This window comes from Actinacidiphila alni (assembly GCF_900112845.1).
In the GTDB taxonomy this organism is placed as follows: domain Bacteria; phylum Actinomycetota; class Actinomycetes; order Streptomycetales; family Streptomycetaceae; genus Actinacidiphila; species Actinacidiphila alni.
In genome coordinates, this window is the sequence record NZ_FONG01000032.1 from 1 (window position 1) to 55662 (window position 55662).

52 protein-coding genes are annotated in these 55662 nt (G+C 72.4%); 22 read left to right on the top strand and 30 right to left on the bottom strand.

Going from position 1 to position 55662, the window contains the following annotated elements; translation table 11 throughout:
• The first annotated feature begins 248 nt into the window (after positions 1-248).
• The gene (locus BM076_RS33495; protein ID WP_093717543.1) at positions 249-617 is read left to right on the top strand and encodes a helix-turn-helix transcriptional regulator; all 369 of its coding nucleotides are present in this window, start codon (positions 249-251) and stop codon (positions 615-617) included.
• 68 nt (positions 618-685) lie between these two features.
• Positions 686-1273: a DinB family protein gene (locus tag BM076_RS33500; RefSeq protein ID WP_093717544.1), complete on the top strand. Its 588-nt coding sequence runs from the start codon at positions 686-688 to the stop codon at positions 1271-1273.
• A gap of 152 nt (positions 1274-1425) precedes the next feature.
• Here the strand turns inward: BM076_RS33500 and ppdK are convergent, their stop codons facing one another.
• Positions 1426-4134: a pyruvate, phosphate dikinase gene (gene ppdK / locus BM076_RS33505; RefSeq protein WP_093717545.1), complete on the bottom strand. Its 2709-nt coding sequence runs from the start codon at positions 4132-4134 to the stop codon at positions 1426-1428.
• A gap of 386 nt (positions 4135-4520) precedes the next feature.
• Positions 4521-5762 (bottom strand): tRNA dihydrouridine synthase DusB, encoded by a 1242-nt coding sequence (dusB, locus tag BM076_RS33510; RefSeq protein ID WP_093717546.1) that lies wholly within the window; start codon positions 5760-5762, stop codon positions 4521-4523.
• Positions 5763-5854: 92 nt separating this feature from the next.
• On the opposite strand from dusB, the gene BM076_RS33515 reads away from it, so the two are divergent.
• Both BM076_RS33515 and BM076_RS33520 read left to right on the top strand, forming a co-directional pair.
• A complete protein-coding gene (locus tag BM076_RS33515; protein WP_093717547.1) occupies positions 5855-7282 on the top strand; it encodes an MFS transporter in 1428 nt (475 codons plus the stop codon).
• Positions 7279-7884 (top strand): MarR family winged helix-turn-helix transcriptional regulator, encoded by a 606-nt coding sequence (locus BM076_RS33520; protein ID WP_245796629.1) that lies wholly within the window; start codon positions 7279-7281, stop codon positions 7882-7884. The genes BM076_RS33515 and BM076_RS33520 overlap by 4 nt, the downstream gene beginning before the upstream one ends.
• On the opposite strand, the gene BM076_RS33525 is transcribed toward BM076_RS33520, so the two are convergent.
• Positions 7863-8816: a helix-turn-helix transcriptional regulator gene (locus tag BM076_RS33525; protein ID WP_093717548.1), complete on the bottom strand. Its 954-nt coding sequence runs from the start codon at positions 8814-8816 to the stop codon at positions 7863-7865. The two genes, BM076_RS33520 and BM076_RS33525, sit on opposite strands and share 22 nt — an antisense overlap.
• A 125-nt stretch (positions 8817-8941) precedes the next feature.
• Here BM076_RS33525 and BM076_RS33530 point away from each other — a divergent pair, with 125 nt between their 5' ends.
• From BM076_RS33530 to BM076_RS33545, 4 genes are all read left to right on the top strand, one after another.
• Positions 8942-10450 carry an MFS transporter gene (locus tag BM076_RS33530; protein ID WP_407640744.1) on the top strand — a complete coding sequence of 503 codons (1509 nt, stop codon included), beginning with the start codon at positions 8942-8944 and terminating at the stop codon, positions 10448-10450.
• 111 nt (positions 10451-10561) lie between these two features.
• The gene (locus tag BM076_RS33535; protein WP_093717550.1) at positions 10562-11563 is read left to right on the top strand and encodes an aldo/keto reductase; all 1002 of its coding nucleotides are present in this window, start codon (positions 10562-10564) and stop codon (positions 11561-11563) included.
• A 131-nt stretch (positions 11564-11694) separates the two neighbouring features.
• Positions 11695-12279 carry a TetR family transcriptional regulator gene (locus BM076_RS33540; protein ID WP_093717551.1) on the top strand — a complete coding sequence of 195 codons (585 nt, stop codon included), beginning with the start codon at positions 11695-11697 and terminating at the stop codon, positions 12277-12279.
• 57 nt (positions 12280-12336) lie between these two features.
• Positions 12337-12768 carry an A4/G1 family peptidase gene (locus BM076_RS33545; protein ID WP_245796630.1) on the top strand — a complete coding sequence of 144 codons (432 nt, stop codon included), beginning with the start codon at positions 12337-12339 and terminating at the stop codon, positions 12766-12768.
• A gap of 66 nt (positions 12769-12834) precedes the next feature.
• Here the strand turns inward: BM076_RS33545 and BM076_RS33550 are convergent, their stop codons facing one another.
• Positions 12835-14217 carry a glycine--tRNA ligase gene (locus tag BM076_RS33550; RefSeq protein WP_093717552.1) on the bottom strand — a complete coding sequence of 461 codons (1383 nt, stop codon included), beginning with the start codon at positions 14215-14217 and terminating at the stop codon, positions 12835-12837.
• 137 nt (positions 14218-14354) lie between these two features.
• Here BM076_RS33550 and BM076_RS33555 point away from each other — a divergent pair, with 137 nt between their 5' ends.
• The 4 genes from BM076_RS33555 (at position 14355) to BM076_RS33570 (ending at position 17524) form a co-directional block, all read left to right on the top strand.
• Positions 14355-15356, top strand: coding sequence for a metal ABC transporter substrate-binding protein (locus tag BM076_RS33555; protein WP_093717553.1), 1002 nt, complete (start codon positions 14355-14357; stop codon positions 15354-15356).
• A gap of 8 nt (positions 15357-15364) precedes the next feature.
• Positions 15365-16144 (top strand): metal ABC transporter ATP-binding protein, encoded by a 780-nt coding sequence (locus BM076_RS33560; RefSeq protein WP_093717554.1) that lies wholly within the window; start codon positions 15365-15367, stop codon positions 16142-16144.
• A complete protein-coding gene (locus BM076_RS33565; protein WP_093717555.1) occupies positions 16144-17043 on the top strand; it encodes a metal ABC transporter permease in 900 nt (299 codons plus the stop codon). The genes BM076_RS33560 and BM076_RS33565 overlap by 1 nt, the downstream gene beginning before the upstream one ends.
• A gap of 64 nt (positions 17044-17107) precedes the next feature.
• Complete coding sequence (locus BM076_RS33570) at positions 17108-17524, top strand: Fur family transcriptional regulator (RefSeq protein WP_093717556.1); 417 nt, start codon at positions 17108-17110, stop codon at positions 17522-17524.
• Between the two features lie 23 nt (positions 17525-17547).
• Here BM076_RS33570 and BM076_RS33575 read toward each other — a convergent pair whose 3' ends face one another.
• From BM076_RS33575 to leuA, 6 genes are all read right to left on the bottom strand, one after another.
• Complete coding sequence (locus BM076_RS33575; RefSeq protein ID WP_093717557.1) at positions 17548-18378, bottom strand: isoprenyl transferase; 831 nt, start codon at positions 18376-18378, stop codon at positions 17548-17550.
• A gap of 14 nt (positions 18379-18392) precedes the next feature.
• Positions 18393-19142 carry a DNA repair protein RecO gene (recO, locus tag BM076_RS33580; RefSeq protein ID WP_093717599.1) on the bottom strand — a complete coding sequence of 250 codons (750 nt, stop codon included), beginning with the start codon at positions 19140-19142 and terminating at the stop codon, positions 18393-18395.
• 127 nt (positions 19143-19269) lie between these two features.
• The gene (locus BM076_RS33585) at positions 19270-19965 is read right to left on the bottom strand and encodes a response regulator transcription factor (protein ID WP_093717558.1); all 696 of its coding nucleotides are present in this window, start codon (positions 19963-19965) and stop codon (positions 19270-19272) included.
• Positions 19962-21179: a sensor histidine kinase gene (locus tag BM076_RS33590; protein ID WP_245796631.1), complete on the bottom strand. Its 1218-nt coding sequence runs from the start codon at positions 21177-21179 to the stop codon at positions 19962-19964. Before BM076_RS33590 ends, BM076_RS33585 begins: the two co-directional genes overlap by 4 nt.
• A gap of 322 nt (positions 21180-21501) precedes the next feature.
• Positions 21502-22209 carry a TerB family tellurite resistance protein gene (locus BM076_RS33595; protein WP_093717559.1) on the bottom strand — a complete coding sequence of 236 codons (708 nt, stop codon included), beginning with the start codon at positions 22207-22209 and terminating at the stop codon, positions 21502-21504.
• Between the two features lie 164 nt (positions 22210-22373).
• Positions 22374-24137, bottom strand: coding sequence for a 2-isopropylmalate synthase (leuA, locus tag BM076_RS33600; RefSeq protein WP_093717560.1), 1764 nt, complete (start codon positions 24135-24137; stop codon positions 22374-22376).
• Positions 24138-24438: 301 nt separating this feature from the next.
• Between leuA and BM076_RS33605 the strand changes: the two genes are divergently transcribed.
• Entirely contained in the window at positions 24439-25560 is a 1122-nt protein-coding gene (locus BM076_RS33605; RefSeq protein ID WP_093717561.1) for a M4 family metallopeptidase, read from the top strand.
• Positions 25561-25568: 8 nt separating this feature from the next.
• Positions 25569-25832 (top strand): protealysin inhibitor emfourin, encoded by a 264-nt coding sequence (locus BM076_RS33610; protein ID WP_093717601.1) that lies wholly within the window; start codon positions 25569-25571, stop codon positions 25830-25832.
• Positions 25833-25928: 96 nt separating this feature from the next.
• On the opposite strand, the gene BM076_RS33615 is transcribed toward BM076_RS33610, so the two are convergent.
• The gene (locus tag BM076_RS33615) at positions 25929-26759 is read right to left on the bottom strand and encodes a transglycosylase SLT domain-containing protein (protein WP_245796632.1); all 831 of its coding nucleotides are present in this window, start codon (positions 26757-26759) and stop codon (positions 25929-25931) included.
• A 316-nt stretch (positions 26760-27075) separates the two neighbouring features.
• Complete coding sequence (locus tag BM076_RS33620) at positions 27076-28533, bottom strand: MFS transporter (RefSeq protein WP_093717562.1); 1458 nt, start codon at positions 28531-28533, stop codon at positions 27076-27078.
• 144 nt (positions 28534-28677) lie between these two features.
• Here BM076_RS33620 and BM076_RS33625 point away from each other — a divergent pair, with 144 nt between their 5' ends.
• A complete protein-coding gene (locus BM076_RS33625; RefSeq protein ID WP_093717563.1) occupies positions 28678-29718 on the top strand; it encodes an Lrp/AsnC family transcriptional regulator in 1041 nt (346 codons plus the stop codon).
• Positions 29719-29729: 11 nt separating this feature from the next.
• Here BM076_RS33625 and era read toward each other — a convergent pair whose 3' ends face one another.
• Positions 29730-30671, bottom strand: coding sequence for a GTPase Era (gene era / locus BM076_RS33630; RefSeq protein WP_093717564.1), 942 nt, complete (start codon positions 30669-30671; stop codon positions 29730-29732).
• 207 nt (positions 30672-30878) lie between these two features.
• Between era and BM076_RS33635 the strand changes: the two genes are divergently transcribed.
• Positions 30879-32204 (top strand): ammonium transporter, encoded by a 1326-nt coding sequence (locus BM076_RS33635; RefSeq protein WP_407640745.1) that lies wholly within the window; start codon positions 30879-30881, stop codon positions 32202-32204.
• A complete protein-coding gene (locus BM076_RS33640) occupies positions 32201-32539 on the top strand; it encodes a P-II family nitrogen regulator (protein ID WP_093717565.1) in 339 nt (112 codons plus the stop codon). Before BM076_RS33635 ends, BM076_RS33640 begins: the two co-directional genes overlap by 4 nt.
• A 25-nt stretch (positions 32540-32564) precedes the next feature.
• On the opposite strand, the gene BM076_RS33645 is transcribed toward BM076_RS33640, so the two are convergent.
• Entirely contained in the window at positions 32565-32912 is a 348-nt protein-coding gene (locus BM076_RS33645; RefSeq protein WP_093717566.1) for a cytidine deaminase, read from the bottom strand.
• A 153-nt stretch (positions 32913-33065) separates the two neighbouring features.
• Between BM076_RS33645 and BM076_RS33650 the strand changes: the two genes are divergently transcribed.
• Positions 33066-33260 (top strand): hypothetical protein, encoded by a 195-nt coding sequence (locus tag BM076_RS33650; RefSeq protein ID WP_245796633.1) that lies wholly within the window; start codon positions 33066-33068, stop codon positions 33258-33260.
• A 37-nt stretch (positions 33261-33297) separates the two neighbouring features.
• On the opposite strand, the gene BM076_RS33655 is transcribed toward BM076_RS33650, so the two are convergent.
• The gene (locus tag BM076_RS33655) at positions 33298-34122 is read right to left on the bottom strand and encodes a helix-turn-helix transcriptional regulator (protein ID WP_093717604.1); all 825 of its coding nucleotides are present in this window, start codon (positions 34120-34122) and stop codon (positions 33298-33300) included.
• 206 nt (positions 34123-34328) lie between these two features.
• Between BM076_RS33655 and BM076_RS33660 the strand changes: the two genes are divergently transcribed.
• Positions 34329-35777, top strand: coding sequence for an MFS transporter (locus BM076_RS33660; protein ID WP_093717568.1), 1449 nt, complete (start codon positions 34329-34331; stop codon positions 35775-35777).
• A gap of 57 nt (positions 35778-35834) precedes the next feature.
• Here BM076_RS33660 and BM076_RS33665 read toward each other — a convergent pair whose 3' ends face one another.
• Complete coding sequence (locus tag BM076_RS33665) at positions 35835-36188, bottom strand: YybH family protein (protein WP_093717569.1); 354 nt, start codon at positions 36186-36188, stop codon at positions 35835-35837.
• Between the two features lie 117 nt (positions 36189-36305).
• On the opposite strand from BM076_RS33665, the gene BM076_RS33670 reads away from it, so the two are divergent.
• Positions 36306-37205 (top strand): LysR family transcriptional regulator, encoded by a 900-nt coding sequence (locus BM076_RS33670; protein ID WP_093717570.1) that lies wholly within the window; start codon positions 36306-36308, stop codon positions 37203-37205.
• A gap of 267 nt (positions 37206-37472) precedes the next feature.
• Here BM076_RS33670 and BM076_RS33675 read toward each other — a convergent pair whose 3' ends face one another.
• From BM076_RS33675 to BM076_RS33690, 4 genes are all read right to left on the bottom strand, one after another.
• The gene (locus tag BM076_RS33675; RefSeq protein WP_093717571.1) at positions 37473-38780 is read right to left on the bottom strand and encodes a hemolysin family protein; all 1308 of its coding nucleotides are present in this window, start codon (positions 38778-38780) and stop codon (positions 37473-37475) included.
• Positions 38781-38799: 19 nt separating this feature from the next.
• Complete coding sequence (gene ybeY / locus BM076_RS33680) at positions 38800-39294, bottom strand: rRNA maturation RNase YbeY (RefSeq protein WP_093717572.1); 495 nt, start codon at positions 39292-39294, stop codon at positions 38800-38802.
• Between the two features lie 13 nt (positions 39295-39307).
• The gene (locus BM076_RS33685) at positions 39308-40351 is read right to left on the bottom strand and encodes a PhoH family protein (RefSeq protein ID WP_093717573.1); all 1044 of its coding nucleotides are present in this window, start codon (positions 40349-40351) and stop codon (positions 39308-39310) included.
• A 135-nt stretch (positions 40352-40486) separates the two neighbouring features.
• Positions 40487-41605 carry a carbohydrate kinase family protein gene (locus BM076_RS33690; RefSeq protein ID WP_093717574.1) on the bottom strand — a complete coding sequence of 373 codons (1119 nt, stop codon included), beginning with the start codon at positions 41603-41605 and terminating at the stop codon, positions 40487-40489.
• A 129-nt stretch (positions 41606-41734) separates the two neighbouring features.
• Between BM076_RS33690 and BM076_RS33695 the strand changes: the two genes are divergently transcribed.
• A complete protein-coding gene (locus tag BM076_RS33695; protein ID WP_093717575.1) occupies positions 41735-43039 on the top strand; it encodes a family 4 glycosyl hydrolase in 1305 nt (434 codons plus the stop codon).
• Positions 43040-43219: 180 nt separating this feature from the next.
• Positions 43220-44026, top strand: coding sequence for an HAD family acid phosphatase (locus BM076_RS33700; RefSeq protein WP_093717576.1), 807 nt, complete (start codon positions 43220-43222; stop codon positions 44024-44026).
• Positions 44027-44075: 49 nt separating this feature from the next.
• Here the strand turns inward: BM076_RS33700 and BM076_RS33705 are convergent, their stop codons facing one another.
• The 10 genes from BM076_RS33705 to hrcA form a co-directional block, all read right to left on the bottom strand.
• Positions 44076-45080 (bottom strand): adenosine deaminase, encoded by a 1005-nt coding sequence (locus BM076_RS33705; protein ID WP_093717577.1) that lies wholly within the window; start codon positions 45078-45080, stop codon positions 44076-44078.
• A gap of 57 nt (positions 45081-45137) precedes the next feature.
• The gene (locus tag BM076_RS33710; RefSeq protein ID WP_093717578.1) at positions 45138-46043 is read right to left on the bottom strand and encodes a ribonuclease Z; all 906 of its coding nucleotides are present in this window, start codon (positions 46041-46043) and stop codon (positions 45138-45140) included.
• A gap of 10 nt (positions 46044-46053) precedes the next feature.
• Complete coding sequence (locus BM076_RS33715; RefSeq protein WP_093717579.1) at positions 46054-46410, bottom strand: histidine triad nucleotide-binding protein; 357 nt, start codon at positions 46408-46410, stop codon at positions 46054-46056.
• Between the two features lie 129 nt (positions 46411-46539).
• Positions 46540-47040, bottom strand: a complete 501-nt coding sequence (locus tag BM076_RS33720; RefSeq protein ID WP_093717580.1) for an NUDIX domain-containing protein — start codon at positions 47038-47040, stop codon at positions 46540-46542.
• The gene (locus tag BM076_RS33725; RefSeq protein ID WP_245796637.1) at positions 47037-50339 is read right to left on the bottom strand and encodes a S41 family peptidase; all 3303 of its coding nucleotides are present in this window, start codon (positions 50337-50339) and stop codon (positions 47037-47039) included. The genes BM076_RS33720 and BM076_RS33725 overlap by 4 nt, the downstream gene beginning before the upstream one ends.
• 139 nt (positions 50340-50478) lie before the next feature.
• Complete coding sequence (locus BM076_RS33730; protein ID WP_143120713.1) at positions 50479-50850, bottom strand: hypothetical protein; 372 nt, start codon at positions 50848-50850, stop codon at positions 50479-50481.
• A gap of 156 nt (positions 50851-51006) precedes the next feature.
• Complete coding sequence (locus BM076_RS33735; protein ID WP_093717583.1) at positions 51007-51750, bottom strand: 16S rRNA (uracil(1498)-N(3))-methyltransferase; 744 nt, start codon at positions 51748-51750, stop codon at positions 51007-51009.
• Positions 51747-52811 carry a nitronate monooxygenase gene (locus BM076_RS33740; RefSeq protein WP_407640746.1) on the bottom strand — a complete coding sequence of 355 codons (1065 nt, stop codon included), beginning with the start codon at positions 52809-52811 and terminating at the stop codon, positions 51747-51749. Before BM076_RS33740 ends, BM076_RS33735 begins: the two co-directional genes overlap by 4 nt.
• A 441-nt stretch (positions 52812-53252) precedes the next feature.
• On the bottom strand, positions 53253-54383 hold the full coding sequence (gene dnaJ, locus BM076_RS33745; RefSeq protein WP_093717585.1) for a molecular chaperone DnaJ: 1131 nt from the start codon (positions 54381-54383) through the stop codon (positions 53253-53255).
• Positions 54384-55400, bottom strand: coding sequence for a heat-inducible transcriptional repressor HrcA (gene hrcA, locus BM076_RS33750; RefSeq protein ID WP_093717586.1), 1017 nt, complete (start codon positions 55398-55400; stop codon positions 54384-54386).
• Between the last annotated feature and the right edge of the window lie 262 nt (positions 55401-55662).

Consider the following 55662-nt stretch of genomic DNA (forward strand, 5'->3'; position numbering starts at 1 on the left):
CACCGTCGGCGTGCGTCAGGTGCACGATCAGGCCGCTGGACGGATGGGTGATCACCTGAGGATTCGGTGCCGCCTCGGCTCCGGCCCCGGGAAAAGGTCGTCGCTCTGCTGCGGACATCTCAAGGCCCTCTCTCATCGGCGTGCGGCGTCCCTCTCATGCTGGCCACCGACCGGGAGGCACGTCAAGTAAAACGTGAATGAGAATTCATCCTTTGCGGATCCGGAATCGGACTTCGTACGATAAGGGCATGGACGACGCCGCGCCGCACACCACCGGATGGACGTTTCTGACCAACCACGCCCGCGTTCTGGCCGTGATCGCCCGCGATCCGGGGAGCCGTGTACGGGACATCGCCGCGCACTGCCTGCTCACCGAACGCGCCGTGCAGAAGATCATCGCCGACCTGGAGACCGGCGGGTACCTCGCCCACACCCGCGTCGGGCGCTCCAACCGGTACGAGATCCCCTCCGGCACCGCACTGCGCCACCCGGCGGACGCCGGACCGACCGTCGCCGATCTGCTCGCCCTGCTCACCATCGACCAGGAGGCCGGCGAGCCGGCCGGACCGGAGTCGGCCGGGTCGGACGACGCATCCGCAGGCCCCGACGGGAGCTGACCCGGGCCCGGGGCCGGGCCCGTCGCGGGCGGGTCGGGGCGGAGTCGCGCGTGGCAGACTCGGGCCGCATGATCGACGAATTCGCGAAGGACAACCTGCGCGGGCGGCTGCGGCGGGACCGCCAGGCGCTGCTCTGGAAGCTCGACGGCCTGGCCGAATATGACACCCGCAGGCCCCTGACAGCGACCGGGACCAATCTGCTCGGCCTGGTCAAGCACGTCGCGAACGTCGAGGCCAGATACTTCGGCGAGGTCTTCGGCCGCCCCTCCCCCGAGCCGCTGCCCCGGTGGCAGGACCACATCGCCGACAGCGACCTGTGGGCCACCGAGGACGAGACCCGCGACGGGATCGTCGCCTTCTACCTGCGCACCTGGGACCACTCCGACGCGACGATCGACGCACTCCCCCTGGACGCCCCCGGCCACGTGCCGTGGTGGCCGGAACCCGGCGCCACCACCAACCTGTTCGCCGTCCTGACCCACGTCCTCAGCGAAACCGTCCGCCACGCCGGACACGCCGACATCCTCCGCGAGAGCATCGACGGCCGCACCGGAGCCCGCGCGGAACACGAGCAGCCCATCGACGAGGCCGCCCGCGCGGCCCACCGGGCAGCGGTCGAGAAGGCCGCCCGCTCAGCCGCCTCCGTCACGCCCTGACACCGGTCCGGGCACGAGGAAGCCGGGGGCGGCGCCTCCGCACGAAGCGTCGCCCCCGGCGGGGTGGGGCCGGGGCGGGGTGCCGGTCGGTGAGGGTGCCCCCAGGGCAAGGGGCTTCCGTCGGCACTCCGGGCCCGGCCCGGTCGGTGGGGTCAGCGGGCCGCCGCGCGGCCCGCTTCGAGGCGGGCCACGGGGATCCGGAAGGGGGAGCAGGAGACGTAGTCGAGGCCGACCTCGTGGAAGAAGTGGACGGACTCGGGGTCGCCGCCGTGCTCGCCGCAGACGCCGAGCTTGAGGCCGGGGCGGGTGGCGCGGCCGGCCTGGCAGGCGGAGCGGACGAGGGCGCCGACGCCGTCGCGGTCGATGGTCTCGAACGGGGAGACCCCGAAGATGCCCTTCTCCAAGTAGGCGGTGAAGAAGGAGGCTTCGACGTCGTCGCGGGAGAACCCCCAGACGGTCTGGGTGAGATCGTTGGTGCCGAAGGAGAAGAATTCGGCGGCCTCGGCGATCTGACCGGCCGTCAGCGCGGCCCGCGGCAGCTCGATCATGGTGCCGATGGCGAGCTTGAGTTCGGTGCCGGTGGCGGCCTCGACCTCGGCGATGACCCGGTCGGCCTCCTCGCGGACGATCTCCAGCTCCTGCACGGTGCCGACCAGCGGGATCATCACCTCGGCGCGCGGGTCGCCCTTGACGGACCTGCGGTGCGCCGCGGCCTCCGCGATGGCGCGGACCTGCATCGCGAACAGGCCGGGTACGACCAGCCCGAGGCGTACGCCGCGCAGCCCCAGCATCGGATTCTGCTCGTGCAGCTTGTGCACGGCCTGGAGCAGCCGCAGATCGTTCTCGTTGGCGTCCTTGCGGGACTCCGCGAGCGCGACCCGTACCGACAACTCCGTGATGTCCGGCAGGAATTCGTGCAGCGGCGGGTCCAGCAGCCGTACGGTGACCGGCAGTCCGTCCATCGCCTCGAACAGCTCGATGAAGTCGGCCTTCTGCAACGGGAGAAGAGCGCCGAGCGCCTCCTCGCGCTCGGTGTCGGTGTCGGCGAGGATCAGCCGCTCGACCAGTTCGCGCCGCTCGCCGAGGAACATGTGCTCGGTGCGGCACAGCCCGATGCCCTGGGCGCCGAAGCGGCGGGCCCGGCTGGCGTCCTCGGCGTTGTCGGCGTTGGCGCGCACCCGCAGCCGGCGGACCCGGTCGGCGTACGCCATGATCCGGTGCACGGCCTGGACGAGTTCGTCGGCCTCGTCGGCGCCGGCGTGCATGCGGCCCTCGAAGTACTCCACGACCGGCGACGGCACGACCGGCACCTCGCCGACGTACACCTTGCCCGACGAGCCGTCGATCGAGATGAGGTCGCCCTCCTCTATCACCACGCCACCGGGGGCGGTCAGCCGTCGCCGCTTGGTGTCGACCTCCAGCTCCTCGGCGCCGCACACGCACGTCTTGCCCATGCCGCGGGCGACGACGGCGGCGTGCGAGGTCTTGCCGCCGCGGCTGGTGAGGATGCCCTCGGCGGCGATCATGCCGTTGAGGTCGTCGGGGTTGGTCTCGCGGCGGATCAGGATGACCTTCTCGCCGGACCGCGACCACTTCACCGCGGTGTACGAGTCGAAGACCGCCTTGCCGACCGCGGCGCCCGGCGAGGCCGCGATGCCCCAGCCGATCCGCCGCACACCGCTCGCCGCGGAGGTGGCCGAGTCGTCGAAGCGCGGGAACATCAGCTGCGCGAGCTGCGCGCCGTTGACCCGCTGGAGCGCCTCGGCCTCGGTGATCAGGCCCTGGTCGACCAGCTGGGTGGCGATCCGGAAGGCCGCCGCCGCGGTCCGCTTGCCGACCCGGGTCTGGAGCATCCACAGCTTGCCGCGCTCGATGGTGAACTCGATGTCGCACAGGTCGCGGTAGTGCGTCTCCAGCGTCTCCATGATCGCCAGCAGCGCGTCGTACGACGTCTTGTCGATCCCTTCGAGATCGGCGAGCGGCACGGTGTTGCGGATGCCGGCCACGACGTCCTCGCCCTGCGCGTTCTGCAGGTAGTCGCCGTACGTGCCCTGGTGGCCGCTGGCGGGATCGCGGGTGAAGGCGACGCCGGTGCCGGAGTCGGGGCCGAGGTTGCCGAAGACCATCGAGCAGATGTTGACGGCGGTGCCGAGGTCGCCGGGGATACGTTCCTGGCGGCGGTAGAGCTTGGCGCGCTCGGTGTTCCAGGAGTCGAAGACCGCGCGGACGGCGAGGTCCATCTGCTCGCGCGGCTCTTGCGGGAAGTCCCGGCCGGTCTCCTTGGCGACGATCGCCTTGAAGTCGTCGACGAGCTGTTTGAGGTCGGCCGCGTCCAGACCGAGGTCGCTGTCGGCGCCCTTGGCCCGCTTGGCCTCCTCCAGCGCGTCCTCGAAGAGGTCGCCGTCCACGCCGAGCACGGTCTTGCCGAACATCTGCACAAGGCGCCGGTAGGAGTCCCAGGCGAAGCGCTCGTTGCCCGCCTGCGCGGCGAGGCCGGCCACCGACGCGTCGGACAGGCCGATGTTGAGGACGGTGTCCATCATGCCCGGCATGGAGAATTTGGCGCCCGAGCGGACCGAGACCAGCAGCGGGTCGTCCGCCTGGCCCAGCTTCTTGCCCATCCGCTGCTCCAGCGCGTCGAGGTGCGCACTCACCTCGTCGCGCAGCGCCGCGGGCTCCGCGCCGGTGTCCAGATAGACCTTGCACGCCTCGGTGGTGATCGTGAACCCCGGGGGGACGGGCAGGCCGAGATTGGTCATCTCGGCGAGGTTCGCACCTTTCCCGCCGAGCAGGTCCTTGAGGTCTTTGTTGCCCTCAGTGAAGTCGTAGACGAACTTCTGGTTCTTCTGTCGTGCCGACACGGGACTCGACTCCTCGTCCGACCGGGATGCCCTGACGGCGGGGAGCGTACCCAGCCCGAAGGGGTCGCAGTGCGTCCATGACCTCGACACACGGCGGTAACCGCCCGTCTGCCGGGGTCCCCCGCCGCGGGGGTGCGCCGCCCGGGGTTCATCGTCCGTTCACGAGTCGAACGCAGCGCTTCGCTGCGCTGGCTTCCGGGCCGGCGTTGTCGACGCAGAGTGACGGGTGGCCGTCCGGCCTGGAGACAAGGGGGTGGCACTGAGTGCCATGCATTCGAGAGGTGACACGCTCGGATGTGCGCTCATTTGAGCGCAAGAGGTATCAAGCGTGGGGTGAATCACGTCGCGCGTCTCACATCCTGGACGCACTCTGTAGAGGCGTGCCCTCAGCCGCCCGAGGTGTCGGACTCCGCGTCCTCCGTCAGGGCGGCGCACTCGTAGGGGTCGTTCAGCCAGCCGTCCGGGAGGACGACGCGCTTGCCGGGGGCGGTGCGGCCGCGGGGGCCGTCGGCGTGGGCGGGCCAGGGCTGGGTGAGGTCGAGCGCCGCGAACTGCTCGTCCAGCTCGGCGAGCGACGAGGCCGTGGCAAGGGCGCGGCGCGCGTCGGAGCCGACCGAGAAGCCCTTGGTGTACCAAGGCACGTGCTTGCGGAAGTCGATGACGCCGCGCGCCTCGTCCCCGATCCACTCCCCCAACAGTTCGGCGTGCCGCCGCATGACGCGGGTGACCTGCCCGAAGTCGGGGGCGGCCGGGGCCCCGGGCCCGCCCTCCTCGAAGGCCGCGACGAGGTCGCCGAAGAGCCAGGGCCTGCCGAGGCACCCGCGGCCGACCACCACACCGTCGCAGCCGGTCGCGCGCATCATCCGTACCGCGTCGTCCGCGCACCAGATGTCGCCGTTGCCGAGCACCGGGATCTCCGTGACGTGGTCGCGCAGCCGCGCGATGGCGTCCCAGTCGGCGGTGCCGCCGTAGTGCTGGGCGGCCGTACGGCCGTGCAGCGCGACCGCCGTCACGCCCTCCTCGACCGCGATCCGGCCCGCGTCCAGATACGTGAGGTGGTCGTCGTCGATGCCCTTGCGCATCTTGATGGTGACCGGCAGGTCACCGGCGTTGCCGACCGCCTCGCGCAGGATCGACCGCAGCAGATTGCGCTTGAACGGCAGCGCCGAGCCGCCGCCCTTGCGGGTCACCTTCGGTACAGGGCAGCCGAAGTTGAGGTCGATGTGATCGGCGAGATCCTCGTCCACGATCATCCGCACCGCCTTGCCGACGGTCACCGGATCGACGCCGTAGAGCTGGATCGAGCGCGGCGTCTCGGTGGCGTCGAAGTGGATGAGGTGCATGGTCTTCTCATTGCGCTCGACCAGCGCCCGGGTGGTGATCATCTCGCTGACGAACAGCCCCTTGCCGCCGCTGAACTCCCTGCACAGCGTGCGGAAGGGCGCGTTGGTGATGCCGGCCATCGGCGCCAGCACCACCGGCGGCCACACGGTGTGCGGCCCGATCCGGAGGGCGCCCGCGGCGGGTGCGGTCGCGGCGGGTGCGCCCGCGGCGGGCGAGTCCGTACCGGTCGCGGGCACGGCCGGCGTGCGGGTGTCGGTCACCGGGGCGGTGGTGTCAGCGGTCATACGCCCATTGTCGCGTACGCGGCGCACGGCCCGTCCCCGTTAGTTGTACGATTGAAATGATTTCGCTCGTACAATCATTGGAGCCTGCATCCATGCCTGAGCTGACGCACCGGCGCCGCATGCTCGTCCTGGGGATCTGCTGCATGAGTCTGCTGATCGTCAGTCTGGACAACACGATCCTGAACGTGGCGCTGCCGTCGATGCAGAAGGACTTCCACGCCTCGGTGTCGGGCCTCCAGTGGACGATCGACGCCTACCTCGTGGTGATCGCCTCACTGCTGCTGCTGTCCGGCTCCACCGCCGACCGGCTCGGCCGCAAGAAGATCTTCCGGATCGGCCTGGTGCTCTTCACCATCGGCTCGGTGCTGTGCAGCCTCGCGCCCGGCCTCGGCTGGCTGATCGCCTTCCGGATGGTGCAGGCGGTCGGCGGTTCGATGCTCAACCCGGTGGCGATGTCGATCATCACCAACACCTTCTCCGACCCGCGCGAGCGGGCCCGCGCCATCGGCGTCTGGGGCGGCGTGGTCGGCATCAGCATGGCGGCCGGACCGATCGTCGGCGGCGCGCTCGTGCAGTCCGTCGGCTGGCGGTCGATCTTCTGGATCAACCTGCCGGTCGGCCTGGTCGCGCTGGCCCTGACCTCGCGCTACATCCCCGAGTCCCGTGCGCCCCGGCCGCGCCGCGTCGATCCGGTCGGCCAGGTGCTGGTGATCGCGCTGCTCGGCTCCCTCACCTACGGCATCATCGAGGGCTCCGACGCGGGCTGGACCTCCCCGCTGATCGTCGGCTGCTTCGCCGTCACCGTACTGGCGCTGCTGGGCCTGACCCGGTACGAGAAGCGGCGCACCGACCCGCTGATCGACATGCGGTTCTTCCGCAGCGCCCCCTTCAGCGGCGCGACCGTCATCGCGGTCAGCGGCTTCGCGGCGCTCGGCGGCTTCCTGTTCCTCAACACCCTGTACCTGCAGAACGACCGCGGCCTGTCCGCCCTGGACGCCGGGCTCTACATGCTGCCGATGGCGCTGATGTGCCTGGTCTTCGCGCCGCTGTCCGGCCGCCTGGTCGCCTCGCGCGGGCCGCGTCTGTCGCTGGTGCTCGCGGGTACGGCGATGACGGCCAGCGGTGTGCTGTTCGCGGCGCTGGACGCGCAGTCCTCCAACGCGCTGCTGTTCACCTCGTACGTGCTGTTCGGCATCGGTTTCGGCCTGGTCAACGCGCCGATCACCAACACCGCCGTGTCCGGGATGCCGCGCTCGCAGGCCGGGGTCGCGGCGGCGGTGGCGTCCACCAGCCGGCAGATCGGCCAGTCGCTGGGCGTCGCCGTGATCGGCGCGGCGCTGGCGGCCGGGCTGCACACCGCGGCCTGGTGGATCATCGTGGGCTGCGGCGCCAGCGTGCTGATCCTCGGTACGCTCACCAGCGGCCGGTGGGCCCGCGGCACGGCGGAACGGGCGGCGGACCTGCTCATGGCCGAAGACTCCGCAGACGGCACCCCTCGAATCCCGGTGAGCACCTCATGACGACGACGTCGGAGCCCCTCGACACCGCTGACGGCATGAACGGCACGAGCGGTACGGGCGGTACGGAAACGGCCGCGGACCCGGCCGCCGGCGGTACGGACCCGGCCGCCGCCACGGACGCCGCCGCCGAGCGCGTCTGGCGCAATCTGCGCGCCCTCGTCCTGGAGCGCAACGAGCGCCGCAAGGAGGTCGCGGAGGCGCTCGGCATGAGCTTCTTCCGGATCAAGGTGCTGCGCCGGGTCGCCGCCTCCCCCGGCAGCCTCAGCGAACTGGCCGCCGAACTGGCCTCGGACCGCCCGTACACCACCCTCGTGGTGGACGACCTCGCCAAGCGTGGCCTGGTCGAGCGGCACCAGCACCCCACCGACCGGCGCAGCAAGATCGTGACGGCGACCGCCGAGGGCCGGGCGACGGCGGACCGCGCCAACGCCGTCCTCGGCACCCCGCCGGACTCGCTGCGCGCCCTGCCGCCGCGGGACCTGGCCACGCTGGAACGGATCGTGGCGGCGCTGATCGCCGCCGACCGGTCGGCGGCACAGAACACCGCCGAAGACGGGAACGAGAACGGGGACGGCAACGCTCAGGCGGGCACGGACTCCTGAGCCAGCGTCAATTCGTGCAGCCGTACCAGGCGTTCACGCGTCAGGTCGTCGGCGGGGGTGTACGTGGTCAGCCGCGGGCCCTGCTGCGGGCCGAGCCACAGATGTGTGAAGTCGAAGGACAGCAGGCCGACTTGGGGGTTGAGATAGCGCTTGAGATGACCGTCGGGCTGGAGCACCTCGTGCCGCTCCCACATCTCGCAGAAGTCCGGTGACGCCTGCTGGAGCCGCTTGAGCAGCGCCTTCCAGGCGGGCTCGGCCAGATGCTGTGCCATCGAGGCACGGAATTTGGCGGCCATCAGCCGGATGCTCTCCTCGCGGTCGACCATCCGCTCGCGCCACAGCGGGTCGGTGAAGGACAGCCACATGATGTTGCGGTCCTCCACCGGCAGCGCGTCCAGGTCGCTGACCAGCCGGCCGTAGGTGCGGTTGTACGCGATGATGTCGTAGCGGCTGTTGACGACGGCGGCGGGCAACGGCGCGAGCTGGTCGATCATGGAGCGCACCGCGCTCGACATGCCGGGGCAGTCCAGGTGCGGGTGCGGGTCGGCGGTCCCGGCGAGGGTGAACAGATGCGTCCGCTCGGTGTGGTCGAGCATCAGGGCCCGCGCGATGGCGTCGGCGACCTGCCCGGAGACCTGGATCTCCCGCGCCTGCTCCAGCCACGTGTACCAGGTGACCCCGACCGCGGCGAGCTGCGCGACCTCCTCGCGGCGCAGCCCCGGGGTGCGGCGGCGCCGGCCCGGCGGCAGGCCGACCTGCTCGGGCGAGATCCGCTCGCGGCGGCTGCGCAGGAAGGACGCCAGCTCCCGGCGGCGGACCGCCGCCGCCGCGGCGGCGGGCACATCCGGATCCGCGGGCAGGTCCAGGACCCGGGCGGTGTCCGCGGCGGCGGAGCGGCCGGCCGGGGTCACGGCATTGACGTCAGCGCTCATATTCCCAGGGTGCCGTATACGTCAGCCGGTGGCCAGGTGCTCCGTATACCTGGATAAACGCTCTCTGGTACCCCCTTGGGAAGGGGTCCAGTGTGGAGCACGTGACCGACCGAATGGAACCCACCATGACCTCCCGGGCTCAGGTGCTCCCCCGCGTGACCCGCATCGGGGCAGCCGCACGGCCCGCTTCCGTCCCCACTCCGCCGCCCGCCCCGCGTACGTCGGGCGGCGCGCAGTCCCCCGCCCCGGCCGCCCCCGGTCTGAGCGCGCTCGGCCTGCTGACCGTGCTGCTCGGCGCCGCGCTGCCGATGGTGGACTTCTTCATCGTCAACGTGGCCCTGCCCACCATCGACCGCGACCTGAACGCCGGACCGGCCGTCCTGGAGATGGTCGTCGCCGGATACGGCGTCGCGTACGCCGTCCTGCTCGTGCTCGGCGGCCGGCTCGGCGACATGTTCGGCCGCCGCAATCTCTTCCTGTGGGGCCTGGCGCTGTTCGCCGTCACCTCGCTGGCCTGCGGTGTCGCCCCGACCGCCTGGACCCTGGTGGCGGCCCGTGTCGCCCAGGGCGCCGCCTCCGCGCTGCTGCTGCCGCAGGCGCTGGCCACCATCCAGTCCGCCACCTCCGGCAGCAGCCGCGGCAAGGCGCTGAGCTATTACGGCGCGACCGCGGGCGTGGCCAGCGTCGTCGGCCAGGTGCTCGGCGGTGTGCTGGTCTCCGCGGACATCGCGGGCAGCGGCTGGCGGGCGATCTTCCTGGTCAATGTGCCGGTGGCCGCCGTGGCGCTGGCGCTGGCGCTGAAGTCGGTGCCGGAGACCCGCTCCCCGCACCCGGCCAGGATCGACAAGCCGGGCACCGTCCTGCTCGCGGTGACGCTGATCACTCTGCTGCTGCCGCTCACCGAGGGCCGGGCGGCCGGCTGGCCGCTGTGGTCGTGGGTGCTGCTGGGCGTCTTCCCGTTCGCGGCGGCGGCCTTCGTGGCGGTCGAGCGGCGCGGTGAGCGCACCGGCCGGACCCCGCTGCTGCCGCCGTCCCTGGTCCGCATCCACAGTGTGCGCAGCGGTCTGCTGCTGATCGTGCCCTTCTGCCTCGGCTTCGGCGGCTTCATGTTCGTCGTGGCGGTGGCCATGCAGGACGGGCTGCACTTCGGGGCGATGCGGGCGGGCGCGGCGCTGGTGCCGTTCTGCGCGGCCTTCTTCGTGGCGTCGCTGCTGGGCCCGCGCGCGGTGGCGCGGTTCGGCAACCGTACGGTGACCGGCGGCGCGCTGATCCAGGGCGTGGGTCTGCTCGCGCTGGCCGCGACCTTCCACTACGGCTGGCCGCACCTGGGCGTGTGGGCGCTGACGCCCGCGATGGCGGTCACCGGTTTCGGCCAGGGACTCGTGCTGCCCGTGGTCTTCCGGGTCGTGCTCAGCGAGGTGCCCGCGGCGCAGGCCGGGGTCGGCGGCGGCGCGATGGCCACCACCCAGCAGTCCAGCCTGGCGCTCGGCGTGGCGACCCTCGGCACCCTCTTCCTGACGCTGACGTCGTCCGTCGGCATCCGGGACGCGCTGGTGTGGACGCTGCTCGCACAGCTGGCGGCGGTGGCCGCCACGGTGGCGCTGAGCCTGCGGCTGCCGCGCCAGGTGGCATAGCCTCCGCCCGGTCACGGGACACACATGGACTGACAGATATTGAAATCTGTCAGTCCATGTGTCACGGTGGGGAGTGTTCCCGACCATCCCACCCGAAGGGGCTTCCTCCTGATGCGCACCCGCACCCTCGGCAGCACAGGACCCGCCGTCTCCGCCATCGGCCTCGGCTGCATGGGCATGTCCGGCGCCTACGGCGCCGCCGACGAGACCGAGTCCGTCGCCACCATCCACGCCGCCCTCGACGCGGGCGTGAATCTGCTCGACACCGGCGACTTCTACGGCATGGGCCTGAACGAACTGCTGATCCGCGACGCCCTGCGGGCCCGCCCCGGCAGCCGCGACCAGGCCGTCATCAGCGTCAAATTCGGTGCCCTGCGCGACATCGACAACGGCTTCCACGGCGTCGACGGCCGCCCCGCCGCCGTCCGCAACTTCCTCGCGTACTCGCTGAACCGGCTCGGCACCGACCACATCGACATCTACCGGATCGCCCGCGTCGACCCGGCCGTACCGATCGAGGAGACCGTCGGCGCGATCGCCGAGCAGGTCCAGGCGGGACGGGTCCGGCACATCGGCCTGTCCGAGGTCGGCGCGGAGACCCTGCGCCGGGCCGCGTCCGTCGCGCCGATCGCCGACGTGCAGATCGAGTACAGCCTCTTCGACCGCGGCATCGAGCGGGAGATCCTGCCGACCGCGCGCGAACTGGGCACCGGCATCACCGCGTACGGCGTGCTCTCGCGCGGCCTGCTGAGCGGTCACTGGTCGCCGCAGCGCGGGGTCGCGGAGGGCGACTTCCGCGCCCACTCGCCGCGCTTCTCCGCGGAGAACCTGGACCGCAACCTCGGCCTGGTCGAGGCGCTGCGCAAGGTCGCCGAGGGCAAGGGCATCACGGTGGCGCAGGCCGCCATCGCCTGGGTGCTCTCGCGCGGCGACGACATCGTGCCGGTGATCGGCGCCCGCCGCCGGGACCGGCTCGCCGAGACGCTGTCCGCGCTGGAGGTCGACCTGAGCGAGGCCGACCTCGCCGACATCGAGCGGGCCGTGCCGCCGTCCGAGGTCGCAGGCACCCGCTACCCGACCGCGCAGATGGCGCACCTGGACAGCGAACGCTGACCCCACCGGGCCGCCCCCGAAGCGCGGGGGTCGGCCGGGACCGGCGTCTGCCGCCCGGCCGCCGGGCGGCACACTGGAGGCCGACGGCGGCCGCCGGTGCCGCCGCCCGCCAGACGAAAGGCCGCCCCGCCATGCCGCCGGAGACCCTGACCCCCGAACGGATCCTCGAAGCCACCGAGGAAGTGCTGCGCCGCTACGGCCCCGCCAAGGCGACCGTGGTCGACGTGGCGCGGGCGCTCGGGGTCAGCCACGGCACCGTCTACCGGCACTTCCGCACCAAGGCGGCGCTGCGCGACGCGGTCACCCAGCGGTGGCTGGCCGAGGCGCACGCCTCGCTCGCGGACATCGCGGCGTCCGACGGGCCCGCGGCCGAGCGGCTGCCGCGCTGGCTCGGCGAACTCTTCGCCGCGAAGCGGCGCAAGGCCGATCTCGATCCCGAACTGTTCGCGACCTTCCAGACGCTGGCCCGCGACAACAGCGGGGCCGTCAGCCGCCATGTGCGCGAGACGGTCGCACAGCTCGCCGGGATCGTCGCGGACGGCGTACGGAGCGGGGAGTTCGCGCCCTGCGACCCGGCGGTGACCGCGCGGGCCGTGTGGGACGCGACCTGCCGCTTCCACGACCCGGCGTACGGGGCGGAGTGGGTGTCGCCGGGCATCGACGGGGAATTCGACGCGGTGTGCGAGCTGGTGCTGCGCGGGCTGCGGAAGAGCTGACGGCCCCGCCGGCGTTGTCCTGTGCGGTGGCTCGCGGCCGACGGAAGGGACCCGCACATGTACGACGTACGCGACCGGCCGGCGCCGGTGCTCGCGGATCCGCCCGTACGCTCCGGGCCGCCGCGGTGGGCCGGCCACGCGCTGCTCGCCTGCGGCCTGGCGCTCGTGCCCTGGCTGGTCGTGCTCGCCGTCACGCTTCCCTCGGCCTCCACCGCCTCCGGCGGCCACTGGGCCACCGCCTGGGTCGGCCTCGACGCCTTTGAGGCGGCCGGTCTGATCGCCACCGGCGTGCTCGCGACGCGCCGCGCCCGTCTCCTGCCGCCTGCCGCGGCGGCCACCGCGATGCTGCTGGTCACCGACGCCTGGTTCGACACCACCACCGCCGCCCCCGGCCAGGACTTCGCCGTCGCCCTGGCGATGGCACTGGCCGCGGAACTGCCGCTCGCGGCGGCCTGCGCGGTGCTCGCCGTCCGCGCGCTGCCCCGGTGACACGGAAAAGGCGGGGGCGGGGCCGGAATCGTTCCGGCCCCGCCCCCGCCCGTGTCGGGTCCGGCGTCAGCAGCCCAGCAGACGGGAGCCGAGGTAGGTCTCGACCTGGTCCAGGGAGACGCGCTCCTGCTTCATCGTGTCGCGCTCGCGGACGGTGACCGCGTTGTCGTCCAGGGTGTCGAAGTCGACCGTGACGCAGAAGGGCGTACCGATCTCGTCCTGGCGGCGGTAGCGGCGGCCGATCGCGCCGGCGTCGTCGAACTCGATGTTCCAGTTCTTGCGCAGGGCGGTCGCCAGGCCCCTGGCCTTCGGGGACAGCTCAGGATTGCGGGACAGCGGCAGCACCGCGACCTTCACCGGGGCCAGCCGCGGGTCGAGCCGCATGACGGTGCGCTTCTCCATGACGCCCTTGGCGTTGGGCGCCTCGTCCTCGTTGTACGCGTCGAGCATGAAGGCCAGCATCGCGCGGTTCACACCGGCCGCGGGCTCGATGACGTACGGGAACCACTTCTCGCCCGCCTCCTGGTCGAAGAAGGTGAGGTCCTGGCCGGACGCCTTGGAGTGCGAGGAGAGGTCGAAGTCGGTGCGGTTGGCCACACCCTCCAGCTCACTGAACTCCTGGCCACCGAAGTTGAAGCGGTACTCGATGTCCGCGGTGCGCTTGGAGTAGTGCGAGAGCTTCTCCTTGGGGTGGTCGTACCACCGGATGTTCTCCTCGCGGATGCCGAGGCCCGTGTACCAGTTCCAGCGCTCCTGCATCCAGTACTCGTGCCACTTCTCGTCCTCGCCGGGCTTGACGAAGAACTCCATCTCCATCTGCTCGAACTCGCGGGTGCGGAAGATGAAGTTGCCGGGCGTGATCTCGTTGCGGAACGACTTGCCCATCTGGGCGATGCCGAACGGCGGCTTCTTGCGCGAGGTGGTCTGCACCTGCCCGAAGTTGACGAAGATGCCCTGTGCGGTCTCGGGCCGCAGGTACGCCACCGAGCCCGCGTCCTGGGTCGGGCCGAGGTGCGTCTGGAGCATGCCGGAGAACTGCTTGGGCTCGGTGAAGGCGCCCTTGGTGCCGCAGTGCGGGCAGTTGATGTCGGCGAGGCCGTTGGCCGGGGGCTTGCCGTGCTTGGCCTCGTACGCCTCCTCCAGGTGGTCGGCGCGGTAGCGCTTGTGACAGGAGGTGCACTCGGTGAGCGGGTCGGAGAAGGTCGCGACATGGCCGGAGGCGACCCAGACCTCGGGCGCCAGGATCACCGAGGAGTCGATACCCACCACGTCCTCGCGGGAGGTCACCATGGCACGCCACCACTGGCGCTTGATGTTCTCCTTCAGCTCCACGCCCAGCGGCCCGTAGTCCCAGGCGGCGCGCGAACCGCCGTAGATCTCACTGCTCGGGAAAACGAAGCCACGGCGCTTGCTCAGGCTGACGATGGTGTCGATCTTGTCGGCGGCCACGGTGCTCTCTTCAGTACGACGAAGCGGTCAGTTGCCCCAGATTACCGGCGGGTGCGGCCCCCGTATCAAATCCGTTCCAGGATCCCCGCCCTACCGGCAATTGACAATCGTTTCCACTTTTGATGAAAATGAGAGTCATGAACATCCGTCGCCGCCCGATACCCGCCGCCACTCGTCTCGTCGGCGCCGCCGCCACCGCCGTACTCGGCCTGCTGGCACTGTCGGCCTGCTCCGGCGCCGACGCCTCCGACAACGCCGGCGGCCCGGCCAAGAACGGCGGAAAGCTCAAGGTCACGGCCTCCTTCTACCCGTTGCAGTACCTCGCGGAGCAGATCGGCGCCGGTCATGTCGCGGTGACCGACCTCACCAAGCCGGGCGTCGAGCCGCACGATCTGGAGCTGACCCCGAAGCAGACCGGCAAGCTCGGCCAGTCCGATGTGATCGTCTACCTCAAGGGGCTCCAGCCCGCCGTGGACGACGCCGTGAAGCTGTCCGGCGTGAAGCACACGGTCGACGCCGCCGCGCTGACCCCGCTGGAGGACCACGGCACCGAGGTGGACGGCACGCACCACACCACCGGGGACAACGGCACCGGCGGCGAGGGCGACGAGGATGCCGGGGCCGACCCGCACATCTGGCTGGACCCGGTGAAGTACGCCGAGGTCGCCAAGGGCGTCGGCAAGGCGCTGGAGCAGGCGGACCCGGCGCATTCCGCCGCGTACGGCAAGAACACCGACGCGCTGGTGGCCAGGCTCACCGCGCTCGACACGTCCTTCCGCGACGGCCTGAAGAACCGCGCCTCGGACACCTTCGTCACCACGCACGCCGCCTTCGGCTACCTCGCCGAGCGCTACGGGTTGGTCGAGGAGGCGATCAACGGCATCGACCCGGAGAGCGAGCCGAGCGCCGCCCGCGTCAAGGCGCTGCACGACCTGGTCAGGAGCAAGCACGTGTCCACCGTCTTCTTCGAGACGCTGGTCAGCGACGCCACCGCGAAGACGCTGGCGGGCGACCTCGGGCTGCGGACGGACGTCCTCGACCCGATCGAAGGCATCACCGACAAGTCCAGGGGCACCGACTACTTCCAGGTGCAGCAGAGCAATCTGGCGGCCCTGCGCACCGCGCTCGGCGCGAAGTGACGGAGGTCATGACCATGCGCTCCTCGGAAGAACCCGTCGTCGCGCTGCGCGGCGGCACCGCCACCCTCGGCGCCCGCCCGGTGCTGCGCGGCATCGACCTGACCGTCGCGCGCGGCGAGGTCGTCGCGCTGCTCGGCGCGAACGGCTCGGGCAAGTCCACGGCGGTCCGCGCGGTCATCGGCCAGGTGCCGCTGACCGGCGGCACGCTGGAGCTGTTCGGCACACCGCTGCGCCGCTTCCGGCAGTGGGCGCGGATCGGCTACGTACCGCAGCGCACCACCGCGGCCGGCGGGGTGCCGGCGACCGTGCGCGAGGTGGTCTCCGCCGGGCGGCTGGCCCGCACCCGGCTGCGGCCGATGGGGCGCGCCGACCGGGCCGCGGTGGACCGCGCCATCGCCACCGTGGGCCTCGCCGACCGGGCCCGTGACTCCGTCGACGCGCTGTCCGGCGGCCAGCACCAGCGGGTGCTGATCGCCCGCGCACTCGCCGCGGAACCCGAACTCCTCATCATGGACGAGCCGATGGCGGGCGTGGACCTGGCCAGCCAGCGGATCCTCGCTGCCACCCTGCGCGAGCAGGTCGCGGCCGGCGCCACCGTCCTGCTCGTGCTGCACGAACTGGGGCCGCTGGAGCCGCTGATCGACCGCGCGGTGGTGCTGCGCGACGGCTGCGTCACCCACGACGGGCCGCCGCCGCGGGCGCTCGGCCAGCACGCCCTGCCGGGCCACGACCACGTACACCCGCACGCGGACACCGCCGCGCCGGTCAGGACGGGACTTCTGAGCTGATGGAATTCCTCGACTACGCCTTCATGCAGCGGGCCCTGATCGCCGCCGCGCTGGTCGGCGTCACCGCGCCCGCCATCGGCATCTACCTCGTGCAGCGCCGCCAGGCCCTGATGGGCGACGGCATCGGCCATGTCGCGCTGACCGGTGTCGGCCTCGGCTTCCTGCTCCAGTCCAACCCGGTGTGGGTGGCCACCGCCGTCTCGGTCGCGGGCGCCGTCGCCATGGAACTGATCCGCTGGTACGGGAAGACGCGCGGCGACATCGCGCTGGCGATGCTCTTCTACGGCGGCATGGCGGGCGGTGTGATGCTCACCAGTCTCGCGCCCAACGGCTCCAACGCGAATCTGGAGACGTATCTGTTCGGCTCGATCACCACGGTGTCGCCGTCCGACATCACCACCATGTGCCTGCTGGCGGGCTTCGTGGTGCTGGTCACGGTGGGGCTGCGGCGGCAGCTGTTCGCGGTGTCGCAGGACGAGGAATTCGCCCGGGTCACCGGACTGCCGGTGCGGCTGCTGAATCTGCTGGTCGCGGTCACGGCCGCGCTCACCGTCACCGTGGCCATGCGGGTGGTGGGGCTGCTGCTGGTCAGCGCGCTGATGGTGATCCCGGTGGCCGCGGCCCAGCAGGTCACCCGCAGCTTCCTGGTCACCTTCGTCAGCGCGATCGCCATCGGCGTCACCGTCACCCTGTCCGGGACCGTGACCTCGTACTACGTGGACGTGCCCTCAGGTGCGACGATCGTGCTCATCACCATCGGCCTGTTCGTCGTGCTGACCGCGCTGGCCACCCCGCTAGCGAGGAAGCGCGCGCGGAAGGCGGCGGCCGAGCGGGAACGGTGCACCCTGGAGGTGGAGGTGCCCACCGCCCGCGGCGCCTCGGAGGAGGTACCCGCCTGACCGGCGCGGCCTGGCACAATGGGCCCTCGGACAGACGCACGCTGCGACCAAGAAGGAGGCACCGGTGACCACCCATCCCGTACGCGGCCGTGCGACCCGGCAACGGGCCGCCGTGTCCGCCGCTCTGTCGGAGGTCGACGAATTCCGCAGCGCCCAGGACCTGCACGACATCCTGAAGCACCGCGGCGACTCCGTCGGGCTCACCACCGTCTACCGCACCCTCCAGTCGCTCGCGGACGCCGGCGAGATCGACGTCCTGCGCACCGGTGAGGGCGAGTCGGTCTACCGGCGCTGCTCCGGCGGCGGGCACCACCACCACCTGGTCTGCCGCGTCTGCGGCAAGGCCGTGGAGGTCGAAGGCCCCGCCGTGGAGAAGTGGGCCGAGGCCGTCGCCTCCGAGCACGGCTTCGTGGACGTCGCCCACACCATGGAGATCTTCGGCACCTGCGCCGACTGCGCCGCCGCGCCGGCCGCCGAGTAACCCCGCGGCGGGGGGCGGGCCGGTTACGCGCGCTGCTCGCCCGCCAGTTGGGCCTCGTTCGGAATGGCGCCGCCGAACCGGCGGTCGCGGGAGGCGTATTCGACGCAGGCCCGCCACAGGTCGCGGCGGTCGAAGTCCGGCCAGAGCACGTCCTGGAACACCATCTCGGCGTAACTGCTCTGCCAGAGCAGGTAGTTGGAGGTGCGCTGCTCGCCGCTGGGGCGCAGGAAGAGGTCGACGTCGGGCATGTCGGGGTAGTAGAGGTACTTCGCGAAGGTCTTCTCGGTGACCTTGGACGGGTCGAGCCGCCCGGCCGCCACATCGCGGGCGATCGCCTGCGCGGCGTCCGCGATCTCGGCGCGGCCACCGTAGTTGACGCAGAAGTAGAGCGTCATGGCGTCATTGCCGACCGTCTGCTCCTGGGCGACCTGGAGTTCCTGGACGACGGACTTCCACATCTTCGGCATCCGGCCCACCCACCGGATACGGATGCCCAGTTCGTCCATCTCGTCGCGGCGGCGGCGGATGACGTCCCGGTTGAAGTTCATCAGGAAGCGCACCTCGTCGGGCGAGCGCTTCCAGTTCTCGGTCGAGAAGGCGTACAGCGACAGATTCTTGACGCCGATCTCCAGGCAGCCCTTGAGCACGTCCAGAACGACGCCCTCGCCGACCCGGTGGCCCTCGGTGCGGGGCAGGCCGCGCTCCTTGGCCCAGCGGCCGTTGCCGTCCATCACGACGGCGACGTGCTTGGGCACCAGCTCGCTCTGCAGCTTCGGCGGCCGCGCACCGGACGGGTGCGGGTCGGGCGTGCGGTAGGAGCTCCGGGAACGGGCCAGAATCCCGCGACGTGCCATGGTGGTACTTCTCCTCAGGCCTTCTCGACGAACCGCAGGGAGCGCAGGCCGCGCTCCAGATGCCACTGGAGGTAGGCCGCCACCAGCCCGCTGCCCTCGCGGCAGTGCCGCGGCTCGCAGGCGTCGGCGGTCTCCCAGTCGCCGCCCAGCAGCGCGCCGAGCAGTTCCAGTGACTCCCGTGAGGGTACGACGCTTCCCGGCACCCGGCAGTCGCCGCAGACGACTCCTCCCGCGCCGACCGAAAAGAACCGGTTCGGTCCGGTCATGCCGCACTTCGCGCAGTCGTCGAAGCTGGGCGCGTAGCCGTTGACGGCCAGCGAGCGCAGCAGGAAGGCGTCCAGCACCAGCCGCGGGTCGTGGTCGCCGGCGGCGAGCGTCCGCAGCGCGCCGACCAGCAGCAGATACTGCTGCACCGCCGGTTCGCCCTCGTGGTCGGTGAAGCGCTCGGCCGTCTCCAGCATCGCGGTGCCCGCGGTGTAGCGCTCGTAGTCGGCGACGATGGCGCCGCCGTACGGCGCGATCGTCTCGCCCTGGGTGCACAGTGGCAGGCCGCGGCCGATCAGCTCGCCGCCGCGTACGAAGAACTGCACGTCGACATGGCTGAAGGGTTCGAGGCGGGCGCCGAACTTCGACTTCGTCCTGCGCACCCCGCGAGCCACCGCGCGGACCCGGCCGTGCCGCCGGGTGAGCAGCGTGATGATCCGGTCCGCCTCACCCAGTTTCTGGGTGCGCAGCACGATGCCGTCGTCGCGGAACAGACTCATGCGGGCCATTCTCGCGCACGCGCCGGGCACCGCGGCGCCGGACGCCGATTCACCCGCCGTACGAGACGGACCGCGGGCCGCGGGGGCGGGTCGACCGAGGTCGTGCGTGCGGGCCGCGGGTCGCGCGTCAGCGGTCGGCGCCGGGGGCGACCAGGCCCGACTCGTAGGCGGCGATGACCAGTTGGGCGCGGTCGCGGGCGCCGAGCTTGCCCATGATGCGGCTCACATGGGTCTTGGCGGTGAGCGGGCTCAGGCCCAGCGCCTCGCCGGTCTCGGCGTTGTTCAGGCCGCGCGCGACCAGGGTGAGCACCTCGCGCTCGCGGTCCGACAGGCCGCCGAGCGAGGCCGGGGCGGGCGCGCTGACCAGCGGCCGGTCCGGCAGCCGCAGCACCCGGGCGATCAGCCGGGCGGTGGGTCCCGGCGACAGCAGCGAGTCGCCGGCCGCGACCGTACGGATCGCGTCCAGCAGTTCGGCGGGCCTGGTGTCCTTGACCAGGAAGCCGGAGGCGCCCGCGCGCAGCGCCGACACCACGTGCTGGTCGTCGTCGTACGTGGTCAGCACGAGGATCCGCACCCCCGCCAGGTCGTCGTCCGCCGCGATCCGCCGGGTGGCCTCGATGCCGTCCAGCTCCGGCATCCGGATGTCCATCACGACGACGTCGGCGCGGGCGGCGCGCGCCATGTCGACCGCCTCCAGGCCGTTGGCGGCCTGGCCGACCACCTCCATGTCGCGGGCGGACTCCACCAGCATCGCGAACGCGGCGCGCACCAGCGTCTGGTCGTCGGCGAGCAGCACCCGGATCGGCGCGGGCGGCGAGGTCATCGGTGGTCTCCCTGGCTGTCGACGGTGAACGGCAGTACGGCGCCGACCGCGAAGCCCGTACGGCCCGGCCGCGGCCCCGCGGTGAGGGTGCCGCCGACGCTGCGGGCCCGCTCCCGCATGCCGACGATGCCGAAGCCCTCCGGGCGGCCCGTGCTGTCGTCGCCCGGCCCGTCGTCCTCGATCAGCAGCCGCAGCCCGTCGGGGCCGCGCTCCACCCGCACCGTGATCAGCGGGCTGGGCACCCCGGAGTGCCGCATGGCGTTGGTCAGCGACTCCTGGACGATACGGAAGGCCGCCGCGCCCACCGCGGGCGGCACCGGGTCGGCGCCGTCCGGCACGTCCAGTTCGACCCGGGCCCCGGCGGCCTCCGCGGCCGTCGCCAGCGCCGGTATCCCGGCCAGGTCCGGCAGCGGGCCGTCGCCGTCGGCCCGCAGCACCCGCAGCGTGGTGCGCAGTTCGGCGCGGGCCTCGCGGCAGGTGTCGGCGATCGTGTCGAGGGCCGCGGCCACCGCCGTACGGTCGAGCCGGTCGGGGTCGGCGACCAGGATGTGCGCGGCCACCGAGGTCTGCACACCGATCAGGGTGATGCTGTGCGCGAGCAGGTCGTGCAGGTCGCGGGCGATCCGCAGCCGCTCCTCCGCGACCCGGCGGGCCGCCTCCTCCTCGCGGGTGCGCTCGGCTCTTTCGGCACGGCCGACGATGGCCGCGACGTAATTGCGGTGCATCCGCACCACCTCGCCGGCCACCGCGACCGCCACGATCCAGCCCGCGCTCTTGAGCAGCTCGGTGCCCGCGTGGGGCGCGCTGATCGTCGACATGATCGCCGCCATCAGCGCGATGACGCTCGGCAGCAGCAGGAACGTACGCAGCGGGGGGCCCGCGACGGCCAGGGCGTACAGCGCGACCATGCTCGACGGGATCGGCGCCACCTGCAAATTCTCCAGGTAGTGGTACGGCGCCACCGCCGCGAGCATGCCGAGCATGCACCACAGCGGGGAGCGGCGCCGCCACACCAGGACGGCGGCGCTCGCGACCAGCAGCGTCCAGCCCAGCAGGTCGGGACGGGCGCTGCCCTGCTCCTCCGGCAGGCAGCACGCGAGCAGTGCTTCCACGAGGAAGACCAGGGCGGCGAAGGCGATGTCCACCGGGGCGATGCGCGGCACCGGCACCGCGGGGACGCGGGGGGCGCGCAGCAGATCCATGGTGAGGGCCACGGAACCATCCTCGCGGATGCGGGGTGGGCTCAGATAGGTCACCGTGCGGTGGGCCTGAGGGTCTTCAGGGGTACCGCTCTGATGCGGGGTACCGCCCACGGGCGGTCGGCGCTCACCATCGCTCCTCCGGAAGTGGCCGAGGCTTTCTTCTGCCTCCCACCCTCTCGCCCGGGGCGCCCTTCCCTCGTCCCGCTCCGGGCCGACCCGAGGGCTACTCCCCCGGACGCACCGCCCTTCACCTACTCCCCCGGGAGTACGGCGCCCCTGACGAACCGCACTCCGCGAGGAGAAAGGGCACCCATTTCCGTAAGCGGACCGCAGGTCAGGCGGCGGCGCCCTCCAGGAGGCGGTCGATGTCGGTGAGGGTCAGGGAGAGGCAGCGGCCGACGGCCTCGAGGACTTCCCGCTCGGCGGGGAGATAGGGACCGTCGGCGAGGGCGATATGGGCGCCCTGGAGGAGGATGCGCTCGCGGCCGAGCGGGTCGAGATGGTCGGCGAGGGGTTCGAGCGCCTCGTGCAGCTCGATCGAGAGCCAGCTGCCGCACCCGTCCACCTCGTCGGCGAAGGAGTCGGGCCCGAGCGAGGACCCGGCCCCGGGCCCGGCATAGCGGCCCTCGTCGGCGACGATCGCCGCGAGCAGCCCGAGCAACTGGTCCTCGGTGCAGTCGGAGAAGCCGGCCGAACGCACCGCGCCGACGGCGGCCTCACGGGCGGGCCGGCCGGTGGCACCGCCCGCGGTGAGCACGGCGAGCGCGATGGTGTGCACGGCGTCCCGCAGCATCGCGGAGAAACGGGTGGTGGTGGGCCGCAGCAGCACGTCGGAGGCGTACTGCTCGTGGCAGGCGGTGCACTCGATGACGGTGCCGGCCGGCCCGCGCCGCAGCACCGGCACATTGAGCACGGTCAGCCTGCGGGTGCCGGTTCTGCGGTGGTAGGCGCGGTCGCCGCCGCACTCGGGGCAGAAGAACTCACCGTCGTCCTCGGTGTGCCACGCCGTGCGCACACCCCAGATACACAGCCTCAGCTTCATCACGCTGCACCCTCCGGCCGTTCGGCAACGCTGCCGCCCTGCCGTGATGTTAGCCACACTGGGCCGTCGCAGTCAGTACCGCGTAAGGGGGCAATTGCCGCACGAACGGGGCCGGAGCCCCCGTACCCCCGGAAGGGGCGCGGGGAACTCCGGCCGGAAAGGCGTCAGCGCGCCGCCCGGTTGACCGCCGAGACGACCGCCTGCAGGGAGGCGCGGGTGGTGTTGGGGTCGATGCCGATGCCCCACATGACGCGGCCGTCGATGGCGCACTCGATGTAGGAGGCGGCCTGCGCGGAGGCGCCCTCGCTGAGGGTGTGCTCGGTGTAGTCCAGCAGCCGGGCGTCCACGCCGATCTCGGCCAGGGCGTCGAAGAAGGCGGAGATCGGGCCGTTGCCCGTACCGCTCAGGGTGGTGGCGACGCCGTCCACGACGGCCTCGACGGTCAGCTGGTCCGTGCCGTCACTGGAGGTGGAGGAGACCGCCGAGCGCAGCGCGATCCGGCCCCAGGGGTTGTCGCTGGTGGGCAGGTACTCGTCCTGGAAGACCGACCAGATCTGCGCGGGGGTGACCTCGCCGCCCTCGCTGTCGGTCTTGGCCTGGATGATCTTCGAGAACTCGATCTGCATCCGCCGCGGCAGGTCCAGCTTGTGGCCGTTCTTCAGGACGTACGCGACACCGCCCTTGCCGGACTGGGAGTTGACGCGGATGACGGCCTCGTAGGAGCGGCCGACGTCCTTGGGGTCGATCGGCAGGTACGGCACCGCCCACTCGATGTCGTCGACGGTCTTGCCGGCCGCGGTGGCGGTGGCCTCCATCGCCTCGAAGCCCTTCTTGATGGCGTCCTGGTGAGAGCCGGAGAAGGAGGTGTAGACCAGGTCGCCCGCGTAGGGGTGGCGCGGGTGGATCTCCATCTGGTTGCAGTATTCGGCGGTGCGGCGGATCTCGTCGATCTGCGAGAAGTCGATCTGCGGGTCGACGCCCTGGCTGAACAGATTCATGCCCAGCGTCACCAGGTCGACGTTGCCGGTGCGCTCGCCCTGCCCGAACAGGCAGCCCTCGATCCGGTCCGCGCCCGCCATGATCGCCAGTTCGGCGGCGGCCACCGCCGTACCGCGGTCGTTGTGCGGGTGCACGGACAGGCATACGTGCTCGCGGCGGGACAGGTGGCGCGACATCCACTCGAAGCGGTCGGCGTGCGTGGAGGGGGTGGAACGCTCCACCGTGGCGGGCAGGTTGAGGATGATCTCGCGGCCCTCCTCGGGCTGCCAGACGTCCATCACGCCCTCGCAGACCTCCAGAGCGAAGTCCAGTTCGGTGTCGGTGAAGATCTCCGGGCTGTACTGGTAGCCGAAGACCGTCTCGTCGCCCAGGATCTTGTCGGCGTACTCCATGACCAGCCGGGTGCCGTCCACCGCGATCGCCTTGACCTGGTCGCGGCTGCCGCGGAAGACGACGCGGCGGAAGACCGGCGCGGTGGCGTTGTAGAGGTGCACGGTGGCGCGCGGGGCGCCGCGCAGCGACTCGACGGTGCGCTCGATCAGTTCCTCGCGGGCCTGGGTCAGGACGGAGATCGTCACGTCCTCGGGGATCGCGTCGCCCTCGATGATCGAGCGGACGAAGTCGAAGTCCGTCTGGCCGGAGGCCGGGAAGCCGATCTCGATCTCCTTGTAGCCCATGCGGACCAGCAGGTCGAACATCTCGCGCTTGCGGGCGGGCGACATGGGGTCGATCAGCGCCTGGTTGCCGTCCCGCAGGTCGGTGGAGAGCCACCGCGGCGCCTTGGTGATCCGGTTGTCCGGCCAGGTGCGGTCGGGGATGTCGACGGCCTCGTAGCGGCCGTACTTGTGGACCGGCATGGCGGTGGGGCGCTGGCGTACGGTCGCCGCGGTGATGGGCGTGGGGCGGCCGACACGGCTGGGGCTGGTCATTGGGCTCTGGCTCCTCGGGGTCCGGCTGAGTGACGGCCGACGGCGATGGCACGCCTGAACTCCGCGGGGAGGGGGTCGGCCTCGACTACAGGCCCTCGCCGCGGCAGCTAAGGAGAAGCAGCCCGTAACGCATGATGGGTCGACCATAGCCGAGCCGGGCGGGATCACACAGCCGGTACGTACTTCCTCTCAGTATGCAAGATGGGTGGTTCCGTCCACTCAAAGCATGATCCTTCCCTCCTTTTCGTCAATCGTCGTCGCAACCGGTGACAGTGCCTGTGGCGCGTGCCACATTGCCGCCATGACTGCTGACCGAGCGCCCGCCGTTTTCTGCACGATCGTGCCGCCGCACGTGCTGGACAAGATGTCCGGATCCGCGGACGCCGGGGTCTCCGGCGCCGCCCGCCGCACCCTGGAACAGGACGCGCTGCAGCGCACCCGGCGCCGGCTGACCACGGTGATCGGCGCCACCGGGGTGACCGGTGCCGCCGCCTCCGACCGGCCGGTGCGCACGATCCACGACGCGAAGCACCAGGACGCGCTGCCCGGCCGCAAAGTGCGCGGCGAGGGCGACAAGGCGGCCGAGGACGCGAGCGTCAACCGGGCGTACGACGCGCTCGGCGCGACCTTCGAGACGTATCTCAAGGCGTACGCGCGGCACTCGATCGACGACGCGGGGCTACCCCTGGTGGCGAGCGTCCACTACCTCCAGGACTACAACAACGCCTTCTGGAACGGTCAGCAGATGGTCTTCGGGGACGGCGACGGCCGGATCTTCCTGGACTTCACCCTTCCGCTGGACGTGATCGGCCACGAGTTGACGCACGGCGTCACGCAATACAGCGCCAATCTGGACTATTTCGGGCAGTCGGGGGCGCTCAACGAGTCGGTGTCCGACGTCTTCGGCAGCCTCATCAAGCAGTTCACGCTCGGGCAGAGCGCCGAGCAGGCGGACTGGCTGATCGGCGCCGGGCTGCTCGCACCGGGCGTCAACGGGCACGCGCTGCGCTCGATGAAGGCGCCGGGCACCGCCTACGACGACCCGGACCTCGGCACCGACCCGCAGCCCGGCACGATGGCGGGCTATGTCTCCACCTCGCGCGACAACGGCGGGGTGCACATCAATTCCGGCATCCCGAACCACGCCTTCTACCTGCTGGCCGCCGAACTGGGCGGCAACGCCTGGGAGCAGGCGGGCCAGATCTGGTACGACACGCTGACCGGCGGCTCCCTGTCGCCGCACGCGCAGTTCGCGGACTTCGCCGCGGCCACCGCGGCGGCGGCCAAGGCCCGTTACGGTGAGGGCGACCAGTACCGGGCGGTGCTCGCGTCCTGGTCGCAGGTGGGCGTCACCCCGGCGGTGCCTTCCCCCGACAGTGCCGGGCTGCCGCGTCAGCAGCCCGGCCAGCCCCAGGAGGCGTGACGGAGCCGATGCGTATCGAGGTGGCCCGTTCCGGCGGCTTCGCGGCGATCGAGCGCCATGCCGCGCTCGACACGGCGGGCCGCCCCGACGCGGACCGCCTCGTCGCCCTCGCCGAGGCGGCCCTGACCGCGGGCCCCGCCCGCGGCCCGGTCGTCCCCGACGGCTTCACGTACGAGATCACCGCCGACGGCCGCACCGCCCGCTGCGCGGACCCCCATCTGACGGCGGAGCAGCGCGAGTTGATCCGGACGGTGCTGGGCGAAGGCGCCTGAAGGCGGGCAGAGCGCGCAAAAGGGGCGGTGCGGCCGGGTGGCCGTACCGCCCCTTTTGCGGGCGTCCCGCGTTATCGCTTCAGTGCATGACCGGGGTCAGTACGCGGAATTCACGTTGTCCATCGAACCGTAGCGGTCGGCCGCGTAGTTGCAGGCGGCGGTGATGTTCGCGACCGGGTCGTAGATGTCCCACGAAGTACCGGACACGTGGTAGGTGTTGAACGTCGGGTTGATCACCTGGAGCAGGCCCTTGGAGGGAATGCCGTTCTGGGCGTTGATGTCCCAGTTGTTGATCGCGCGCGGGTTGCCGCTGGACTCGCGGATGATGTTGCGGTGAATTCCCTCGTAGCTGCCGGGAATTCCCTTGGCGTGCAGGATGTCGAGGGACTCGCGGATCCAGCCGTCGAGGTTGTTCGGGTACGACTTGGCGACCTTCTTGGGCGCCGCGGCGGCGGCCTTCTTCGGCTCGGCCTTCTTGGGCGCGGCAATGGCGGCGCGCTTGGTGGAACGGTTGGCCGCGGCCTTCTTCTTCGCGCGGTCGGCGGCCTCGGCCGCGGCCTTCTTCTTCGCGGCCTCGGCCTTGTCGGCGGCGGCCTTCTTCGCGGCGGCCTGCTTGTCGGCGGCGGCCTTCTTCGCGGCGGCGAGCAGGTCGGTCCTGGCCTGCGCGGCGTCGCGGATGGACTTCTGCGAGGCGAGACCGGTCTGCGCGTCCAGGTCCTTGACCTGCGCGCCCTTGGAGACGGAGAACCCGGTGGGGTTGCCCGCCGCGGTCGCCGAGCCGGCCCCCGCGGTCGCTTCCAGTCCGGTGACGGTCAGCACGACAGCGGTGGCGGCAACAGCGCCGACAGCGGTGATCTTGTGCTTCTTCGGCATCCGGTTGAACGCGGTGAACGTGGGGAACTTCTTCGGGATCGTGGGGAGCTGCATTCGGGAATTACCTCTTCCTCCGTAGCGGGACCAGTGAATTGTTAGAGGCAGGCAATTCGGAGGTCAAAGACCTCGTCTACGGATGGCATTCGTAGACGGGGGTACGGAGGAGGGGCCGGGAAGGGCTTTTTCCCGTGAATACCGGGACCGCGGCCTACTAAGTGGCTTCGTATGTGACCCACGCCCTATCGAGGGGATCACAAGAGGGTGCCCCCTCCCTCACGGCGCGTGAGAGAGGGGGCACTTTATGTGGCGAGAATATGTGGCGCCGGTCACTCAAAACCGGGTGAATCGGACGAAGTGACCGGGGCGGTGGTCAGTGCGGGCTGGGAGCGGCTTCCCGGGCCGGTTCCCGCGCGGCGTCCCGGGCCGCCGGCCCGGTCACCGCCCGGGGCTCCTCCCGGCGGGAAGGCCGCAGCGTCGCCACGATCACCAGCGCGCCGGCCAGCGCGGCGGCGGCGGCGTACAGCGAGATCCGGTCCAGGCCCGAGGCGTAGCCGGCCCGCAGCGAGCCGCCGCCCGCCGCCGTGTCGCGCAGCCGGGAGGTGAAGACGGCGCCGAAGACCGCGATGCCCAGCGTCATGCCGAGCTGCCGGAAGGTGTTGACGGCCGCGCCCGCCATGCCCGCCCGCTGCGGCGGTACGGCCTCGACGGCCGCCGACACCAGCACCGGGGTGGCCAGGCCGACGCCCACGCCCACGATCGCCAGGCCCGCGAAGAGCGCGGACTGACCGGAGGAGGCGTGCACCGACGCCCACAGCACCGCGCAGCCCACCGCGATCAGCGCCAGACCGCCGCCGATCGGCAGCCGGGGCGCGACGCGGTGCATGTGCCGGCCCGCGACCGCGGCGACCAGGAAGGACGCCCCGGCCAGCGGCATCAGCGCCAGACCGCCGCGGATCGGGCTGAGGCCGAGCACGTTCTGCAGCCACAGGGAGATGTAGACCAGGCCGGAGAAGGCCGCCGCCTGGTAGAGCAGGGCGCCGCCGAGCAGGCCGGAGAACCCGGGGCGGCGCAACAGCGCCAGGTCGAGCATCGGGTGCGCGGACCTGGCCTCGGCGGCCACGAAAGCGACGGCCGCCGCGGCGGCGACCGCGAAGGCGGTCAGCGTCAGCGACTCGGTCCAGCCGTGCTCGCCGCCGCGGATCAGCGCGTACGTCAGGGCGGCGGCGCCCAGGGTGAAGGTGACGGCGCCCGGCAGGTCCAGCCGCCCGGCACCGCGCTCCCCCTTGGGCAGCACCTTCAGGGTGAGGGCGACGGCGACGACCGCGACCGGCAGATTGACCAGGAAGATCGCCTCCCAGCCGAAGCCCTGGGTGAGCAGGCCGCCCAGGATGGGCCCGGCCGCGGCGGCGGCGCCGTTGACCGCGCCCCACACGCCGAAGGCAGTGCCGCGGTCGCGGCCGTGGTAGGTGGCGGACACCAGCGCGGCGGACGTCGCGAACATCGCGGCGCCGCCGACACCCTGCACGGCCCGCGCGGTGATCAGCGCGGCGGCGTTCGGCGACAGGGCCGCCGCCAGCGAGGCCAGCGCGAAGACGGTGAGCCCGGCCGCGTAGATCCGCCGGTGCCCGAAGAGGTCGGCGAGCGAGCCCGCCAGCATCAGCAGCGCGGCGAGCGCCAGCGCGTAGATGTCCATCACCCATTGCAGGGAGGTGAAGGACGCGTCGAGGTCGGACGCCATGCTCGGCAGGGCGACGTTCACGATGGTGACGTCGACCAGCAGGATGAAGGCGCCCAGGCAGATCGCCACGAGGGGCAGCCATTTGCGCATGGGACGGGACTCCGTTCGGGAGCGGACCCCGTGGGGCCCGGTGGATCGTGGGGCTGAACGTCTCCCACGATCCGTGACAGTCGGCTGCGCGCCACAGCCAGCGGGGCTCCGGCGGTGGAATCCGACATCCGTTAGCCTTGGCGGATGGAATCCGACACGACATGGGACCTGCTGGAGGGACTCGACGAGCTGGACCACCGGATCGTGCACGCCCTCCAGATCGACGGACGGGCGCCGTTCCGCCGGATCGGCGAGGTGCTCGGCGTCTCGGACCAGACCGCGGCCCGCCGCTACGGCCGGCTCCGTTCGAGCGGAATGCTGCGCGTGGTGGGCCTGACCGACCCGCACCGGATCGGCGTGACGCCGTGGGTCGTACGCGTGCGCTGCACACCCGACGCGGCGGCCTCGGTCAGCTTGGCGCTGGCCCGGCGGACGGACACCCGCTGGGTCAGCCTCATCTCGGGCGGCACCGAGATCCTCTGCCTGGTGCAGACGGCGCTCGCGCAGCGCGACGACTCACTGCTGCTCCAGAAACTGCCGCGCACACCGCGGGTGGTGCAGGTGACCGCGCACGCCATGCTGCACATCTTCTTCGGCAAGGACCTGAGCCCGGCGACCAAGTCCGGATGGCTGAGCCCGCGGGAGGTTCGGGCGCTGACCGTGGCGGACGAGCGGCCGCCGGCCGCGGAGAGCACGGAGGCGTACCCGCTGGCCGCCGAGGACCAGCCGCTGCTCGACGCGCTCGCGGTGGACGGCCGGACACCGGCCGCCGAACTGGCCGAGGTCACCGGCTGGTCGCAGACGACGGTACGGCGGCGGATGGCGGAGCTGCGGGCGGCCGGCGTCCTCTACTACGACCTCGACTTCGACCGGCGGGCGCTCCAGCCCGCGCTGCGGGCCGGGCTGTGGCTGGAGGTCGAGCCCGCCCGGCTCGCCGAGGTGGGGGCGGCGCTCGCCACGCACCAGGAGATCGCCTTCGCGGCGGCGACCACCGGCACCGCCAATGTCTACGCCTCCGTGAACTGCAAGGACGCCGGCGCGCTCTACCGCTATCTGACCGGGCCGGTCGCCGAGCTGCCCGGCATCAGGCGTACGGAGACCTCGCCGACGCACCGCACGATCAAGGGCGCCAGCCCGCTGCTCGCGCCCGGCATGACCCGGCTCGCGGAGGCGGACCGCACCTGACCGGCCGCGGGTCAGAAACCGAGCTTGCGCAGCTGTTTCGGGTCCCGCTGCCAGTCCTTGGCCACCTTCACATGCAGGTCGAGGAAGACCGGGGTGCCCAGCAGCGCCTCGATCTGGGTGCGGGACTTCATGCCGACCTCCTTCAGCCGGGCGCCCTTGGGGCCGATGACGATGCCCTTCTGGCTGGGCCGCTCGATGTAGAGGTTGGCGTGGATGTCCAGCAGCGGCCGGTTCTCCGGGCGGCCCTCGCGGGGCAGCATCTCCTCGACGACGACGGCGATGGAGTGCGGCAGCTCGTCCCGTACGCCTTCGAGCGCGGCCTCGCGGATCAGCTCGGCGACCATGACCTGCTCGGGCTCGTCGGTGAGGTCGCCCTCGGGGTAGAGCGGCGGGCCCTCGGGCAGCAGCGGCACCAGCAGGTCGGCCAACAGGCCCACCTGGTCGCCCGCGGTCGCCGAGACCGGCACGATCTCGGCCCACTCGATGCCCAGGTCGCGGCCGAGCTTGTCGACGGCGAGCAGCTGCTCGCGCAGGGTCTGCCCGTCGGCCAGGTCGGTCTTGGTGACGATGGCCACCTTCGGCGTCTTCTTGATCCCGGCCAGCTCGCGCGCGATGAAGGTGTCGCCCGGCCCGATCTTCTGGTCGGCGGGCAGGCAGAAGCCGATCACGTCGACCTCGGCCCAGGTGGTGCGCACCACATCGTTGAGCCGCTCGCCGAGGAGGGTGCGCGGCTTGTGCAGTCCGGGGGTGTCGACCAGCACGAGCTGGGCGTCCGGCCGGTGCACGATGCCGCGCACGGTGTGCCGGGTGGTCTGCGGCCGGTTGGAGGTGATCGCCACCTTCTGGCCGACCAGAGCGTTCGTGAGGGTGGACTTCCCGGCGTTCGGGCGGCCGACGAAACAGGCGAAACCTGACCGGTACGGGGTGTCTGCGGGCTGGGTACGGGCGCTCATGCGCCCATTCTCCCCGAAGACAGCGGGTGCGGACGCCGCGCACCCGGGGCCGGGCCCGTACGTCCGCCCGGCGACCGGGCGACGGCGCCCCGGTGAGGTGCCGGAAACCCGGACGCAACATGAAACATGGCGGAAACACGGACGCCCACAACACGAAATACGCGCCCGTGACGCTCTTCCTCAGCCGTCCATGGAAGGGACTCCCCTGTGCTGCTCCTGTCCGCCGGTCGGCCCGCGGTCGACGCGGGCGACACCGCCTGGCTGCTGGCCGCCACCGCGCTCGTCCTGCTGATGACCCCCGGCCTCGCGCTCTTCTACGGCGGCATGGTCCGCAGCAAGAGTGTGCTCAACATGTTCATGATGAGCTTTGTGTCGATCGCGCTGGTCACAGTGGTGTGGCTGGCCGCCGGCTACACCCTCGCCTTCGGCCCGGACGCGGGCGGCCTCGGCCTGATCGGCGGTCTCGACCACCTCGGCATGCACGGGATCACCCCGCTGTCGGTGACCGGGCACGTCCCGACGCTGCTCTTCGCCGCCTTCCAGCTCACCTTCGCGATCATCACCGCGGCGCTGATCAGCGGCGCCGTCGCGGACCGTACGCGGTTCGGCGCGTGGGTGGTCTTCGTCGTGGTGTGGACACTGGCCGTATACGTCCCCGTGGCGCACTGGGTGTTCGGCACCGGCGGCTGGATCACCGCCAGGCTGGGCGCGCTGGACTTCGCGGGCGGCACCGTCGTCGAGGTGTGCTCGGGCGCCTCGGGGCTGGCGCTGGCGATCGTGCTCGGCCCGCGGATCGGCTTCCGCAAGGACGCGATGCGCCCGCACAATCTGCCGCTGGTGCTGCTCGGCGCGGGGCTGCTGTGGTTCGGCTGGTTCGGCTTCAACGCCGGTTCCGCGCTGGCCGCCAACGGTCTGGCCGCCGCCGCCTTCGTCAACACCCAGGCGGCGGGCTGCGCGGGACTGCTGGGCTGGCTGGTGGTCGAGAAGCGCCGCGACGGGCACGCCACCACGCTCGGCGCCGCGTCCGGCGCGGTCGCCGGACTCGTCGCGATCACCCCGTCCTGCGGCAGCGTCGACATGGTCGGCGCGCTCGTGGTGGGCCTGGCGGCCGGCGTGCTCTGCTCGTACGCGGTGAGCTGGAAATTCCGCTGGGGCGTGGACGACTCGCTGGACGTCGTCGGTGTGCACCTGGTCGGCGGGGTCGTCGGCACCCTGCTGATCGGGCTGCTCGCCACCGCCACCATGACCGGCGGCCCCGAGGGCCTCTTCTACGGCGGCGGCCCCGGCCAGCTCGGCAAGCAGGCGGTCGCGATCGCGGCGGTCGGGACGTACGCCTTCGCCGTCACGTACGGCATCGGGCGGGCGATCGACCGGCTGCTGGGCTTCCGGGCGGCCGAGGACGAGGAACGCACCGGCCTGGACCTGACCGTGCACGCCGAGACCGCCTACGATCACGGCGTACTGACGCACGGCACGTCGCTCCCCGGGCGCCCGGCCGCTGCGCACCACCCGGACAGGAGCACGCTCGGATGAAGCTGGTCACCGCGGTCATCAAGCCGTTCAAGCTGGACGACGTGAAGACGGCACTCCAGGAGATGGGGGTGCACGGGCTCACCGTCACCGAGGCCAGCGGATACGGGCGGCAGCGCGGACACACCGAGGTCTACCGCGGCGCCGAGTACCGCGTCGACCTCGTCCCGAAGGCCCGCGTCGAAGTGCTGGTCGACGACGCGGACGCCGACGCCGTCATCGACGCGGTCGTGGCCGCGGCCCGCACCGGCAAGATCGGCGACGGCAAGGTGTGGGCCGTCGCCGTCGACACCGCCGTCCGGGTCAGGACGGGTGAGCGCGGCCCCGACGCGCTGTAGCCGTCCGGGGCGGTTCCGGCCCGGGTCAGCCCGGGGTGACGGTGCCGCGGACCGTGCCGTCCGGGGCGGTCAGGATCAGCGGGGTGGCCGGGCCGCCCAGGTCCCGGACCACGGCCAGGTCGCGGTCCGCCGCGGCATCCGCGGTCGTCACCACGACGGCCGCTTCCAGGGACTTCGCGCCGCTCGCGACCGCCATCGCGACGGCGGTCTGGAGTGCGCTCAGGTCCAGCGACGCCAGCTTGACCGCTCCCGCTACGTAGGTTCGGCCCATCTCGTCCCGCACGGCCGCGCCCTCCGGCACCCCGTTGCGCGCCCGCGCCGACCTCGCCAACGTCACCAGTTTCAGGTCCTCAGGACCCAGCCCCTCGCTCATCCCCTCACCCTATCGGGGCCCGCCCCGCACCCCCGCGGAGGTGGGACGCCCGCTCCGGAGCAGGGGAGGTCACTCCCAGTCGCCGAACATGCGCGATGTGCGACACCGTCCTAGCCTGGGAAGCGAACGTCCTCCTCGGTAGAGGTGATCGCATTGCTGCTCCATATGCCCCTGGTCATCGCACTGGCGGCAGCGGCCCTGTTCCTGAAGCGGAAGGGCTCGCTGAAGACCACCCACGCCCTGGCCTGCGGAGCCCTCGGCTTCTATCTGGCCGATACGAGCCTGGCCACGTCGATCCAGGCGGCCAGCACCAACCTGGTGTCGATGATCGGCACCTTCGGCACGTAGAGCGGGCCCGGGGCCGCCCGTGCGACCCGGCCGGAGGTCAGGACGCGCAGCCGTCCACGGGCCGCAGCGACTCGCGGCGCCGCTCGGGCGAGGCGAGCCAGGCCAGTTTGGCGGCGGTGCCGCTGTCCGGCTGCGGATTGTGCATGACGATGGTGAGGTCGGGCCGGGCGGGCAGCCGCAGCTGGGTGCTCTCGAAGAACAGGGAGCCGACCAGCGGGTGGGCGATCTCCTTCTCGACCTGCCCGCTGGGCTGGACGTCCCCGCGCGCCCACAGCCCGGCGAACTCCTCGCTGGCGGCGGCCAGTTCGTCGACGATCCGGCGGAATCCCTCGTCGTCGGGGAATTCGGAGGCGGCGGCACGGTATTGGGCGACGACGGTCGCTGCGAGGCTGTCGCGGGTGTCGGCGCGGCCCCGGTAGACGGGGTCGGTGAAGAAGGCGACCAGGCAGTTGGAGTCGCGCTCGGTGAAGCCGAAGACCCGCCCGGCGGGCTCGTTGAAGGCGACGATGTTCCAGTACGCGTCCATGATGTGCGCGGGGAACGGCGACCAGGACTCGATCAGCCGGTAGAGCCCTTCGCAGAAGTCGGTGTCGGGCGCGGCCTCGGGCAGCGGCGGATTGAGGCCGGCGAGCACGTACAGATGCCGCCGTTCGGGGCCGCTGAGCCGCAGGACGCGGGCGACCGCGTCGAGCACCTGCGGCGAGACGGTGATGTCGCGGCCCTGCTCCAGCCACTGGTACCAGGAGGCGCCGACGCCGGCGAGCACGGCGACCTCCTCGCGGCGCAGCCCCGGGGTACGGCGGCGGGCGCCGCCGTCGGGGAGGCCGGCCTGCGCGGGCGAGATACGGGCCCGGCGCGTCATCAGGAAGTCCCGCAGTTCCTGGCGCCGGTGCGTGCGCGCCGCGGAGGCCCCGGAAGCCGCGGACGCTGCGGAGACTGCGGACGCTGCGGATACGGTCACGGTCTGATCCACTCGCTCCCCCTCGGCCCGCGGGCCTGGCTGGTGGTCCGGCCACCAGCATAAGCGGCGGCTCCCCACGGCCCCGGGAACGACCGGATGGTGGTCGTATGGCAACCGACACCACTACGTCCCCCGCGGCGCAGGGCGCACCGGGCACGGCAGCGGCCGCGCCCGGCCCGGCGCCAGAACGCCTCGGCACCCGCGCCAAGCTGGTGCTCTTCGTGCTCTGCGCCGCCCAGTTCATGATCGCCCTCGACTTCTCCATCCTGAACGTGTCGCTGCCCGTCCTCGGCGCCGACCTCGGCATGAGCCGGGCCAACCTCCAGTGGGCGGTGACCGCGTTCGCGCTGCCGTCCGGCGGATTCCTGCTGCTCTTCGGCCGGATCGCGGATCTGTACGGCCGCCGCCGGCTGTTCCTGACCGGCCTCGCGGTGTTCACCGCCGCGTCGCTGCTGGCCACGCTCGCCTGGAATCCGGCGGCGTTCCTGGCCGCGCGCGCCGTGCAGGGACTGGGCGCGGCCGTGATCGTGCCGACCGGCATGTCCCTGCTGACCACGACCTTCCCCGAAGGCCCGCTGCGCGAGCGGGCGTTGGGCATCAGCGGCACCCTGCTGTCGCTGGGCTTCACCATCGGCGTGGTGATGGGCGGCACCCTCACCGACACCTTCGGCTGGCGTTCCACGATGGCGCTGCTGGCCGGCGCCGGCGTGCTCGTCCTGGCCGCCGCGCCCGCGCTGCTGACCGAGTCGCGGCACCCGAAGCGCCCGCGGATCGACGTACCCGGGGCGGTGACCGTCACCGGCGGTCTGCTCGCGGTGATCTACGCGCTGTCCACGGCGGCGCAGCGCGGCTTCGGCGGCGCCGACGTGATCACGGCCCTGGTGCTGGGCGTCGCCCTGCTCGCGGCCTTCGTGGCGGTGGAGTCGCGGGCCGCAGAACCGATGGTGTCGCTGCCGATGCTGCGCCGCCGGTCGGTGGCCTGGGGCAATCTGGCCGGTCTCACCACCTTCTCGATGATGAGCACGGTGGTCTTCCTGCTCACCCTCTATCTCCAGGAGATCCGCGGCCTGTCGGCGTTCCGCACCGGACTGGTCTTCGGCGTCCAGGGCGTGGCCGCCGCGATCACCGGGATGACGGCGGCCCGGGTGATCGGCCGGATCGGCACCCGCGGCACCCTGCTGGCCGGGCTGCTGACCCAGGGCGCGCTGACCGCGGTGCTGCTCCTGCTGGGCTCCGGCCCCTCGGGTACGTGGCTGGCCCTGACCGGGGTCACCCTGGCGTGCGTCGGCCACCTGTGGGTGATCGTCTCGTACGGGATCACCGCGACGTCCGGACTGCCGGACCACGAACAGGGCCTGGCCACCGGGCTGGTGACGAGCAGTCAGCAGATCGGTCTGACGGTCGGCATCCCGCTGCTGTCGGCGCTCGCCTCCAGCCGCTCCGACCTGCTGTCCGGCATCCACCTGGCACTGGCGGTGGACGTGGCCGTCCTGCTCGTGGTGGCGGTGCTGGTCGCGGTGGGCCTGGGGAAGGGCGCCCCGAAGGCGGGCGTCTGATCCGTACGGCGCGGGGCCGTACGCACCTGGCGTGCGTACGGCCCCGCGCCGCCGCGGTCAGCTCTCCGGGCGGTCCAGGACCCGCAGCCAGCGGCCGTCCGGCTGGCGGCGGGCGACCTGCACCCGGCCGCCGGTGCCGTCCTTCGGGCGGGTCGAGGTCAGCGCCAGGTCGCCGCTGATCAGGGTGGGCAGCGGCTCCTCGACCTCGAAGACGGGCTTCGCGGAGAGCAGGCCGGTGTACAGCTCGCGCAGCTGCGCGGTGCCCCGCGAGGGGCGGTCGATCGGGAAGGCGACCACCGCGTCCGGCTCGAACAGCTCCAGGATCCCTTCCAGGTCACCGGAGTTGACCCGCTCCACGAACAGCCGGGCGATGTCCTCCGGGTGGGTCGCGTACGCGCGGTTCTCGGTCATGGTGCGGCTTCCTCTCGGGGTGGTGCCGGCTCTGCTTCGTCCTTGCGCTGTCCAGTCTCGGCCGCTTCCGTCCATAAGTCCAAGATCTGGATCTTCTGTGAGCTAGCATTGCCGCTTATGGAACTGCGGCAGCTCGAATACTTCGTGACTGTGGCCGAGGAGGCGGGCTTCACCCGGGCGGCGGCCCGGCTGCATGTCGCCCAGCCGGGGATCAGCGCGCAGATCAAACAGCTCGAACGGGAGCTGGGGCAGGCGCTGTTCGACCGTTCCGGCCGCACCGTACGGCTCACCGGGGCCGGGCGGGCGGTGCTGCCGTACGCGCGGGCCGCGCTCGACGCCGTGGCCGGGGCGCGGCTGGCCGCCGACGAACTGACCGGGCTGGTCCGCGGACGGGTCGCGATCGGCACCGTCACCTCGCTCGGCGGCGACATGGACGTACCGGGGCTGCTCGCCGGGTTCCGCGACGCCCACCCCGGGGTGGACATCACCCTCGCCGAAGACACCTCCGACCGGCTGCTGGCCGGGCTCGCCGACGGGCGCTACGACCTGGCCTTCGCCGGGCTGGCCGGGGAGGCGCCCGACGGGATCGGGACGCAGGTCCTCATCGACGACGCGCTCGTCGCCGCCGTCGCGCCGTCCGATCCGCTCGCGCGGCGGCGCTCGATTCCCGTGCGGGAGCTTGCGGGGCGGCCGCTCATCGTGCTGCCCACCGGCACCGGGTTGCGGGGCGCGGCCGACGCCGCGTGCGCTGCCGCGGGCTTCCGGGCCAGGGTCGCCTTCGAGGCCGGCAACCCGGAAGTCCTCGCCGCCCTCGCCGAGCGGGGCCTCGGGGTCGCCCTCCTCCCGGCCGGGCTCGCCGCCGCCCGGCCCGGGCTCCGCTCCTTCGCCCTGACCTCGCCCTCCGTTCGCTCCCGCCTCGTCCTCGCCTGGCGTACCTCCGCTCCCTCAAGTCCCGCCGCCACCGCCTTCCTCACCCACGCCCGCACCTTCCTGGCCGCGCAGCGGCCCCGCCTCTAGGGGCACGGCCCCTGTCCCCGCACCTCTGCGAAGGAGGGTGCCCCTCCAGGGGCGCGGGGAACTGCGCGACCAGCCCGCGCGGGGCTTCAGGCGAAAAACCGCCCCCAGCGGGGCAGACGCTGTTGTTTTCGCGACCACCGGCCCGGCAGCGGCTGAGCGCGCAGTTCCCCGCGCCCCTATAAACATGACTCCCGCACTCCGCAGGAGACCTCACGCACCCCACCCCCGGAGGGGCACCGCACTCCGCAGGAGAGGCCAAACAGCTGTTCAGGCGTCGTCGCCGTCCGCCGGGGCCTGGGGCAGGACCGGGTCGACCAGGACGGTGCCGATGCGGTTGCGCCGCCCGGCGGGTGTCTCCGCCGTGAGCCGCAGGGCCACGGCGGCGCGCTCGCCGGAGGCGTCCTCCGGGAGCGGCACGGTGGTGGTCGCCCCCGGAATGGGCACCCGCCCGAGGGACTTGGCGAGCAGACCGCCGACCGTCTCCACGTCGTCGTCGTCGAGCGCGACCCCGTAAAGATCGCCGAGGTCCCCGATGTCGAGCCGGGCGGTGACCCGGTAGGACCCGTCGCCGAGATCCTCCACGGGCGGCGTCTCGCGGTCGTACTCGTCGGTGATCTCGCCGACGATCTCCTCCAGGATGTCCTCGATGGTGACGATCCCGGCGGTGCCGCCGTACTCGTCGATCACCACGGCCACGTGATTGCGCTCCTGCTGCATCTCGCGCAGCAGGTCCCCGGCGTTCTTGGTGTCGGGCACGAAGGACGCGGGCCTGATCAGGGTGGAGACCGGCTCGGACTCCGCGTCCCGGTTGATGTGCACGCGGCGCGCCAGGTCCTTGAGGTAGACGAAGCCGACGACGTCGTCCTCGCTCTCGCCTGTCACCGGAATCCGGGAGAAGCCGCTGCGCAGTGCGAGCGTCATGGCCTGGCGGATCGTCTTGAAGCGTTCGATCATCACCAGTTCGGGCCGCGGCACCATCACCTCGCGCACGATGGTGTCGCCCAGTTCGAAGACCGAGTGCACCATGCGGCGCTCCTCGTCCTCGATCAGCGACTCGGACTCGGCGAGGTCGACCATGGCGCGCAGTTCGGCCTCGCTCGCGAACGGGCCGCGCTTGAAGCCCTTGCCGGGCGTGACCGCGTTGCCGAGCAGGATCAGCAGTCCCGGCACCGGACCCATCACCCGGGCCAGCGGCAGCAGCACGTACGAGGCGGCCGTCGCGGTGTTCATCGGGTGCTGGCGGCCGATGGTGCGCGGCGAGACGCCGACGGCCACGTACGACACCAGCACCATGACGCCGATCGCGACGGCCAGCACCTGCCAGGTGCGGTCGAAGTTCCGGTCGCAGACGACCGTGATGAGGACGGCGGCGGCCGTCTCGCAGCCGACCCGCAGCAGCAGGGCGACATTGAGGTAGCGCGTCGGGTCGGAGGCGACGGCCAGCAGATTCGCGGCGCCCTTGCGGCCGGAGCGCAGCGCGTCCTCGGCCCGGAACCGCGACACCCGGGCGATGGCGGTCTCGGCGCAGGCCGCGAGCCACGCGACCACGACCAGGACGACAGCGGAGACGATCATGCGAGGGTCCCCGTCGGCGTCAGTGGGTGGTGGGCGCGGGCGACTCGCCCTCGACCCCGCGGTCGGCGCGCCAGCCGTCCAGGATGGCCTTCTGGAGACCGAACATCTCGGCCTTCTCGTCGGCCTCCTCGTGGTCGTAGCCGAGCAGGTGGAGGACGCCGTGCACGGTGAGCAGTTGCAGCTCCTCGTCCATGGTGTGCTTGGTCGGCGCCTCCTCCGCCTGCTTCTTGGCCACCTCGGGGCAGAGCACGATGTCGCCGAGCAGCCCCTGCGCGGGTTCCTCGTCCTCCTTGCCGGGACGCAGTTCGTCCATCGGGAAGGACATGACATCGGTCGGCCCCGGCAGGTCCATCCACTGGATGTGCAGCTGCTCCATGGCATCGGCGTCCACCACGATCACCGAGAGCTCGGAGAGCGGGTGGATGCGCATGCGCTGCAGGGCGTAGCGGGCGGCGTCCAGGACCGCCTGCTCGTCGATCTCCCAGCCGGACTCGTTGTTGACGTCGATCGCCATGATGGTGAGGTGGTTACTTTCCGTTGGTACCGGCCGGGCCGGTGTTGCTGACGTCGTACCGCTCGTAGGCGTCCACGATGCGTCCGACCAGCTTATGGCGCACCACGTCGGTGCTGGTGAGCCGGGAGAAGTGGATGTCCTCCACGTCCCCGAGGATCTCCTGCACCTGCCGCAGCCCGCTCTTCGTCCCGTTCGGCAGGTCGACCTGCGTCACGTCACCGGTGATGACGATCTTCGAGTCGAAGCCGAGCCGGGTGAGGAACATCTTCATCTGCTCGGCGCTGGTGTTCTGCGCCTCGTCGAGGATGATGAACGCGTCATTGAGCGTCCTGCCGCGCATGTACGCCAGCGGGGCGACCTCGATCGTGCCGGCCGCCATCAGGCGGGGGATCGAGTCGGCGTCCAGCATGTCGTGGAGCGCGTCGTAGAGCGGGCGCAGGTAGGGGTCGATCTTCTCGTAGAGGGTGCCGGGCAGGAAGCCGAGGCGCTCGCCCGCCTCGACGGCGGGGCGGGTCAGGATGATCCGGCTGACCTGCTTGGACTGCAGGGCCTGGACGGCCTTGGCCATGGCCAGGTAGGTCTTGCCGGTGCCCGCGGGGCCGATGCCGAAGACGATGGTGTGCGTGTCGATGGCGTCGACGTACCGCTTCTGGTTGAGCGTCTTGGGGCGGATGGTACGGCCGCGGCTGGACAGGATGTTCTGGGTCAGCACCTGCGCGGGGGTCTCCGCGTCGGGGTCGACCGCCGAGCCGTTGGCGCGGAGCATCGCGATGGAGCGTTCCACCGCGTCCTCGGTCATCGGCTGGCCGGTGCGCAGCACCAGCATCATCTCGTCGAAGAGCCGCTGGACCAGGGCCACCTCGTCGGCCTCGCCGACGGCACTGACCTCATTGCCGCGGACGTGGATGTCGACGGCCGGGAAAGCCTGCTCGATCACGCGCAGGAGCGAGTCTCCCGATCCCAGGACGGTCACCATGGGGTGCTTGGCCGGTACGACGAAGTGGGCGCGCGCCTCGTGCGGCGGCTGCGGCTGCTGCTTTGTCGGTGTCTGAGTCATGGGCCGGCGCTAGGGCCTGCTCATCCCGCTTTCTGCTGATCGGCAGGCCCGGAGGGGCCTGGGGGTTCCAAGCGTACGACGCCGCGCCCCGCCCGCCGAGGGGATTTGGCGGCGTGCCCGTGCCACGACCGGGGCTCAGGCCGGGCGGAAGCCGATCGTGGGGACCGCGCGGCGGCGCGGCCAGGGGCGCGGGTCGGTGGGGAGCAGGGCGTCCAGGAAGGCGTAGCGGCCCACCGGGGAGGCCGGGTCCCCGGGCGCCCGCGCGTCCAGCGCCTTGGCCTGCTGCCACCAGGCGGCGATCTCCGCCCAGCCGGGCGCGGACAGCGAACCGCCGAATTCCTGCACCGACAGGGCCGCGCACAGCGAGGCGAAGGCCAGCCGGTCGGCCAGCGGCCAGGCGGCGAGGGTGCCGGTGACGAAGCCGGCCACGAAGACGTCGCCGGCGCCTGTCGGGTCCAGCGCCTCCACGAGAAGCGCGGGCACCTCGGCGGTCTCGCCGCTCGCGGAGTCCACGGCGACCGCGCCCTCCGAGCCGAGCGTCACCACCGCCAGCGGCACCCGTTCTGCGAGGGTACGGGCGGCGCTGCGGGGGCTGTCGGTGCGGGTGTACCGCATCGCCTCCTCGGCGTTCGGCAGGAACGCGGCGCAGTGGCGCAGGCCGTCCAGGTCCGCCGGGTCCCAGCGGCCGGTCTCGTCCCAGCCGACGTCCGCGAACACCTTGGTGCCGGTCGCCGCCGCCGCGCCGATCCACTCCTGGTCGCGTTCCTGGTCGCCGGCCCGGCCGTGGTGGCCCAGCGACGCCACCGCCGCCCGCGCGGGCGGCGGGCACGCCGGCACCGTCTCCTGCGCCGGGGGCGCCTCGTGCCCGTGGCTGACCATCGTGCGCTCGCCCTCGTACGCCATCGACACCGTCACCGGTGAGTGCCAGCCCGCGATGCGGCGGGACGGTTCCAGGTCGATGCCCTCGCCGGACGCGAGGCTGTCCCAGCAGTAGTCCCCGTAGACGTCGTCGCCGAAGGCCGCCGCCAGCGTCGTCCGCAGGCCGAGGCGGGCCAGGGCCGTCGCCATGTTCGCGATGCCGCCCGGGCTCGAGCCCATGCCCCGCGCCCACGACTCGGTGCCGCGCACCGGGGCGCTGTCCAGGCCCGTGAAGATGATGTCCAGGAACACCGTCCCGGTCAGGTACACGTCCGTCGCCGGGTCCCCCGGCGCACGGATCCCGCGGAGCGGGTCGAGCACGGGCAAGTCGTCCATGGCGTCACTGTGCCATGCTCTTTTTCTTTTGGACCGCCCGTCCTGCCCCGTGTTGCCGTCCCCGGATCTGCCGCCCACCGGGGGAAGATCCGGGGACGACATCAGGCGGGCAGGACGGACGGAAAAGGTATGCGCCTAACGATTCTGGGCGGCGGTGGGTTCAGGGTGCCGCTGGTGTACCGGGCCCTGGTCGGGGACGCGACGGTCAGCGAGGTGGTGCTGTACGACACGGACCCGCGCAGGCTGCGCGTGATCATGGCGGTGCTGGGGACCGTGAAGGGCGGCCCGCCCGTCCGCGCGGCCACGGACCTGCCCGACGCCCTCAGAGAAGCCGACTTCGTCTTCTCGGCGATCCGCGTCGGCGGCACCCCCGCCCGCGTCACGGACGAGAGGATCCCGCTGCACGAAGGCGTCCTCGGCCAGGAGACGGTCGGCGCGGGCGGCGTGCTGTACGGCCTGCGCACCCTCCCGGTGGCGATGTCGATCGCCGAGACGGTCGAGGCGGTGGCGCCGCGCGCATGGGTCATCAACTTCACCAACCCCGCCGGCATGGTGACCGAGGCGATGACCCGCGTCCTCGGCGAACGGGTGATCGGCATCTGCGACTCACCGGTGGGCCTGGTGCGGCGCGCGGCGCGGGCGGCGGGGGCGGACCCGGACGCGCCGGGGTTCGGCTACGACTACGTGGGCCTGAACCACCTGGGCTGGCTGCGCCGGCTGACGGTGGACGGTACGGACCTGCTGCCGGGTCTGCTGGCGGACCCGGCGGCGCTGGGCTCGTTCGAGGAGGGCCGGCTGTTCGGCCCGACGTGGCTGCAAGCGCTGGGCTCGCTGCCCAACGAGTACCTGCACTACTACTACTTCCGCCGGGAGTCGCTGGCCGCGGTGCGCGCCGCGGACACCACCCGCGGCGAATTCCTCGACCACCAGCAGTCCGCGTTCTTCGCGGCGGCCGACGCCGCGCCCGGCGACGCGTACGAGTTGTGGGAGCGCACGCGGCGGGAGCGCGAGGAGACGTACATGGCGGACAGCCGCGCGGCCTCCGGCGGCTGGCAGCGCGATCCGCACGACCTGGACGGCGGCGGCTACGACCGGGTGGCGCTGGCGCTGATGCGGGCGATCGCGCGGGACGAGCGGACGACGCTGATCCTCAACGTCCCGAACGGCGGCGCCCTGCCGTTCCTCGATCCGGCGGCGGTCGTCGAAGTGCCGTGCGCGGTGGGCGCGTTCGGGGCCAGGCCGCTGCCGGTGGCGGCGCCGGACGAGCACCAGGCGGGGCTGATGCTGGCGCTGAAGGCGGTGGAGCGGGCGGCGATCGAGGCGGCGGCGACCGGTTCGCGGCGGGCGGCGCTGCGGGCGCTAGCACTGCACCCGCTGGTGGACTCCCCCGCCGTGGCGGCCCGCATCCTGGCGGCGGCACACGCCGGGCGCTGACGGGGACCCGAACGGATTTCCGGCGCGATTCCGGCCACTCCAACGCCCTGAACTCGGGGTTCATCCAACGGAAACGCCGCCCGCACCAGCGATTGCCGCCACGCGCGTAGACCTCCCTTGACCTGCCAGGATCGGCGGGTCTAGGTTCGCCGCACCAACAAGCGTTGAAGGAGCACCGCCATGCCCCGAACCCGACTCTCCGGCCGCACCCGCGTGTTGGCCGTCACCGTGGCCGCCGCCGCGCTGGGCGCGACCTGCTACGGAGCCGGTGTCGCCGGCGCCCACGACTCCGTGCCGCGCAGCGACAAGCAGATCCCCAACCTCACCGATGTGGTGAGCGAGATCAAGGCGTACTACGGCGACACCGTCGACGCCTCCGGCGAGCACTTCCCGTCGGCGACCGGCAACTACGCCAAGCAGGTCGCGGGCATCGAGGCCAAGGCCACGGCGTACCTGGAGCGCGAGGTACGGCACGAGGGGCACGGCCACGGCGGTCACGCGGCGAAGCCGGCGATCGTGCTGGACGTCGACGACACCAGCGTCAACACGTACAACTACGAGCTGGAGGTGGGCTTCAACTACACGCCCGCCACCAACTCCGCGTACATCGCCAACAAGAACATGCAGGCCGTCTTCGGCATGCAGACCCTCACCAACTGGGCGGCCGACCACGGCATCACCGTCTTCTGGATCACCGGCCGCCCGGAGGCCCAGCGCGCCGACACCGTCCGCAATCTCGCCGCCGTCGGCTACAAGCCCGCCGCCGACACCGACCATCTCTACCTGAAGAACGCGGCGAACCCGCCCGCGTACCTGCCGTGCGGCGCGACCTGTACGACCATCGAGTACAAGTCCGGCACCCGCAAGCACATCGAGTCGCTCGGCTACAACATCGTCGCCAACTTCGGCGACCAGTACAGCGACCTGACCGGCGGCTACGCCGACAAGACCTTCAAGCTGCCGAACCCGATGTACTTCCTGCCGTAAGAGCCGGCAACGGCCGGCACCGGCCGAGCAGAGGCCGGTGAGAAGCCGGTCAGCCGACGTCGTACGCCTCGACCTCCGCGAGCAACCGCGCCCGGCGCGGCTCGTCGTGGTCGAGGAAGGCGGCGAGGAACGAATTGCGGGCCAGGGTGCGCTCGTCCTCCCCGGTGAGCGGGAGGGCGGCGCGCACCGCCGCGAAGTTGTCGTCCGCGTAGCCGCCGAAGTAGGCGGGGTCGTCGGAGTTGACGGTGACCCGCAGGCCCTCGGCGAGCATCCGGGGCAGCGGGTGCGCGGCCAGCGAACTCACGCAGCGCAGCCGGACGTTGGACAGCGGGCACACCGTCAGCGGCACCTGCTCGCGGACCAGCCGGGCCACCAGCTCCGGGTCCTCCAGGGAGCGGATGCCGTGGTCGATCCGCTCCACGCCCAGCACGTCCAGCGCCTCCCGGACGTACGCGGGCGGCCCCTCCTCACCGGCGTGCGCGACCCTGCGCAGCCCGGCCGCCGCGGCCCGCTCGTACACCTCGCGGAATGCCGCCGGCGGGTGCCCGACCTCCGCGGAGTCCAGGCCGATCCCGGTGATCACCCCGAAGTACGGCCGCGCCGCCTCGAAGGTCTCCAGCGCCGATTCCGCGGGCTCGTCCCGCAGGAAGCACATGATCAGCCCGCCGCTGATCCCGTGCCTGCCGCCCTCCTTCTCCAGTGCCCCGGCGAGCCCGTCGATCACCGTCCCGATCGGCACCCCGCGGGCTGTGTGCGCCTGCGGGTCGAAGAAGATCTCCGCGTGCCGCACGCCCTGTTCCGCGGCCCGTTCCAGATAGGCGGCCATCAGGTCGGCGAAGTCCCGCTCGGTCCGCAGCACGGCCATCAGCGCGTAGTACAGGTCGAGGAAGGACTGGAGGTCGGTGAAGGAGTACGCCTGCCGCAGCGCCTGTGTCGTCGGGTACGGCAGCGCGATCCCGTTGCGCGCGGCGAGCGTGAACGCCAGCTCGGGTTCGAGCGTCCCCTCGATGTGCAGATGCAGTTCGGCCTTGGGGAGGGGGGACGTGCGCGGCATGACGGTGGTCGCTTTCGTGGTGCGGGTGGTTCGTACGGTCCGAGGCGCGTGGCGGGCTCAGGTGCGGCGCGGGACCGGGACGCGGATCAGGTCGTGGGCGATGGTCAGTTCGCCGTCGTAGCCGGCGGCGCGGGCCTGCTCGGCGAAGGCGGCGGGGTCGGGGTAGCGCTGCGAGAAGTGGGTGAGGACGAGGTGGCGGACCCCGGCGTCGCGGGCGACGGCCGCGGCCTGGCCCGCGGTGAGGTGGCCGTGGTCGGCGGCGAGGGAGGCGTCCGCGTCGAGGAAGGTGGACTCGATGACGAGCAGGTCGCAGCCCTCTGCGAGCGCCGGGACGGCGTCGCAGAGCCGGGTGTCCATGACGAAGGCGAAGCGCTGACCGCGGCGCGGCACGCTGACCTCGTCGAGGGTGACGCCGTTCAGCGTGCCCTCGCGGCGCAGCCGGGCGATGTCGGGGCCGGTGATGCCGGCGGCGGCGAGCTTGTCGGGGAGCATGCGGCGGCCGTCGGGCTCGGTGAGGCGGTAGCCGTAGGAGTCGACGGGGTGCGAAAGCGCCCGGGCCTCCAGGGTGAAGGCGGGGGTCGCGGCGAGCACGCCGTCCGCGGTGACCGGCTCCGGGCGCAGGTCGGCGGCCTCGTGGTAGGCGGTGGCGTAGCGGAGGCGGTCGAAGAAGTGCCGGCCGCTCGCCGGGAAGTGGACGGTCACCGGGTGCGGGACGCGGTCGAGGCTGATCCGCTGGAGGACGCCCGCCAGCCCCAGCGAGTGGTCGCCGTGGAAGTGCGTGACGCAGATCCGGGTGAGGTCGTGGGCGGCGACCCCGGCGTGCAGCATCTGCCGCTGGGTGCCCTCGCCGGGGTCGAAGAGGATCGCCTCGCGGTCCCAGCGCAGGACGTAGCCGTTGTGGTTGCGGTGCCGGGTCGGCACCTGGCTGGCGGTGCCGAGGACGACCAGTTCGCGTACCGACAACGGCCGGGCCTCAGACCAGCCGCTGGAGGTCGCGCCCGCCGAGGACGTGGGCGTGCGCGTGGAAGACCGTCTGCCCGGCGCCGGGACCGGTGTTGAAGACGATCCGGTAGCCCGTGCCGTCGACCTTCTCCTGCGCCGCGACCTCGCCGGCCTCGCGCAGCACGTCGGCGGCGGCGCCGGGGTCGGCCGCCGCGAGGGAGGCGGCGTCGGGGTGGTGCACCCGGGGGATCACGAGCACATGCGTCGGCGCCTGCGGGCTGATGTCGCGGAAGGCGACGGTGGTCTCGGTCTCCCGGACGATCGTCGCGGGGATCTCCCCCGCCACGATCTTGCAGAACAGGCAGTCGGGCTGCGGCTCTCCCGCCATGGCGGCGGCCCCCTCTCGTACGGATACGGTGCCCGTGCATCGTATCGGCCGCCGGGCGGCGCCCCGGCCGCGCGCCACCGTGCCGGGGCGCCGCGTGTCCCACGGCCGGGACACCGTACGACGCCCGCCTCAGTCCCAGCCGTGCAGCGTCACGCCCCGCCCGCCCGACAGGTACGAGCGCAGTGCCGCGTCCGTGGACGGCACGAATTGCGCGGGCAGTTCGCCGACCGGCACCCACTCCACCCGCGCGTGCTTGCCCGGCTCGCGGTTCTCCGGCTCGCCCTGCCACGCGCGCGTGCCGAACACCACCCACAGGAATCCGTCGGGCGACTCCACGCCCCACGCGCCGTGGATCACATGCGCCAGCTCCAGCGTCGCCGGGTCGACGGTGAGGCCGGTCTCCTCGTACAGCTCGCGCACCGCCGTGGCGGTGACCGGCTCGCCCGGGTCGCTCTTGCCGCCGGGCAGGTCCCACAGCCCCTGCCCGAACTTGGCGTGCTCGCCGCGCTGGATGAGCACGACCCGGTCGGTGTCCGGGTCGTGCACGATCACGGCGGCGACGAGCAGCGTCATCGACTCCACGGCGGGCGGCAGGGCCGACGTACGGGCCCGCGCGGGCCGGGGCGTCATCCGTTCTCCGGTCGGTGCGGCAGCTCCGGCAGATCCGGCGGTGTCTTCGCGGGCCGCTCCGCCAGCGCCGCGAGCGCCAGCTCCACCGCCTTGTCGAGCTGCGGGTCGCGGGCCGCCGCCCAGTCCTGCGGTGTCTGGAGCACCTCGACGTCCGGGTCGACGCCGTGGTTCTCCACGTCCCAGCCGAAACCCTCCAGCCAGAAGGCGTACTTGGGCTGGGTGACGCCCGTGCCGTCGACCAGCCGGTAGCGGCTGTCGATGCCGATGACCCCGCCCCAGGTGCGGGTGCCGACGACCGGGCCGATGCCCAGGGCGCGGATCGCCGCGTTGACGATGTCGCCGTCGGAGCCGGAGAACTCGTTGGCGACGGCGACGACAGGACCGCGCGGCGCGTCCATCGGATAGCTGAACGGCCGGCCGTCCCGCCACACGTCCCAGCCGATCACCCGCCGGGCCAGCTTCTCGATGACGAGCTGCGACGTATGGCCGCCGCGGTTCTCCCGGACGTCCACGACCAGGCCCTCGCGGGCGACCTCCACGCGCAGGTCGCGGTGGAGCTGCGCCCAGCCGCTGCCGACCATGTCGGGCACGTGCAGATAGCCGAGCCGGCCGCCGGACGCGCGGTGCACACGGTCCCGCCGGCCGGCCACCCAGTCGTGGTAGCGCAGCGCCTCCTCGTCGGCGAGCGGCACGGCCACCACCTGGCGTACGGGGCCGCCCGCCCCGGGTGCGACGGTCAGTTCGACGGGCTTGCCCGCGGTGCCGACCAGCAGCGGTCCCGGCCCGGTGACCGGGTCGACGGGCCGGCCGTCGACCGCGAGCAGCGTGTCACCGGCGCGGACGGCGACACCGGGCGCGGCCAGCGGGGAGCGGGCGTCGGGGTCGGAGGACTCGCCGGGCAGCACCCGGTCGATCCGCCAACTCCCTTCGTCGGTACGGGAGATGTCCGCGCCGAGCAGGCCCTGCCGGTGCAGCGGGTCGGTGTGGCCGCCGGACGGGATGACATAGGCGTGCGAGGTGCCCAGCTCGCCGTGCAGCTCCCACAGCACGTCGATCAGGTCGTCATGGGTGGCGATCCGGTCGAGCAGCGGCCGGTAGCGCGCGGCGGCGGCCGGCCAGTCGGTGCCGCCCATGTCGGCCCGCCAGAAATTGTCGCGCATCAGGCGGTGCGTCTCGTCGAACATCTGCCGCCACTCGTCCTGCGGGCGGACGGTGACGCGGACCCGGGACAGGTCGACGGCGACCGAGCCGCCGTGCTCGTCGTCGGCGTCGGACTTGCTGTCGGCGGGCGTGACCCGCAGCCGTGAACCGGTGCGCAGCAGCACCTTGCTGCCGTCGCCGGTGACCGCGAAGCCGTCGGCGTCGTCGGCGATCTCCTCGGTCCGCAGCTGCGCCAGGTCGTAGCGCTCCAGCACGGTGCGCGGCGGTTCGGCCTCCGGGGTGGCCAGGGCCGAGCCGAGGGTGCCGGTCAGCGGGTGCCGCAGCCACAGCACACCGCCCTTGGCGGCGCGCAGCCCCGAGTAGTGCCCGGCCTCGACGGGGAAGGGCACGATCCGGTCGGCGAGGCCCTCGGTGTCGACCCGGGTGACGGGGGTGCGCGGCCGGTCGTCCTTGCCGCCCTCGCCGGCCGGTTCCTTCGCGGCGCCGCCGTCCTGCTCCTCGCCCGCGCCCGCGGTACGTCCTTCCGCCTCGTCGTCGGCCGCGTCGTAGGGGCGGCCGTGCCGCTGCGGGCCGAAGGGCGACGGGGTGGTCGCGGCCAACGTGATCAGGTACGGGCGGCAGGCGTTGGGGAAGGACAGGTCGAAGACGTGCGCGTCGTAGACCGGGTCGAAGGCGCGCTCGGACAGGAACGCCAGATGGCGGCCGTCGGCGGTGAAGGCGGGCGCGGAGTCCTGGAAGCGCAGCGGTGTCGCGTCGGTCACCGTCAGGTCGGCGGTGGCGGCGAGTTTCAGCTGCCGCAGCCCGCCGGGGCCCGGGTGCGACCAGGCCAGCCACGCCGAGTCGGGCGAGAAGGCGAGCCCGGAGGCGTCGCCCGCGTCGCCGGCGATCACCTCGCGGACCTCGCCGGTCTGGACCGCGACAAGCAGCACCCGGCCGTCGTGCGAGGCGACGGCGACGTGGTGGCCGTCCGGCGACACCTCCATGCGCAGCACCCGGCCGAGGCGTCCGGCGGCGAGCCGGCGCGGCGCGGTGCCGGCGGGCAGGCCGGCGGCCGGGGCGACGTCGAGGGCGTCCTCGCCGTCCGCGTCGGTCACCCACACCACCTGCTGGTCGCCGTCGGCGCCGCCCTGGCCGAAGACCCGCGGCAGCCGGGTGCGGACGCCCGGCTCCGCGGACAGCGCCCGCGCGGGGCCGCCGCGGTGGGTGAGCCAGTGGGTGGTGCCGCGGATCTCCAGGGCGCTGCCGCGGCCGGTGTGGTCGGGGCGGGCGTCGCCGAGGTGGTGCGCGGCCCTGACCGGGTACGGGCGCAGGTCGGCGCGCTGGCCGCCGAGCCGCACCTCGACCGGGTACGGCCGCGCGGCGGGGTCGGTGAGGTCGTCCAGCAGGTGGAGCCGGCCGCCCGCGGTGAACGCGACGCGGCGGCCGTCGGTGGCGGCCTGCCGGGCGTAGAAGCCGTCGACGCCGTTCGCGGGGGTGTGCCGGCGCAGGTCGGTGCCGTCGGGCAGGCTCGAATAGAGCGCTCCGGCGCCCTCGTGGTCGGAAAGGAAGGCGATCCGGTCGCCGGCCCACATCGGGCACTCGATGTTGCCGTCGAGGTCCGCGTGCAGCCGCTCGAAGCCGCCGTCGCCGGCCGCGTCGATCCACAGCTTGCCCGCGGTGCCGCCCCGGTAGTGCTTCCAGTACGCGGCCTCGCGGCTCATCGTCGCCGACTGGAGCAGCACCGCGCCGCCGGGCCCGTACGCCACGTCGCCGACCGGGCCGTACGGCAGGGTCCGAGCGGGGCCGCCGTCCAGCGGCACCTCGCGCGCCCAACTGCGGCGCAGCGTCGCCTCTCCGGCCGTGCTGATCACCACCAGGCCGCCGTCGGGGGTCCAGGTCCGCACCGCGGTGCGGGCGCTGCCCCAGTACGTGAGGCGCCGGGCCTGGCCGCCGTCCAGCGGGGCGACCTGCACCTCGGGGGCGCCGTCCAGGGTCGAGGTCCACGCCACCCAGGCGCCGTCCGGCGACACCCGGGGGCGGCCGACCGGCACATTGTCCGCGCTGACCCGCCAGGCGCGCCCGCCGTCCAGCGGTGCCACCCACACGTCGTCCTCGGCGGTGAACGCGATCGTGTCGCCGTGCGGATGCGGGTGCCGCAGATACGAGGGCTGCGGGGCGCCGGGGCCCCTGCCCCCGCTCCGGTCGCCGGCGCGGTCGCCTTCGCGGTCTGTGTCCCGGTCTCTGTCCTGGTCCTGGCCTCGGCCTTGGTCGCTCACTGGGCCACCATAACGACGGCGATCATGTCTTCGCCGAGCAGTTGCCCAGACCCCGTACGTCGAAGACGGTCTTCTTGCCGACGACGGCCGTCAGATGGCCCTGTACGCACTTGTCGTCCAACTGCTTGGTGACGATGCCCGTCACGGAGATCTTGCCGTTGTCCTCGGTGCGCCCGAGGCAGTCGACCTTGTCCTGCGTCTTTCCGGTGCTCGCGCTGCACGACAGCCAACTCACCTTGACGCCGTCCTGTTTGAGGGCGTGCGTCGCCAACTGGTCGGTGGTGGCGGACACCGCGCTCGCGCCGAGGCCGTCCGCCGGGTCGCACGCGGTGACGGTCAGCACGGCGGCGGCGCCCAGTACGGCGCCCGCGCCCCATTTCCCCATTCGTCCCATACCTCCACGCTCCGCCTCCCGGCCGCCGCCGTAAATCCCCCAGAGGCAGGACAGATCCCCTACGGGGCACGGGAGTTCTGTTCCGGGCCGGGAACTTCCCTCGCGGGCCCGGGATTTCCGCTGCGGGCCGCGGATTCCCCTTGCGGGCCCGGGGGTTCAGCCCCAGCGGCCGGTGCGGGCCAGCAGGACGGAGCCGGCGGCGACACCGGCGGTGGAGGTGCGCAGGACGGTCGGGCCAAGGCGGTACGGGGCGGCCCCGGCGGCGGCGAAGGCCGCGATCTCCTCCGGGGAGACACCGCCCTCGGGCCCGACGACGAGGACGATGTCGCCGGACTCCGGCAGCGCCGCGGTCGCGAGGGCGGCGCTGCCCTCCTCGTGCAGCACCCCGGCGAAGGCGGCGCCGGACAGCAGCCCGGCCACCTGACGGGTCGTCATCGGCTCGGCCACGGACGGGAATCGCAGCCGCCGCGCCTGCTTGGCGGCCTCCCGCGCGGTGGACCGCCACTTGGCCAGCGCCTTGGCGCCGCGCTCGCCCCGCCACTGCGTGACGCAGCGGGCCGCCGACCACGGCACGACCGCGTCGATGCCGGCCTCCGTCATGGTCTCGACGGCCAGTTCGCCACGGTCGCCCTTGGGCAGCGCCTGAACGACCGTGATCCGCACCGCGGGTTCCGGCTCGGTCCGGTGCTCGCGCACCTCGACCTCCAGCACGTCCTTGCCGGAGACGGCGGCCACGACGCCGTACGCGCCGCGTCCGGTGCCGTCGGTCAGCACGATCTCCTCGCCGGGCGTGAGGCGCCGCACCGAGACCGCGTGCCGCCCCTCGGGGCCCGTGACGGTGACGGCGGCCGGCGCTCCGTCCAGCGCCTGCGGCTCGACCAGGAAGACCGGGGCGGTCATGCGAGTGCCTCCCTGGCGGCGTGCAGTTCGGCGACCAGCAGCTCGACCAGCCGGCCCGCGGACACGTCCCGGGCCAGTCGGTGGCCCTGGCCCGCCCACAGCGCCATCGCCTGCGGGTCGCCCGCCGCCGCGGCGGCCTTGCGCAGCCCGGACGTCAGATGGTGGACCTGCGGGTAGCCGGGCGGCGCGTACGGGCCGTGCTCGCGCATGAAGCGGTTGAGCAGGCCGCGCGCCGGGCGCCCGGAGAAGGCCCGGGTCAGTTCCGTACGGGCGAAGACCGGGTCGGTGACGGCCCGCTTGTGCAGCGGATTCGCGCCGGACTCCGGGCACACCAGGAAGGCGGTGCCGAGCTGCGCCGCGTCCGCGCCCGCGGCCAGCACCGCGGCGATCTGGCCGCCGCGCATCAGCCCGCCCGCGGCGATCATCGGGATCTGCACGGCCTCGCGGACCTGCGGCACCAGCGAGAGCAGGCCGAAGCCCGCGCCGTCGAGCTGCGGGTCGTCGCGGTGCGTGCCCTGGTGGCCGCCGGCCTCCAGGCCCTGTACGCACACCGCGTCCGCGCCCGCCCACTGCGCGGCCAGCGCTTCCGAGGGGGAGGTCACCGTCACGACCGTGTACGTGCCCGCCTTCGCGAAGGCGTCCAGCACCGAGCGGTCAGGGCAGCCGAAGGTGAAGCTCACCATCGGGACCGGGTCCTCCAGCAGGATCGCGACCTTCGCGTCGTACGCGTCGTCCGTCCCGGACTCCGGGTCGCCCAGCGGCGTCCCGTACCAGGCCGCCTCCCCCGCCAACTGCTCGGCGTACACCGCCACCGCCGAGGGGTCCGCTGTCGCGGGCTGCGGCATGAACAGATTCACCCCGAAGGGGTGCGAGCTGAGGTGCCGGACCTGGCGGATCTCCTCGTACATCGCCTCGGACGTCTTGTATCCGGCCGCCAGGAACCCCAGTCCCCCGGCCGCGCCGACGGCAGCGGCGAGCTGCGGATTCGACGCGCCCCCCGCCATCGGGGCCTGGATGATCGGGTAGGCCGAGAAGGACGAGAGATCGGTCAACGCGGACATGCCGTTCATCGTGCCATGCGCCCCCGGGCGCCCCGTACCCGCACCTCTGCGGAGGAGGGTGCCCCTTCAGGGGCGCGGGGACGCGGCGCTGCGCGGGCGGAAGTGGGTGCCTGATAGGGGCGCGGGGAACTGCGCGCTCAGCCCGCGCGCGCCTTCAGGCGAAAAACCGCCCCCAGCGGGGCAGACGCTGTTTGTTGTGCGACCACCGGGCCGGTGGGGGCGGGCCGCGCAGTTCCCCGCGCCCCTATCAGGCACCCACTTCCGCCAGCGCAGCGCCGCGTCCCCGCGCCCCTGAGGGTGAACGTCCACCGCACGCGCGGGTACAGGGACCGCACCCCTAAAGACCTCACTCACCGCCAGGCGAAAAGGCACCGCACTCCGCAGGAGGGGCACCCGTACCCCGCACGGAGCGGGCCCTCCTCTGCGAGGAGAGCGGGCGGGCTAGCGCCCGTTGAAGGCGTCCTTGAGGCGGGAGAAGAGACCTTGTTGGCCGGGGGCGAACTGGCCGAGGGGACGCTCCTCGCCGCGGAGGACGGCGAGCCGTCGGAGAAGTTCCTCCTGCTCGGCATCGAGCTTGCTGGGCGTGAGGACCTCGACGTGCACGACGAGATCGCCGCGCCCCCCACCGCGCAGGTGGGTGACACCCCGCTGGTGGAGCGGGATGGACTGCCCGGACTGGGTGCCGGGCCGGATGTCGATCTCCTCCAGACCGTCCAGCGTCTCGAGCGGGCACTTCGTGCCGAGCGAGGCCGCCGTCATCGGAATGGTGACGGTGCAGTGCAGATCGTCCCCGCGCCGCTGGAAGACGGCGTGCGGCACCTCACGGATCTCGACGTAGAGGTCACCGGCGGGCCCGCCGCCGGGCCCGACCTCGCCCTCGCCGGCGAGCTGGATACGGGTGCCGTTGTCGACGCCCGCGGGGATCTTCACGGTGAGGGTGCGGCGCGACCGTACACGCCCGTCGCCCGCGCACTCGGGGCACGGCGTGGGCACCACGGTGCCGAAGCCCTGGCACTGCGGGCACGGCCTGGACGTCATGACCTGGCCGAGGAAGGACCGGGTGACCTGCGAGACCTCGCCGCGGCCGCGGCACATGTCACAGGTCTGCGCGGCGGTGCCGGGCGCGGCCCCCTCGCCGTTGCAGGTGCCGCAGGTGACCGCGGTGTCGACCTGGATGTCCTTGGTGGTGCCGAAGGCCGCCTCGTCCAGCTCGACCTCGAGGCGGATCATGGCGTCCTGGCCGCGCCGGGTGCGCGAGCGCGGCCCCCGCTGCTGGGACTGCCCGAAGAAGGCGTCCATGATGTCGCTGAAGTTGCCGAAGCCGGCGCCGAAGCCGCCCGCGCCGCCGCCGGCCGCCCCCAGGGGGTCGCCGCCGAGGTCGTAGACCTGCTTCTTCTGCGGGTCGGAGAGCACCTCGTAGGCGGCGTTGATCTCCTTGAACCGCTCCTGCGTCTTGGGGTCCGGGTTGACGTCCGGGTGCAGCTCGCGGGCGAGCCGGCGGAACGCCTTCTTGATCTCGTCCGGGCCTGCGTCGCGGCGCACGCCGAGCACGGCGTAGTAGTCCGTGGCCACTTACGACTCCGCCAGGATCTGTCCGACGTAACGTGCCACTGCGCGTACCGCTCCCATCGTTCCGGGGTAGTCCATGCGGGTCGGTCCGACCACGCCGAGTTTGGCGACTGCCTCGTCGCCCGAACCGTAGCCGACCGCCACCACAGAGGTGGAATTGAGCCCCTCGTGAAAATTCTCATGACCGATCCGTACGGTCATGCCCGAGTCCTTGGCCTCGCCGAGCAGTTTGAGGAGCACCATCTGCTCCTCCAGTGCTTCGAGCACCGGCCGGATGGTCAGCGGGAAGTCGTGGTTGAACCGGGTGAGATTCGCCGCACCGCCGAGCATGATCCGTTCCTCGGTCTCCTCCACGAGGGTCTCCAGGAGGGTGGCGAGCACGGCGGTGACCGAGGGGCGCTCGTCCGGGTCGAAGCCGTCGGGCAGGTCCTGCACCAGCGGCGGCACGTCCGCGAAGCGGCGGCCCACGACCCGGCTGTTGAGCCGGGCCCGCAGATCGCCGAGGACGGTCTCGCCGACCGGTGCGGGGCAGTCGATCAGCCGCTGCTCGACCCGGCCGGTGTCGGTGATGAGCACGAGCATGACGCGGGCGGGCGCCAGCGGCAGCAGTTCCACGTGCCGGACCGAGGAGCGGGTCAGCGACGGGTACTGCACGACCGCGACCTGCCGGGTGAGCTGCGCGAGCAGCCGTACGGTGCGGCCCACCACGTCGTCGAGGTCGACCGCGCCGTCCAGGAAGTTCTGGATCGCGCGGCGTTCGGCGGACGACAGCGGCTTGACGCCGGCGAGCTTGTCGACGAAGAGCCGGTAGCCCTTGTCGGTGGGGATGCGGCCCGCGCTGGTGTGCGGCTGGGCGATGTAGCCCTCGTCCTCCAGCACCGCCATGTCGTTGCGCACGGTGGCGGGCGAGACTCCAAGCCGGTGGCGTTCGGTGAGCGCCTTGGAGCCGACCGGCTCCTCGGTCCCGACGTAGTCCTGGACGATGGCACGCAGCACTTCGAGCCTGCGTTCGCTCAGCATCGCGCACCTCCCAGCCGTACGGCCTCGTCGTCCGTGGGTCCTGCGCGGATCGTCCGTGAACCGCCCTGGCCTGGCACTCCTGTGTTTCGAGTGCCAGCCGCCCCGCAGCAAGTGTACGGCGAGGTGGCAAGGGCGAAGCAAGAGCACCGTACGGGTGGGCGAAGTGTGCCGGGATGCGCGGATGGAGTGCGGCGGGTTGCGGGGGCGGCGTGAGAGGCACGCGGGGCCGCGGGGGTGGGGGGACGGCGCGCGCGGCGCGGCG

Bases quoted from the DNA above. Each gene is read 5' to 3' on its own strand.
- BM076_RS33495 (WP_093717543.1), top strand. From the start codon at position 249: ATGGACGACGCCGCGCCGCACACCACCGGATGGACGTTTCTGACCAAC.
- BM076_RS33645 (WP_093717566.1), bottom strand. From the start codon at position 32,912: ATGAGCGAGGGGCTGGGTCCTGAGGACCTGAAACTGGTGACGTTGGCG.
- BM076_RS33625 (WP_093717563.1), top strand. From the start codon at position 28,678: ATGGAATCCGACACGACATGGGACCTGCTGGAGGGACTCGACGAGCTG.
- BM076_RS33525 (WP_093717548.1), bottom strand. From the start codon at position 8,816: ATGAGCGCTGACGTCAATGCCGTGACCCCGGCCGGCCGCTCCGCCGCC.
- BM076_RS33640 (WP_093717565.1), top strand. From the start codon at position 32,201: ATGAAGCTGGTCACCGCGGTCATCAAGCCGTTCAAGCTGGACGACGTG.
- BM076_RS33740 (WP_407640746.1), bottom strand. From the start codon at position 52,811: ATGTCCGCGTTGACCGATCTCTCGTCCTTCTCGGCCTACCCGATCATC.
- BM076_RS33540 (WP_093717551.1), top strand. From the start codon at position 11,695: ATGCCGCCGGAGACCCTGACCCCCGAACGGATCCTCGAAGCCACCGAG.
- BM076_RS33675 (WP_093717571.1), bottom strand. From the start codon at position 38,780: ATGATCGTCTCCGCTGTCGTCCTGGTCGTGGTCGCGTGGCTCGCGGCC.
- hrcA (WP_093717586.1), bottom strand. From the start codon at position 55,400: ATGCTGAGCGAACGCAGGCTCGAAGTGCTGCGTGCCATCGTCCAGGAC.
- BM076_RS33535 (WP_093717550.1), top strand. From the start codon at position 10,562: ATGCGCACCCGCACCCTCGGCAGCACAGGACCCGCCGTCTCCGCCATC.
- BM076_RS33735 (WP_093717583.1), bottom strand. From the start codon at position 51,750: ATGACCGCCCCGGTCTTCCTGGTCGAGCCGCAGGCGCTGGACGGAGCG.
- BM076_RS33610 (WP_093717601.1), top strand. From the start codon at position 25,569: ATGCGTATCGAGGTGGCCCGTTCCGGCGGCTTCGCGGCGATCGAGCGC.
- leuA (WP_093717560.1), bottom strand. From the start codon at position 24,137: ATGACCAGCCCCAGCCGTGTCGGCCGCCCCACGCCCATCACCGCGGCG.
- BM076_RS33685 (WP_093717573.1), bottom strand. From the start codon at position 40,351: ATGACTCAGACACCGACAAAGCAGCAGCCGCAGCCGCCGCACGAGGCG.
- BM076_RS33670 (WP_093717570.1), top strand. From the start codon at position 36,306: ATGGAACTGCGGCAGCTCGAATACTTCGTGACTGTGGCCGAGGAGGCG.
- BM076_RS33595 (WP_093717559.1), bottom strand. From the start codon at position 22,209: ATGAAGCTGAGGCTGTGTATCTGGGGTGTGCGCACGGCGTGGCACACC.
- BM076_RS33665 (WP_093717569.1), bottom strand. From the start codon at position 36,188: ATGACCGAGAACCGCGCGTACGCGACCCACCCGGAGGACATCGCCCGG.
- BM076_RS33530 (WP_407640744.1), top strand. From the start codon at position 8,942: ATGACCTCCCGGGCTCAGGTGCTCCCCCGCGTGACCCGCATCGGGGCA.
- BM076_RS33565 (WP_093717555.1), top strand. From the start codon at position 16,144: ATGGAATTCCTCGACTACGCCTTCATGCAGCGGGCCCTGATCGCCGCC.
- BM076_RS33720 (WP_093717580.1), bottom strand. From the start codon at position 47,040: ATGACGCCCCGGCCCGCGCGGGCCCGTACGTCGGCCCTGCCGCCCGCC.
- BM076_RS33520 (WP_245796629.1), top strand. From the start codon at position 7,279: ATGACGACGACGTCGGAGCCCCTCGACACCGCTGACGGCATGAACGGC.
- ybeY (WP_093717572.1), bottom strand. From the start codon at position 39,294: ATGGCGATCGACGTCAACAACGAGTCCGGCTGGGAGATCGACGAGCAG.
- BM076_RS33545 (WP_245796630.1), top strand. From the start codon at position 12,337: ATGTACGACGTACGCGACCGGCCGGCGCCGGTGCTCGCGGATCCGCCC.
- BM076_RS33655 (WP_093717604.1), bottom strand. From the start codon at position 34,122: ATGACGCGCCGGGCCCGTATCTCGCCCGCGCAGGCCGGCCTCCCCGAC.
- recO (WP_093717599.1), bottom strand. From the start codon at position 19,142: ATGAGTCTGTTCCGCGACGACGGCATCGTGCTGCGCACCCAGAAACTG.
- BM076_RS33695 (WP_093717575.1), top strand. From the start codon at position 41,735: ATGCGCCTAACGATTCTGGGCGGCGGTGGGTTCAGGGTGCCGCTGGTG.
- BM076_RS33700 (WP_093717576.1), top strand. From the start codon at position 43,220: ATGCCCCGAACCCGACTCTCCGGCCGCACCCGCGTGTTGGCCGTCACC.
- BM076_RS33715 (WP_093717579.1), bottom strand. From the start codon at position 46,410: ATGGCGGGAGAGCCGCAGCCCGACTGCCTGTTCTGCAAGATCGTGGCG.
- BM076_RS33560 (WP_093717554.1), top strand. From the start codon at position 15,365: ATGACCATGCGCTCCTCGGAAGAACCCGTCGTCGCGCTGCGCGGCGGC.
- BM076_RS33555 (WP_093717553.1), top strand. From the start codon at position 14,355: ATGAACATCCGTCGCCGCCCGATACCCGCCGCCACTCGTCTCGTCGGC.
- BM076_RS33705 (WP_093717577.1), bottom strand. From the start codon at position 45,080: ATGCCGCGCACGTCCCCCCTCCCCAAGGCCGAACTGCATCTGCACATC.
- BM076_RS33730 (WP_143120713.1), bottom strand. From the start codon at position 50,850: ATGGGACGAATGGGGAAATGGGGCGCGGGCGCCGTACTGGGCGCCGCC.
- era (WP_093717564.1), bottom strand. From the start codon at position 30,671: ATGAGCGCCCGTACCCAGCCCGCAGACACCCCGTACCGGTCAGGTTTC.
- BM076_RS33620 (WP_093717562.1), bottom strand. From the start codon at position 28,533: ATGCGCAAATGGCTGCCCCTCGTGGCGATCTGCCTGGGCGCCTTCATC.
- BM076_RS33615 (WP_245796632.1), bottom strand. From the start codon at position 26,759: ATGCAGCTCCCCACGATCCCGAAGAAGTTCCCCACGTTCACCGCGTTC.
- BM076_RS33575 (WP_093717557.1), bottom strand. From the start codon at position 18,378: ATGGCACGTCGCGGGATTCTGGCCCGTTCCCGGAGCTCCTACCGCACG.
- BM076_RS33660 (WP_093717568.1), top strand. From the start codon at position 34,329: ATGGCAACCGACACCACTACGTCCCCCGCGGCGCAGGGCGCACCGGGC.
- BM076_RS33690 (WP_093717574.1), bottom strand. From the start codon at position 41,605: ATGGACGACTTGCCCGTGCTCGACCCGCTCCGCGGGATCCGTGCGCCG.
- dusB (WP_093717546.1), bottom strand. From the start codon at position 5,762: ATGACCGCTGACACCACCGCCCCGGTGACCGACACCCGCACGCCGGCC.
- BM076_RS33605 (WP_093717561.1), top strand. From the start codon at position 24,439: ATGACTGCTGACCGAGCGCCCGCCGTTTTCTGCACGATCGTGCCGCCG.
- BM076_RS33500 (WP_093717544.1), top strand. From the start codon at position 686: ATGATCGACGAATTCGCGAAGGACAACCTGCGCGGGCGGCTGCGGCGG.
- BM076_RS33515 (WP_093717547.1), top strand. From the start codon at position 5,855: ATGCCTGAGCTGACGCACCGGCGCCGCATGCTCGTCCTGGGGATCTGC.
- BM076_RS33585 (WP_093717558.1), bottom strand. From the start codon at position 19,965: ATGACCTCGCCGCCCGCGCCGATCCGGGTGCTGCTCGCCGACGACCAG.